Origin of the sequence: Streptomyces sp. NPDC057963 (assembly GCF_042887155.1) — a bacterium.
Taxonomy (GTDB): domain Bacteria; phylum Actinomycetota; class Actinomycetes; order Streptomycetales; family Streptomycetaceae; genus Streptomyces.
Window position 1 is genome coordinate 471,445 of sequence record NZ_JBHVPX010000001.1, and the last position, 55,507, is coordinate 526,951.

The following is a 55,507-nucleotide window of genomic DNA, read 5'->3' on the forward strand; positions in this document are numbered from 1 at the left end:
GGTGAGGCCCTGCGCAGTCCGTCCAGTACGGGGACGAGCGCCTGGTCCACGTCCTGGGCGGCGAGGGTGATCAGGCCGATGCGGGCCGCTTCGGCCGCGTCGAAGCGTTCTCCGGTGAGGTAGTAGCGGGCGGCGGCGCGCGGGTCGGTGCGCGGCAGCAGCGGCAGGGAGATGACGGCGGGCGCGAGGCCGAGCCGGGACTCGGTGAGGGCGAACGACGCGCCGGGGCCGGCGACGGAGATGTCGCAGGCCCCCAGCAGCCCGAGGCCGCCCGCCCGGACATGCCCCGTGACCCGGGCGACGACGGGCTTGGGCAGCGCGACGATCTGCCGCATCAGCGCCACGAAGGCCGCCGGGTCGGGCGGTCCGGTCAGGTCCGCGCCCGCGCAGAACGCGGTGCCGGTGTGGGTGAGGACGACGGCCCGTACCGCGTCGTCGGCCGCGCACGCCTCCAGGGCGGTGGAGAGTTCGCCGACCAGCCGCGCGGAGAGCGCGTTGCGGTTGGCCGGTGAGTCGAGGGTGAGTGTGGTGATGCCCCGGTCGTGGGCGGGTGGGGCGAGCGGCGGTGCCATGGGCCGGTCCTGCCTTTCAGGCACGGGGCTTCCCCTCGTGGGGCTGGTCCCGGTCGCGCAGTTCGCGCCGGAGGATCTTTCCCGAGGCCGCGCGCGGTACCGCGCCGATGAATTCGACCTGCCGGATCTTCTTGTACGGGGCGACGCGCCCGGCGACGTACGCCATGACGCCGTCCGCCGTGAGGTTCTCGCCCGCCGCGGAGCTCCGGCGGACCAGGTAGGCCCTGGGGATCTCGTTGCCGTCGGCGTCGGGCACTCCGACGACGGCGGCGTCCGCGATCCCTTCGTGGCCGAGCAGCAGTGCTTCGAGTTCGGCGGGGGCGACCTGGTAGCCCTTGTACTTGATGAGTTCCTTCACCCGGTCGACGACGAAGAGCCAGCCGTCGGCGTCGACGTGCCCGATGTCGCCGGTGTGCACCCAGCCGTCGGCGTCGATCATGTCGGCGGTGGCTTCGGGGCGGCCGAGGTAGCCCTTCATCACCTGCGGTCCGCGGATCAGGATCTCGCCGTCGGTGCCGACCGGGGCGTCCTCGGCCCCGCGGTCCAGGGCGGTGATCCGCATCTCGGTGCTGGGCAGGAGCCTGCCCACGGCGCCGGGCGGCGGGTTCTCGGCGGCGAGCGGGACGACGTGCGTGCCGGGCGAGAGTTCCGTCATGCCGTACGCCTGGCGCACGGGCGGCAGCCCCAGGCGCCGGGAGCAGGCGGCGGCGAGCTCGGCGTCGAGCGGGGCGGCGGCGCTGACGACGTACTCCAGCGACGACAGGTCGTACTGGGCGACCGCGGGGTGCTTCGCCAGCGCGAGGACGATCGGCGGGGCCACGTACAGGCCGCTGATGCGGTGCTTCTCGATCGCGGCGAGGAACTGGACGAGGTCGAAGCGCGGCAGTACGACGACGGTGGCGCCCATCCGCAGCGGGGCGTTCATCAGGGCGGTGAGCCCGTAGATGTGGAAGAAGGGGAGCACGGCCAGGATGCGGTGGCCGGGGCCCATGGGGATGAAGGGGCGCAGCTGCTCCAGGTTGGTGGCCATGGAGCGGTGGGTGAGCATGACGCCCTTGGGGGTTCCGGTGGTGCCGGAGGAGTACGGCAGGGCGGCGACGTCCTCTCCCGGGTCGACGGCGACGCGGGGTTCGGGGGCGGTGGTGGCGAGCATGTCGAGTACGGAGGTGTGTCCCTCCGCCCGGTCGCAGACGAATATCTCCTCGACGCCGCCGACGAGTCCGGCCGCCCGGCGGGCCGCTTCGAGGAGCGGGGAGACGGTGACGATCCAGCGGGCGGAGGAGTCGCGGAGCTGTTTGGCGAACTCTTCCGCCGTGGCCAGCGGGTGGACGGTGGTGACGGTGGCGCCGGCCCGTGCCGCGCCGAAGAAGACCGCCGGGTAGGCGATGGTGTTGGGGCTGTGCAGGGCCAGTACGTCGCCCTTGCGCACTCCGGCGGCGGCGAGGGCGGCGGCGATCCTCCGGTGGAAGGCGTCGAGCTGCCGGTAGGTGAGGGTGGAGCTGTCGTCCGTCCCGTCGATCAGGGCGACCGTGTCGCCGAACGCCGCGGTGGCCCGCCCGAGGACCGCGTCGTGGATGGGCAGGTCGAGTGCCTCGACGGCGGGGTGGTCGCTGTGGAACACGTGCACCATGGCGGTAGGTCCCTTCGGAGCGGCGAGGGCTGCGCGAGGGGCAGCCGCGTCGTGGAGAGACGGACTGTCCCGTGTCAGTACGACTTGGGAAGTCCCAGGGACTGGTGGGACACGTAGTTCAGGATCATTTCCCGGCTGACGGGGGCGATCCGGGCGACGCGGGCCGCGGTGACCAGGGACGCGAGGCCGTATTCGCGGGTGAGGCCGTTGCCGCCGAGGGTGTGCACGGCCTGGTCGACGGCTTTGACGCAGGCTTCGCCCGCCGCGTATTTCGCCATGTTGGCGGCCTCGCCGGCACCGATGTCGTCGCCCTCGTCGTAGAGCCGGGCGGCCTTCTGCATCATCAGCCGGGCCAGTTCCAGTTCTATGTGGGCCTGGGCGAGGGGGTGGGCGATGGCCTGGTGGGAACCGATGGGTTCCTTCCACACCTGCCGGGTCTTCGCGTACTCGACGGCGCGGGCGAGCGCGTAGCGGCCCATGCCGATGCCGAACGCCGCGGTCATGACGCGTTCGGGGTTGAGCCCGGCGAAGAGCTGGAGGAGTCCGGCGTCCTCTTCGCCGACGAGGGCGTCGGCGGGCAGCCGTACGTCGTCGAGGACCAGCTCGAACTGCTTCTCCGGGGCCTGGAGTTCCATGTCGATCTGCGAGCGTCCGAAGCCGGGGGCGTCGCGCGGGACGATGAAGAGGCAGGGCTTGAGCCTGCCGGACCTGGCGTCCTCGGTCCGGCCGACGACGAGGGTGGCGTCGGCGATGTCGACACCGGAGACGAAGACCTTGCGCCCGGTGAGCAGCCAGTCCTCGCCGTCCCTGCGGGCAGTGGTGGTGATGCGGTGGGAGTTGGAGCCCGCGTCGGGTTCGGTGATGCCGAAGGCCATGGTGAGGCTGCCGTCGGCAAGGCCGGGGAGCCACTGCCGCTTCTGGGCACCGGTGCCGAAGCGGGCGATGACGGTGCCGCAGATCGCCGGGGAGACCACCATCATGAGCAGCGGGCTGCCCGCCGCGCCCAGCTCCTCCAGGACGAGGGAGAGTTCGGCCAGGCCGCCGCCTCCGCCGCCGTACTCCTCGGGGAGGTTCACACCGAGGTAGCCGAGCTTGGCGGCTTCGGCCCACAGCTCGCGCGGGTGGGATCCGTCGCGTACGACGGACGTCATGTAGTCCCGCCCGTAGCGCTTCCCGAGGGCGGCGACGGCTGCGCGCAGGGCCTGGTGCTCTTCGGTTTCGAGGACGGAGCTGCTCATGCGTTCTCCTCAGCGGGGTCTGCGGATTCGGGGTCCGCGGTTTCGGCGGCCGTGGGTGCTGCGGCGGCGTCCGTGGGTTCGGTCACGACCGCGAGCAGGGCGCCGACCTCCACCTGGAGGCCGGGTGCGGCGTGCAGTGCGGTGAGGATGCCGGAGGCGGGGGCGAGGATGCGGTGTTCCATCTTCATCGCCTCCAGCCAGATCAGCGGCTGCCCGGCCTCGACCGGCGCCCCGGCCCCGAGCCCGTCCGCGACGCGGACGACGGTGCCGGGCATGGGGGCGAGCAGGGAGCCGGGTTCGGTCCGGTCGGTGGGGTCGGTGAAGCGGGGCAGGGCGGTGAGGGTGTACGAGCCGGTGGCGGTGTCCACGTACACCGTGTCCCGGTGGACGGTGAGGTGGAAGTGGCGGGTGAGGGAGTCGGCTTCGAGGGTGACGTGGCCGGGGCGGACGGCGACGACCCGTTCTCCGGTCTCCGGGACGGGGCCGGTGCGCCCGGTGCGGTAGGCGGCCTCGTGTTCGGTGCCGCCGGGTTCGGCGCGGTAGCGCTTGACCTGGGGGCGCGAGGAGATGTTGCGCCAGGCCCCGAAGCGGGCGGGGCCGGGGCCGTCCTGCCGCGCGGCGGCGTCGGCGAGGGCGGCGGCCAGGGCGGCGAGGCGCAGGTCCGCCTCGTCCGGGGGTGCGGTGAGGGCGGCCAGATGGCGGTCGTAGAAGCCGGTGTCGAGGCGGGCGGCGCGGAAGTCGGGGTGGCGCAGGGACCGTACGAGCAGGTCGCGGTTGGTGACCGGACCGTGGATGCGGGCGCGTTCCAGGGCGCGGGCGAGGAGGCGTACGGCTTCGTTGCGGGTGGGGGCGTGGGCGACGACCTTGGCGAGCATCGGGTCGTAGTGCACGCCGATGGTGTCGCCGCCGGTGTACCCGGTGTCGAGGCGCAGTCCGGGTTCGTCCGGTACCTCCAGGGTGAGCAGCGGACCGGTCTGCGGCTGCCAGTCGCGGGCGGGGTCCTCGGCGTAGAGCCGGGCCTCGACGGCGTGGCCGCGCGGCTCGGGGGGCGCGGGGGCGGGCAGCGGTTCGCCTTCCGCGACGCGCAGTTGCAGGGCGACGAGGTCGAGCCCGAAGACCGCTTCGGTGACGGGGTGTTCGACCTGGAGGCGGGTGTTCATCTCCAGGAAGTACGGCCGCCCGTCGGCTCCGAGGAGGAACTCGACGGTGCCCGCGCCCCGGTAGCCGACCGCGCGGGCGGCGGTCACGGCGGCCTCGTGCAGCCGGGCCCGCAGCGCGTCGCCGAGTCCGGGTGCGGGGGCCTCCTCGACGACCTTCTGGTGGCGCCGCTGGAGCGAGCAGTCCCGGGTGCCGAGCGCCCAGACCGCGCCGTGCCCGTCGGCCATGACCTGGACCTCGACGTGCCGGCCGCGCTCCACGTACGGCTCCGCGAACACCTCGCCGTCCCCGAAGGCGGCAGCGGCCTCGGCGGAGGCCGCCGTCAACTCACCTGGCAGGTCGGCGAGTTCACGTACGATCCGCATCCCGCGACCGCCCCCGCCCGCCGCCGCCTTCAGCAGCAGCGGCAGGTCGCCGACGCCGGCCTTCCCGGGGTCGACGGGCGCGAGCAGCGGAACCCCGGCGGCGGCCATCAGCTCCTTGGCGCGGGTCTTGGACGCCATCAGCTCGACGGCCTCGGCCGGCGGCCCCACCCACACGAGTCCGGCGTCCCGCACGGACCGGGCGAACGCGGCGTTCTCGGAGAGGAAGCCGTACCCGGGGTGGACGGCGTCGGCGCCCGCCGCGAGCGCGGCGCGTACGACGAGATCGCCGCGCAGATAGGTGTCCGACGGGGCGGCGCCCGGCAGCCGTACGGCGGTGTCCGCCTCCCGTACGTGGAGCGCGTCGGCGTCCGCGTCGGAGTACACGGCGACGGTGGCGATGCCCAGTGCGCGGCAGGTGCGGAAGATCCGGCAGGCGATCTCGCCCCGGTTGGCGACGAGCAGGGTGGAGATCGTGCTCGTCCCCCCGCCCGTCCCGGCCGCATCGGTCGCACCCGTCGCATCGGTCGCACCCGTCGCGTCCGTCGCGTCCGTCGCGTCCGTCGCGTCCGTCGCGTCCGTCGCGTCCGTCGCACCGACCGCATCGGCCGTCCGAGCCGCTCCCGTCGTCCGATCCGTCCGAGTCGTCTGATTCGTCTGAGTCGTCCCGGTCATCTGTGGCCTCACATCCGGAAGATTCCGAAGCCGCCACGGGTGCCTTCGACCGGGGCGGTGTGGATCGCGGACAGGCACATCCCGAGGACGGTCCTGGTGTCGCGCGGGTCGATGACCCCGTCGTCGTACAGCCGCCCGGACAGGAACATGGGCAGCGACTCGGACTCGATCTGCTGCTCCACCATCGCGCGCAGCCCGGCGTCGGCCTCGTCGTCATAGGGCCGGCCCTTCGCGGCGGCGGAGGCGCGGGCGACGAGGGACAGCACCCCGGCGAGCTGCTGCGGCCCCATGACGGCGGACTTGCTGCTGGGCCAGGCGAAGAGGAAGCGCGGGTCGTACGCCCGTCCGCACATGCCGTAGTGCCCGGCTCCGTACGAGGCGCCCATCAGCACGGACAGGTGCGGGACCCGGGAGTTCGACACCGCGTTGATCATCATCGCGCCGTGCTTGATGATGCCGCCCTGTTCGTACTCCTTGCCGACCATGTAGCCGGTGGTGTTGTGCAGGAAGAGCAGCGGAATGTCGCGCTGGTTGGCGAGCTGGATGAACTGCGTGGCCTTCTGCGACTCCTCGCTGAACAGCACGCCCTGCGCGTTGGCGACGATGCCGACGGGATAGCCGTGCAGTGCGGCCCACCCGGTCACCAGGCTGGTCCCGTAGAGCGGTTTGAACGCGTCGAAGTCGGAGCCGTCGACGAGCCGGGCGATCACCTCGCGCGGGTCGAAGGGCACCTTCAGGTCGCCGGGCACGATGCCGATCAGCTCGTCCTCGTCGTACTTCGGCGGTTCGGCGGGGCCCGGATCGGCGTGCGCCTTGCGCCAGTTGAGCCGGGCGACGATCCGGCGGGCCTGGCGCAGCGCGTCCTGCTCGTCGACGGCGAAGTGGTCGGCGAGCCCGGAGGTGCGGGCGTGCATCTCGGCGCCGCCGAGCGATTCGTCGTCGCTCTCCTCACCGGTCGCCATCTTCACCAGGGGCGGTCCGCCGAGGAAGACCTTGGACCGTTCCTTGATCATGACGGTGTGGTCGGACATGCCGGGGACGTACGCCCCACCGGCGGTCGAGTTCCCGAAGACGACGGCCACGGTCGGGATACCGGCCGCCGACAGCCGGGTGAGGTCGCGGAACAGCGCCCCGCCCGGGATGAAGATCTCCTTCTGCGAGGGGAGGTCGGCGCCGCCGGACTCGACGAGGCTGATGCAGGGCAGCCGGTTGGCGAAGGCGATCTCGTTCGCCCGCAGGGCCTTCTTCAGGGTCCAGGGGTTGGAGGCGCCGCCGCGTACGGTCGGGTCGTTGGCGGTGATCAGGCACTCCACGCCCGCCACCACCCCGATCCCGGTCACGAGCGAGGCGCCGACCGCGTACGCGGGGGCCTCGCTCCCCCAGGCGGCGAGCGGCGACAGCTCCAGGAACGGGGTGTCCTGGTCGATCAGCAGCTCGATCCGCTCACGGGCCAGGAGCTTGCCGCGCGAGCGGTGCCGCTCGACGTACTTCGCACCGCCGCCCGCCTGCGCCTTGGTGTGCTCGACGGCCAGCTCGTCGAGTTTCGCGAGCATGGCCGCACGGTTCGCGGCGTATTCGGGGCTCGCGGTGTCGAGTGCGGTGGGCAGGACGGTCATGCGTTCACCTCCGGTGCGTGGACGGCTTCCAGCAGCGCTACGGGGATGGCGAGGCACCGGGACCGCAGCCACTCCCCCACCGCCTTGGCCTGCGGATCGAACCGGTGCCGGCCGGCGACGCCCTCGCCGAGCAGCCCGTGGACCACGAAGTTCAGGGCGCGGAGGTTCGGCAGGACATGGCGTACGACGGTGAGGCCGGCGCTCTCCGGCAGCAGCTCCCGGAACCGCTCGACGGTCAGCTCGTGGGCCAGCCAGCGCCAGGCGTCGTCGCCGACGGCCCACACCCCCACGTTGGCGTCGCCGCCCTTGTCACCGCTGCGGGCGCCCGCGACCCGGCCGAGCGGGGCGGTCCGGGTGGGCCCGCCGGACGGCAGGGGTTCGGGCAGGGGCGGCTCCCCGACGTCCCGGAGGGGCCGCGTCTGTACGGGAGGTTCCTGCCGCACCCGCCGCCCGTCCGGGAGCACGGCCACGTGCGGGACGTCGCCCGCCGGTACGTACGCCGCCTCGAACACCCCGTACGGGGCGCCCTTTCCGGGTGGGGCGGTGACATGGAAGCCCGGGTAGCTGCCGAGCGCGAGCTCGACGGCGGCGCCGGAGACCACGCGCCCGACGGCCTCCGGGTCCCGGTCGCGGACGACGAGCCGCAGCAGCGCGCTCGCGGTCTCCTCGGTTCCGGCGTCGGCCCGGTCGGTGCGGGCCAGCTCCCAGCGCACGTCCCCCGGTCGGCTGCCGGATCGGGCGAGGGCGTCCGCGAACTGGTCCTGCACCAGCCGCGCCTTGGCCTCGATGTCGAGCCCGGTGAGTACGAAGACGACCTCGTTGCGCCAGCCGCCGAGCCGGTTCAGCCCGACCTTGAGGGTGGCGGGCGGGGCCTCGCCGCGCACACCGGAGATCCGTACCCGGTCGGGGCCCTCCTGGACCAGCCGTACCGTGTCGAGCCGGGCGGTGACGTCCGGTCCGGCGTACCGGGCGCCGCCGGTCTCGTACAGCAACTGGGCGGTGACGGTGCCGACATCGACGACGCCGCCCGTGCCGTCGTGCTTGGTGACGACGGACGAGCCGTCGGCGTGGATCTCGGCGACGGGGAAGCCGGGCCGCCGCAGGTCGTGGCCCCGGAAGAACGCGTAGTTCCCGCCGGTGGCCTGGGTTCCGCACTCCAGTACGTGGCCGGCGACGACGGCCCCGGCGAGCGCGTCGTGGTCCTCGGGCCCCCAGCCGAAGCGGGCGGCGGCGGGCCCGGTGACGAGGGCGGCGTCGGTGACCCTCCCGGTGACGACGACATCGGCGCCCCCGGTGAGGCAGGCGGCGATACCGGCGCCGCCGAGGTAGGCGTTGGCGGTGAGGTACCCCTCGGGCACGGGGCGGGCGTCGCCCTCCACATGGGCGACCCGCACCGGCACGCCCACCTTGTGCGCCAACTCCCGTACGGCGTCGGCGAGTCCGGCCGGATTGAGTCCTCCGGCATTGGCGACGATCTTCACCCCGCGCTCGTGGGCGAGCCCGAGGCCCTCTTCCAGCTGGCGCAGGAAGGTGGTGGCGTACCCGCGCGCGGGGTCCTTGAGCCGGCTCCGGCCGAGGATGAGCATGGTCAGTTCGGCCAGGTAGTCCCCGGTGAGGACGTCGAGGGGGCCGCCGGTGAGCATCTCGCGCACGGCGTCGAAGCGGTCGCCGTAGAACCCGGAGGCGTTGCCGATCCGCAGCGGCCCGGTCATGCGCCGCCGCCCCGTGGCGAGCGGCCGGGTCCGGGCGGCCCGGCGAACGCCTGGGCGATGTCGAGCCACTGGTCGGCGTCGGGCCCGGCGGCCCGGACAGCGAGGTCGTCGCGGTGGGCGCGCCGGGTGACCAGGAGGCAGAAGTCGAGCAGCGGCCCGGTGACGCGCTGCGGTGCGTCCTCGGCGCCGAACGCGATCGACTCGCCGTCGGGCGCCTTCAGTTCGACCCGGAACTCCTCCCCGGGCACGGCGATCCCCCGCACCAGGTAGGCGTAGTCCCTGGCCCGCACCCCGATCCGGGCGACGTGCCGCAGCCGGGCGGTGGGGGTCCTGGTGACGCCGAGGGCGTCGGCGATGTCCTGGCCGTGCGCCCAGGTCTCCATGATCCGGGCGGTCGCCATCGAAGCGACGCTCATCGGCGGCCCGTACCAGGGGATGCGCACCCCGGCCGGAGCGTCCCGCAACACCGCCTCCAGCCGCCCCCGCCCGTCCCGCCACCGCGCGAGCAGCGCGTCGGGCGCCAGTGCGGCCAGCCCCTCGGCCCCCTGGTCGACGAAGGATTCGGGCGCCTCCAGGGCCTTGGCCACCTCCCCGGCGAAGGCGTCGGCATCGGTGGCGGCCAGCAGCGCGACCTCGTCGGTCCAGGTGAGATGGGCGATCTGGTGCGCGACACTCCAGCCCGGGGCGGGAGTCGCCGCACCCCATTGCCCGGCGCCCAACTCCCGGACGAGTACGTCGAGTTCCTGGCTCTCCTCGCGCAGATCGTCGATCACGGCGGCGACATCGGGCACGGTGCGCTCCCCTCGGGGCAAGGCGGTGTGCCCAGGAGCATGGCAGCGGACCTATAAACAAGCAAGCATGCTTGCATTATTTTCCACCCGCCACCGGGACAGGGACAGGGACAGGGACAGGCTGCGCGATCACCGCACCCGGCGCCACCCCCTCGCTGTCCAGGGCGAGTTCGAACCAGATGGTCTTGCCGCCCGGCTCATGAGCCCCTTCCCCCATCGCGCAGCCGCCCCACCGGTCGGCGACGAGATCGAGGAGCACCAGCCCTCGCCCCTTCTCGTCACCGTCCCGGGGCCTGGGACGGCGCAGCTCCGGCAGGTCGGGGCTCAGGTCGCGCACACTGACGCGGAGCACGGGGCAGAGCCAGTGAAGGCGGAGGGTGATCCGCCCCTTGGTGTAGCGCACGGAGTTGGTGGTCAGCTCGGACGCCAACAACTCGGCCCGATAGGTCAGTTCGGTGAGCCCGTGTGCCATGAGGACCGCCCGCATGGTGGTGCGCGCGATACGCGGCCCTCTCGGGTCGCACGGGAAACCGAGTTCGTAACGCCACGGTTCGTCGAACGAGAGGGGGACGGGGTCGGAGTTCGGCTGCGAGGGGGAATTCACGTGGCACCTCCTGGGTGCGCTGCGCGGCAGGAACGGTTGCGGTGCGACCACGCGGTGCGGTCGGCGGTGGCAATGCCGTGCCCTTGACGGGGGACGGTGCGCTTCCGCCGGTACGGGTCGAGTGGCGCGGGACACAAGCTAGAGCATCCCCACTCACATGTGAGTCAATTTCCACGAACGAGTGAGCACTTGAGTGACTCATTGGTCTTCATCGGCCCGCGCTGCAAGACTGACTGCGCGCTTGAGAGAGGATCCATGGCTCCACGAAATGCCCCGACCGGCCGCCAGCGTCGCCTCGCGACCGAGATGCGTCGCATGCGCGAGCAAGCCGGTCTGTCCGTCGGGGAAGCGGCCGCCCTGCTCGGTGCGGACCGAACGATGGTCTCCAACATCGAGGCGGGCCGCACCGGCCTCAGTGACGAACGCGTCCGGCAGATCGCATGCTTCTACAAGTGTCCGGACGCCTCACTGGTCGGTGCGCTGGCCGCCATGGCCAAGGGACGCCGGAGTCGGCAGTGGTGGGACGAGTACCGCGGCAAACTGCCCGACGGACACCTCGACGTGTCCGAGATCGAGCACCACGCCACCCGGATCAGAACGGCCCAGACCGTTCATCTGCCGGGGCTGTTCCAGACCGAGGACCACGCTCGCGCCATCTTCGATCTCGGCGTACCACCGCTCCGCCGTCTCGACGTCGAGCTACGCGTCGCGCACCGGATGGGCCGCCAGTCCGTCGTCAGCGGCGAGAACCCGACTCCGTACCTGGGAATCATTCACGAGGCTGCCCTGCGCCTGGAATTCGGAGGCCGCGAAGTGGCTCGCAAGCAGCTGAACCACCTGGCCGAAGCCGCCGATCAGCCCCATGTGACGCTCCTCGTCATCCCGTTCGGCGCCGGAGCATTCCACGGCGCCGGGCAGTCCGTCCTCTACGCCGAAGGGGCCGTTCAGGCGCTGGACACCGTGCAACTGGACACGGCCATGGGCGCGCACTTCGTGGACGCCCCGACACCGCTGGCCAACTACCGCACACTGCTCGACCTCATGGAAGGGTCGGCCCTGCCTCACCGCGAGTCACAGGACTTCATCCGTGCCATCGCGCGCGAACTATGAGAGGACACCCATGAAGGAAGACAGCTGGCAGCGTTCGTCCTACTGCGCGGGCGGCGGCAACAACTGCGTAGAAGTCGCCACCCCGGCCCCCCACCGCGTCGCCCTCCGTGACAGCACCCGCCCGGCCCGGGTCGTCACCACCGGACGGACCGCGTTCCACGCGTTGATATCCGGCATCTGCACGGACGAGATATGAGCACCGGGCCATGGGCACGATAGAGATCCGTCACCGCCGCGACGGCGACATGGAGGCGTGCGTCGGCGCGCTGGCGACCGTGCACGAGGCAGACCGCTACCCGGCCCGGTGGCCGGCCGACCCGGGGGGCTGGCTGACGCCCCATGGGCTGCTCGACGCCTGGGTGGCCGTGGACGGTCCGACGGTGCTGGGGCATGTGGCGCTCACGCGTACGGAGGAGGTTCTGGCGAAGGAGGCCGGTCTGCCCGTGGCCGGACTGGCGTCGGTCGCCCGGCTCTTCGCGCGCTCCGAGGCACGCCGCCGCGGGGTGGCGAGCGCGTTGCTCGACACGGTGAGGGCGGCGGCGGCAGCGGACGGTGTGCGGCTCGTCCTGGAGGCCGAGGAGGGCGGGGCGGCCGCCGTCGCGTTCTACGAGCGTGCCGGGTGGCGCTACCTCGGCAGCCGCACCGACGACTGGACCACGGCCGACGGGCGTGCGGCCCGGATGCGTGCGTACATGGCCCCCGCCGGCCCGGTCGGGGAGCCCTCCGCGATCCGGTGATCCGTTCCGCCGCCGCTCATGGGGCCCGGTGGATACGGGCGGCCAGGGCGTCGGGCGAACGGGCCGCGTGCGCGCGGCTACTCAGGCGCGGTCGCGGCTCTTCCCGCCCCGCACCTGGCTGCGTACCGCGCCCATGCTCGCCCCGATGACCAGGGCGATGGCCAGGGCGTCCGTCGTGGAGAGGGCCTGGTCGAGGACGAGGAAGCCGGCGGTGGCCGCGATCGCCGGTTCCAGGCTCATCAGGATCGCGAAGGTGGGCGCGGGCAGACGGCGCAGCGCCATGAGTTCGAGGGTGTACGGGAGGACCGAGCTCAGCAGCGCGACCGCCGCGCCCATGCCCAGCGTGGACGGGACCAGCAGTTTCGAGCCCGACTCCAGGATGCCGAGGGGCAGCGAGAGCAGCGCGGCGACCACCAGGGCCAAGGCCAGGCCGTCCGCCTGGGGGAAGCGGCGGCCGGTGCGGGCGCTGAAGAGGATGTACGTCGCCCACATGACGCCCGCGCCCAGTGCGTACGCGGCGCCCACCGGATCGAGACGGTCGAAGCCGCCCCCGCTGAGCAGCACGACCCCGCCCAGCGCGAGGCCCGCCCACACCAGGTTGATCAGGCGGCGGGAGGCGATCACCGAGAGGGCCAGCGGGCCCAGCACCTCCAGGGTGACGGCCGCGCCCAGCGGGATCCGGTCGGCGGCCTGGTAGAAGAGCGTGTTCATGCCGCCCATGGCCACCCCGAACGCGAGGACCGTGCCCCAGTCGGCGCGCGAATGGCCGCGCAGCTTCGGGCGGCAGACGGCCATCAGGACGAGCGCGGCGACGGCCAGGCGCAGGGTGACCACCCCGAGCGCTCCGGCCCGCGGCATCAGCAGGACCGCGATCGCGGAGCCGAACTGGACGGAGAGCCCACCCGCGACCACCAGCGCGACCGGGGCGAGCGCCGCCCTCCGGCCGCCGGGGCGCGCGGGACCTCCCGCGCCGCCCAGGGCGGACACCGCCTCCGGCACGGCGACGGCTGCGGCCTGCTCCGTGGCCGCCGCGGCCGCTGCGGCACTGCGCTGGTCGTTCACCTGCGGTGTCCCTCCCGATCCGAGAGTGCAACTCAATGCACTGTTCGATTGAAGATACTGCACTTCGCTCGTGCGGTACGTCCTCTTACGGTAGGTACCTCCGCGTGCCACGTGAAATGTCGATCGAGCTCTGGTTATGCTCCCCGCGCATGAGCATCGGGCGTTCCGGGGAAAGTGCTGGTCGCGGTATCGAAGTGCGCCATCTGCGCGCCTTCCTCGCCGTCGCCGACGAGGGCAACGTCACCCGCGCCGCCGCCCGTCTCCGCCTCACCCAGCCCGTGGTCTCCCGCACGCTGGCCGCCCTGGAGCAGCGCCTCGGTGTCCGGCTCGTCGACCGGTCCACCCACCACCTCGCCCTCACCCCCGAAGGCGTCGCCTTCCGGGACAGGGCCGCCGCCGCGGTCGCCGCGTTCGACGAGGCGCTCGACCCCGGCGAACTGCGCCAGCGGCCGCTGCGGCTCGGGCACGCCTGGTCCGCGTTCGGCCCGTACACCACACCGCTGCTGCGCCGCTGGCAGGAGCGGTACCCGCGGACCCCGCTCGAACTGCTGCGGATCGACGACCGCACCGCCGGGCTCACCCGCGGCGAGGTCGATGCCGCGCTGCTGCGGGGGCCCGTCGAGGCACCGGGGCTCGTCACCGAGGTGCTGTTCGAGGAGGACCGGGTGGCGGCGATGGCGACGGACGGGCCGCTCGCACGGCACCCCACGCTCACTCTCGCCGACCTGACGGACAGCACCGTCGTCCTCAACACCGTCTCCGGCACGACCACCGTCGACCTGTGGCCGCCGGACACCCGGCCCGCCGCCACCCTCACCGTCGCCAACACCGACGACTGGCTGACCGCCATCGCGGCCGGGCGCGGCGTCGGGGTCTCCACCGCGTCCACCGCCGGAATGCACCCGCACTCCGGGGTCGCCTACCGCCCCCTCGTCGACGCCCCGCCCGTCCCGGTCCTGCTCGCCCGGCGCGACGCCCCCGGCCATCCCGCGCTGCCGAAGCTGGTCGCGCTCGCCCGCGAGATCGTGGCGCGGGACGCCGTGGAGTAGGGGAATTTCCGTGCGCCGTAGGCCAGTTGGGGTGCAGTGAAGGCCGCGCGAAGGCCGCACGGCCCGCCAGGGGGGCACACACCACCATGTCGAACGAAATCAGCGTCCACGGAACGGTCGCCGCGGGCTTCGAGGGCGTACGGGAGGAATTCGCCGCCGTACTCGCCGAGGGCACCGACGAGCCGGGGGCCCAGCTCGCCGCCCGTCTGGACGGCCGGCCGGTCGTCGACCTCTGGGCCGGGGACGGGATCGGGGGCGACTCACTTCCGGCGGTCTTCTCCTGCACCAAGGGCGCGGCCCACCTCGTGGTCGCCCTGCTGGTGCAGGACGGGGTGCTCGGTCTGGACCGTACGGTCGCCTCCTACTGGCCCGAGTTCGCGGCCGGGGGCAAGGACGCCCTGACTCTGCGGGAGCTGCTCGGGCACCGTTCCGGCGTGATCGGGGTGGAGGGCGGGATCCCGGACGAGGTACTGGCCGACGACCGGGCGCTCGCCGCCCTGCTGGCGGAACGCACGCCGTTCTGGGAGCCCGGCACGGCGTACGGGTACCACGGCACGGTGATCGGTGCGCTCACCGGTGAGGTCGTGCGCCGGGCCACCGGGCGGTCGATCCAGGAGCTGTACGAAGAGCGGATCCGGGCCCCGTACGGCCTCGACTTCTACCTGGGGCAGCCGGAGGAGCTCGAACCGCGCTACGTCGCCATCCGGCCCATGGCACCCACCCCGGAGCAGGAGGCGGCGCTCGCGGCGCACCCGGACGACCCGAAGAGTCTTCAGGCGATCTCCTTCAACCGCCCGACCGACTTCATCGCCTGGATCAACACCCCGTCCGTGCGGGCGCTCGGCTCGGCGTCGGTGGGCGGTGTGGGTTCGGCGCGCGGGCTGGCCGGGATGTACGCGGCCGCCATCTCGGAGGTGGACGGGCGGGCCCCGCTGCTCAAGCCGGAGACCCGGGAGGTGTTCGCCCGGCTGGGCCTGGCGGGCGTCGACCTGGTGACCGCCGAGGCGGACCACTTCGGTCTCGGCTTCGAGCGGCCGCAGATCCGGTATCCGTCCCTGGGCGAGGGGGCGTTCGGGCACTGCGGTGCGGCGGGGGCGCAGGCGTTCGCCGATCCGGCAAGCGGGGTCGCGTACGGGTACACGCGGCGCCGGTACGCGTTCCCGGGTGGCGCGGCGCCGGAGAACGAGCGGCTGGTGGCGGCGGTGCTGGAGGCTGCGGGGGCTTGACGAGGGGTGCGGGTGCGGCGGGCTTTCCTCTGCCCGCCGCACCCGCGTCCGCGGACAGAAGCGCTGCCCGATGTTGTACTCCCCTGCCATGATGTAGTAGTTCTTATACATGAGTGAGCAGGTGCATAACAGACTGGCGATGGTTCGCGCCGAGCGGAAGGTGTCGCGGCAGCGCCTGGCTGAGGCGGTGGGAGCGCATTACCAGACCATCGGCTACATCGAGCGGGGGCAGTACAACCCGAGCCTCGACCTGGCCCTGAGGATCGCGAACTTCTTCGAGCTGCCGGTGGAGGCGCTGTTCTCGCTCGAACCGTTCCGGCCGCTCACGGATGAGATCTACGGGAGGAAGACGTCATGACGACCAGGCCGCTGACGCGCTACGACCGCAGCATGCTGCGGCTCATGAACGACCGCCGCAGCCGACCGCTGTACGCCACGGCCGCCCGTCGGCACCTGGTCGTCGCCGCACACGTGGTGCTGACCGCGGCCATCGGCGGGCTCGTGGCCTACTTCTGCCTCACGGAGGGGCAGCCGATCTGGGGCGTCGTCGTCATGGCGGTGCTGTTCCTGCCGTGGATGGTCGCGACCGGGGCCATCAATGCGGCCACCCGTGGCCTGCTCGAACTGCGTGAACGAGCGCTGGACGAACGCCAATCCGCCGAACGCGCCCGGGTGCAAGCCCGCGCCCACCGGACGATGGCCCTGCTCCTTGCCGTGACTGCCGGTGGGCTGTTGACCGCGGGTGCGGCCGACGGCAATGCCCACACGGCGTATGCGGCACCGGTACTCGTCGCAGTCCTCGTAGTGCACTGGCTGATGCCGTTGTGGGTGGCCGGCCTGATGGCTCAGGACGATCCGCCCGAAGACGACAGCCCCGCGGCCTGACGCGTTCGCCTTGGCTCTCCGCGCCCCCGGCACGCGCGCTCCGTCCAGTACCGGCCGATGCCCCGGCCGATAAGAACATCGCCGGACCCGATCGTGCGGCGGTGGCAGGACGGCCCCACCAGGCGGTGCCCCTCTCGGAGATCGCGCAGATGGCCAGGAGCCCGATGGCCGCTCGGGCGAACACCGCCCGGACCGGACAGGGAGCAACTCCTGCTACCGTACGAGTGAGTGCAATGTGCAATCGAGGAGTGGCAGACGTGGCGGGTGAAGACGACATCTCCGGGTGAGATCCGGATGTGACCGGCCACCGGACAGCGCTCAGTAGTGCTGCCGGCGTGGCTGATTCGTCGTACCCCTTTTTCCCACACTGCCCAGGGCAGAGGTCTGCCCTTGATTCTTCGAGGTCGCTCCATGTCCGACGCTGCCATCATCTGCTCGAACCTCTCCTTCACCTGGCCTGACGACACCCCGGTCTTCACCGACCTGTCGTTCACCGTGGCCACCGGCCGCACGGGCCTGGTCGCACCCAACGGTTCCGGCAAGAGCACGCTGCTCAAGCTGATCGCCGGAGAACTCAAGCCCGCCACCGGCTCGGTTGCAATCAACGGGACGCTGGGCTACCTCCCACAGAGCCTCCCTCTGACCGGAAACCTCACGGTCGCCGAGGTGCTCGGCATCGCCGCGGTGATCCGAGCCCTGGACGCCGTCGAATCCGGGGACGTGAGCGAGGAACACTTCACCGCCATCGGTGACGACTGGGACATCGAAGAGCGCACCCGCGCCCAGCTCGACCGTCTCGGGCTGGGCGGCCTCGCTCTGGACCGGAGCCTGAGCACGCTCAGCGGCGGCCAGGTCGTCTCCCTCGGCCTCGCCGCCCAGCTGCTCAGGCGCCCCGACGTGCTGCTGCTCGACGAGCCGACCAACAACCTCGATCTGGAAGCCCGGCACAAGCTCTACGACGTGCTGGCGGACTTCAACGGCTGCCTGCTGCTGGTCAGCCACGACCGCGCGCTGCTCGACCGCATGGAACGTATCGCCGAACTCACCGGCGACGAACTGCGCTTCTACGGCGGGAACTTCACCGAGTACCAGGAGGCCGTGCGCGCCGAGCAGGAGGTCGCGGAGAAGAACATCCGCAACGCCGAGCAGGAGCTGAAGCGGGAGAAGCGGGAGCTGCAGCAGGCCCGCGAGCGCGCCGAACGCCGCCAGAGCAACGCCGCCCGCAACCTCAAGAACGCAGGGCTGCCCCGCATCTTCGCCGGCAACATGAAGCGCGGCGCGCAGGAATCCGCGGGCCGGGCCGGCCAGATGCACTCGTCCCGGGTCAGCGAGGCCAAGGCCCGGCTCGACGAGGCCGGACGCGCCCTGCGCGAGGAACAGCGCCTCACCCTTGAACTGCCCGACACCCAGGTGCCCGCTGGACGCAACCTCTTCCTCGGCGCGGGGATGCAGGTGCACCACGCCGGCCAGGCCGTGTTCGCCGACGGCGGCGTCAACCTGACCATCCGCGGCCCCGAGCGGATCGCCCTGACCGGGCCCAACGGTGCCGGAAAGACCACCCTGCTGCGGCTGATCACCGGCGATCTCGCGCCGGACAGCGGGGAGATCACGCGCAACGACGGCCGGATCGCCTATCTTTCGCAGCGCCTGGACCTGCTGGACCTGGACCGCACCGTGGCGGAGAATTTCGCCGTGTTCGCCCCCGAGCGGCCCGAGGCGGAGCGGATGAACCTGCTCGCCCGATTCCTCTTCCGGGGCGCCCGCGCGCACCTGCCGGTGGGGGTACTCTCCGGCGGTGAACGGCTGCGCGCCACCCTGGCCTGCGTGCTGTGCGCCGAACCGGCTCCCCATCTGCTCCTGCTCGACGAGCCGACCAACAACCTCGACCTGGTCAGTGCGGGCCAGCTCGAGAGCGCGCTCGACTCCTACCAGGGCGCGTTCATGGTGATCAGTCACGACGAGCAGTTCCTTGCCGAGATCGGGGTGAACCGCTGGCTGCGGCTCGCCGACGGAGCTCTCAAGGAGACCGGAGCCCCCGCAGTGTGAGTCGCCGACGTGTTGAGTGGCCCGCGTCCGAGGCCCTGTGCCCGGCGGGCCGACCATCGATCACGTTGGACGGTTCTCTGTGTCCCAGCCCGCTCTGCTCGCCCACGAACTCGTCCGCAACCTCGGGGGCCGACGGGTTCTCGACGGCGTCTCCCTGACCGCTTCCCCCGGCCATCGCATCGGTCTGATCGGGGAGAACGGTGTCGGCAAGTCCACCCTGCTGCGCGTATTGGCCGGCGTGGACCAACCCGACACAGGAAGCGTCTCGCGCCCCGGTGACATCGGCTTCCTGCACCAGGAAATGCCTTTCGAGGCCGCCTCGTCCATCACGGCCGTGCTGGACGAGGCGCTGCGCGAGGCCCGCGAGGACGTCACGGAGCTCGAACGGCTCGGCGAGGAACTCGCCCGTGCCCCCGAGGGCGCCCCCGGCCACCAGGAACTCCTCGACACCTACGGCAGGCGGCTTGAGCAGGCCCAGGACCGGGAGTCCTGGGATGCCGATCGCCGCGCGGCCCTGGTGCTCGACGGGCTGGGCCTCGGCGCGGTCGGGCACGACCGCACTCTCGGCTCCCTGTCCGGCGGACAGCGCGGCCGGCTCGCCCTGGCCGCGCTGCTTGTCCGACGGCCGTCGGCGCTGCTGCTGGACGAGCCGACCAACCACCTCGACGACGGCGCCGCCGCCTTCCTGGAGGAACAGATCCGGGGCCTGCCCGGAACGGTGGTGGCCGCCAGTCACGACCGGGCGTTTCTTGACGCTGTCTGCACCCACCTGGTCGACCTCGACCCGACGGCGGACGGCCCGGTCCGCTACGGCGGCAACTACAGCGCCTACCTGGGTGAGAAGCGCGCCGTGCGGGAGCGCTGGGAGCGGCGGTACGCCGAGGAGCAGGAGGAGTTGGAGGGACTACGTCACGCGGCGGGCGTGACGGCGCACCTGGTCGCGCCGGACCGGGGACGACAGGACAACGAGAAGATGGGCTACGGCCACCGGGCGGGCCGGGTACAGAACCAGATTTCCCGCCGGGTGCGCAATGCCACACGGCGGCTGGAGGAACTGGAGCGCACCCGGGTCGCCGAGCCGCCGCGCCCCCTGCGGTTCGCGGCCGGGGAACTGGCCGCGCGGGCGGAGGAAAGTGCGCCGTCCCTGGTGTCTCTGCGGGACGTACGGGTTTCCGGCCGACTCGCTCTGGACGCCCTGGAAGTGTCCGCAACCGACCGGCTGTTGGTCACGGGCAGCAACGGGGCGGGCAAGTCGACGCTGCTCGCCGTGCTCGCCGGACGACTTGCCGCCGAGGGCGAGGTACGCAGGCGGAGCCGACTGACGGTGGGGCTGCTCGCCCAGGACACCGTGTTCGACCGGGACGACCGCACGGTCCACGACACCTACGAGCTGTTGCTGGGGGCGACGCGGGCCGAGAAGGTGCCGCTGAGCTCGCTCGGTCTGATGCACGCGGCGGACTTGGGCAAACCCGTCGGCCGGCTGTCCGTCGGCCAGCGCCGGCGGCTCGCACTGGCCCTCCTGGTGGCCCGTCCGCCCCAGTTGCTGCTGCTCGACGAACCCACCAACCATCTCTCCCCGCGCCTGTGCGACGAACTGGAGGAGGCCCTGAGGACCGGCCCCGGCGCGATCGTCCTCGCGAGCCACGACCGCTGGCTTCGGCGACGTTGGCAGGGGCGCGAGATCCGGTTGGAGCCGGCCCGGTAACGCCCGGCCCGCGGTGTCGGTGTCGGTGTCGGCCACGCTCGTGAGTCTGCTGACGCTTCCCGCGACCAGTCGGTGATCAGCCCCGCCACCACTGGAACGAGTGGTGGCGGGGCTGCTGTGCCCGACGTTCGGGCGAGCCGCGGGCCGGGAAAGCCGGATGCGTTGCCGCAGGGGCTGGTCGCTGAGCCCCCGTGCTGCCGGCAGGCTGCGGAGGACGTCGTCCGAGGGGTGGGGTCAGTGCTGTGCGGCGACCATGCTCTCGATCTCCTTGAGCACGAGGTCGGGACGGTCCTTCGGGATGTCGTGGGAGCTGCCCTTGGCGGTGACGAGCGTTCGGCGGGGTCCGTCCTGGGCGAACGAGGTGGCCGCGTCCCGCCAGCGCTGGACGTCCTCGGGGGATCCGTCGAACGGGGTCTTCTCCGAGACGATGACCGTTGCCGGTACCGCGTCCGGCCACGTGGCCCTGTGGTAGGCCTGGTGCATCGGGACGTAGCTCTCCGCGGTGGAGATGAGCTGGCGGTTCTGCGGCTTGTCCGGGTCCTTCTTCGCCGCGTCGACCTGGGGCCGGCTGAGGGCTGCGAGGCGGGCGATCTCCTCGTCCGTGTAGAGCGGGGGCAGGCTGGCGTCGACGAGGACCGCACCGGAGAGCATCTTCGGGTTGTCCTTGGCGAAGTAGGTCGCTGTCTCGCCGGCCTGGGAGTGGGACACCAGGGTCACGTTCTTGGTGACGCCCAGCTGCTGGAGCCCCGACTTGAGATCACTGACGGCGCTCTCGACCTTCCACGGACCGGGCACCACGTCGCTCCTGCCGAGTCCGGGCCGGTCGTAGGTGATGACGGTGGCGCCGGTGGCCGCGTGGAGCTTGGGGACGAGGCCCTTCCAGTAGGAGGAATCCTCGCCGCCGCCCGCATCCAGGACGATGGTGGAGCCGTGGCCCTGTGTGACGTGGAAGGCCAGACGGTGACCGTCGTTGTCGATCATGTGCAGCCTTGTTTCGCCCGCCCGGCCGGTCCCCGGCGAGGCGGACGAGCCGGCCGACGACGAGGCCGAGTGCTCGGAGGTGGAGTCGTGGTCACTGCAGGCCGTGACGGCGCCGACAGTCAAGGCCAGCAGGGCGAGGGCCGACAGGGCCCGGTTTGCGGACCGGCGGTTGGGAAGGGTGCGAGACATCACTGATCCTTTGGTGACTGCGGGTGCTGTTGCGCCTGCGACAGCCATCCTTCGGCGAATCGGTTGATCACAGAAACCGGCTGGCACGCATGTCGGTGGGCATCTGAAGCCAGTACGCGCGGTGGGGTTAACCCCAAGTCCGGGATTCACCGGCGCGATCTGCCGGAGCGGTTCGCGCCGTGGAAGACGGTCCACGAGCGCCATCGGCTGTGATGCGAACCCATGCGTTCCGCCTCCGGAGTCGGCACGGACCGGCGTCTGACGTCCGCGCGGTGCCGTGGTGCTGCTCGTGCCGCCGCCCGCGCCGGTTCTGTGGGCCGTCGGTGGCAAGGCGGCCCGCGCCCGCTTGCGCCTGCGGCCGGGCTCCCGTACCGCGCTGAACAATCGCCTTGACCAAGACGTACGGACGCATCTCAGCGGACTGAGGGGAACCACCGACATGGACAGAGCGGGACGTCCGGATCGCAGAACTCTGCTCGTCGGCGGGCTCGTGGTCGCCTCGGCCGCACTGGCGGGGTGCTCATCGACGAGCGCCACTCCGTTGGCGACCGGCACCTCGCCGGAAGCCCGGCCGGCCACCCCCGCCGAGGCGCTCACGAGACTGATGGACGGCAACAAGCGCTGGGTGAGCGGAGACCTTCGGCATCCCGACCGCGATCCGAACCGGCGCGAGTTCGTGGCCCAGAAGCAGGAACCTTTCGGAGCGGTCCTCTCGTGCATCGACTCCCGGGTGCCGCCGGAACTCCTCTTCGACACCGGACTGGGTGACCTCTACGTGATGCGTACAGGCGGGGAGGCCGTCGGTCCGGTGGTCACGGGGTCCGTGGAGTACGGGCCCATGACGAGTGGCACTCCGCTCGTCGTGGTCCTCGGGCATCAGCGCTGCGGCGCCGTCGGGGCAGCGTACAAGTCCCTCCGTGACGGCAAGCCGTTGCCCGGCAACCTGGAGGCGATCGCCAAGGCCCTGCGGCCGGCGTACGAGCGGGCGGTCCGCGAAGGCGGCGCCGACCCGGTCGAGACCATGGCCCGCGCCCAGGTCGAGCTGACCGCGGCCGACCTGCGCTCCAACCACGACCTGGCCCCACTCGTGGGAAAGGGCGCCCTTGCCGTGGTCGGCGCCTACTACTACCTCGACAGCGGCAAGGTGGACGTCCTGGCCGGCGCCCCCGGTTGAACAACGGTGCGCCAACAGCCCCGCGCCTCACGCTCCGGACGGACCGGGAGGCCCGGTGGCCGGGGGCTCGTCGTCCAGCCCCTCCGCCAGCACCTCCGCCAGGTGGCGGGCCCGCACGCCGCCCAGTTGCTCCAACTGCGTCCGGCAGGAGAACCCGTCCGCCAGGAACTCCGTACCGAGCTCCGCGGACCGTACCGACGGCAGCAACTGTTCCTCCGCACACGCCACCGACACCTCCCAATGGCCCCGTTCGAAGCCGAAGTTCCCCGCCAGCCCACAACAGCCTCCGCTCAACTCGCCGGCCAGCCCGGCCCGTTCGCGCAACCGGCGGTCCGCCGCGTCACCCAGGACGGCGTGCTGGTGGCAGTGCGTCTGACCGGCGACCGGGCGGTCCAGGCGAGGCGGCCGCCAGTCGGGGGCGTACTCCTCCAGGTACTCCGCCAAGGTCCGGACCGAGCCCGCGAGTCCGGCGGCGCGGGGGTCGTCCGGGAGGAGCTCCGGCACGTCGGTGCGGAGGGTGGCGGCGCAGCTCGGTTCGAGGACGACGAGCGGCTCGCCGCACAGGTCGCCCATCCGGTCCAGGGTGCGGCGCATCACCCTGCGGGCCTTGTCCAGCTGGCCCGTCGACACATACGTGAGGCCGCAGCACAGCCCGCGGCCGGGCAGCAGCGGTCTTCGGCCCGCCGCCTCCAGGACCCGGACCGCCGCCCGCCCCACCTCGGGCGAGAGGTGGGTGGTGAAGGTGTCGGGCCAGAGGGCGACCGCCCGGTCGTCCGGCGGGATCACCGCGCCGCTGCCCCGGTGCCGCCGGAACCACCGGGTGAACGTCTCGCGCGCCAGGACCGGGAGTGCGCGCTCCGGGGCGATCCCCGCCAGTCGTTTCGCCAGGGCCGCCGCCGGGCGCAGCCGGGCCGACGCGTTCAGTGCGCCCGCGAACGGGGCGGCGAGCCGCAGCCACGTCGGCAGCCGCCCCATCGCGTAGTGGGCGGCCGGGCGCAGCCGCCCCCGGTAGTGGTGGTGCAGGAACTCCGCCTTGTACGTGGCCATGTCGACGCCCACCGGGCAGTCGCCGCGGCAGCCCTTGCAGGACAGGCAGAGGTCGAGCGCGTCGCGCACCTCCGTCGACCGCCAGCCGTCCGTGATCACCTCGCCCGCGAGCATCTCGTGCAGCAGCCGGGCCCGGCCGCGGGTGGAGTGGGCCTCCTCGCCGGTCGCCCGGAAGGACGGGCACATCACACCCGGGCCCGCCGGTTCCGCCGTACGGCATGCGGCGACACCGACGCATCGGCGTACCGCCGAGGAGAAGTCCCCGCCGTCGTGCGGGTATCCGAACGCGACCTCCACCGGGCGCTTCGGCAGCACCTCGAAGCGGAGGTTCTCGTCGAGCCGGGCGGGGCGGGCCAGGACGCCGGGGTTCATGCCGCCGTCCGGGTCCCAGATGTCCTTGAACCGGGCGAAGAGGGCTACCAGTTCGTCCCCGTACATGCGCGGGAGCAGTTCGGCGCGGGCCTGGCCGTCGCCGTGCTCCCCGCTCAGTGATCCGCCGTGCGCGACGACCAGGTCCGCCAGTTCTTCGGAGAAGCGGCGGAAGCGGGCCACTCCTTCGGCGGTCAGCAGGTCGAAGTCGATCCGTACGTGGATGCAGCCGTCGCCGAAGTGACCGTACGGGGTGCCGCGCAGACCGTGGGCGGCGAGCAGGGCGCGGAAGTCGCGGAGGTACGGGCCGAGGCGTGCGGGCGGTACGGCGCAGTCCTCCCAGCCGGGCCACGCCTCCGTGCCGTCCGGCATCCGGGTGGCGGTGCCCGCCGCGTTCTCGCGGATGCGCCACAGGGTCCGCTGCCCAGCCGGGTCGGTGACGACCGCGCCGTCCAGCGCGTCCGCCGCCCGCAGGACCCGCTCGGCGTGCGCCCGCGCCTCGGCCGGGGTGGCGCCGCCCGTCTCGACGAAGAGCCAGGCCGCGCCGCGCGGCAGCCCGGCCGGCTCCCGCACGAGATCGGCGGCCATGCCCTCCACGGTCAGGGGGCGGTACGGGAGCAGGCCGGGGGCGGCCTCGGCGGCGGCGGCCTCGTCCGCGTAACCGAGTACGGCGAGCACGCGGGCCGCCGGTGCCTCGACCAGCCGTACGGTCGCCTCCGTCACCACACCGAGGGTGCCCTCGCTGCCGCAGAAGGCGCGGGCGAGGTCGGCCCCGCGCTCGGGCAGGAGCGCGTCCAGGGCGTATCCGGAGATGCGGCGCGGGAGTTCGGGGAATCCGGTCCGGAGCAGGGCCAGATTCGCGCCGATGAGCTCGGGGAGCCCGGGTGGTCCGGTGGGGAGTGCGGGGAGCCCGGCGGGGGTCCCGGGGGCCCCGGGGAGCTCCGTGGGGAGTGCGGGCTCCCGGCCCCGGCCCGCCCGGAGCGTGTCGCCGCCGTAGCGGGCCACGGTCAGGCCGTGCACGTTGTCGGCGGTGGTGCCCCACGCGACCGAGTGCGCGCCGCAGGAGTTGTTCCCGATCATGCCGCCCAGCGTGCAGCGGCTGTGCGTGGAGGGGTCCGGGCCGAAGGTGAGACCGTGCGGGGCGGCGGCGGCCCGCAGGTCGTCCAGGACCACGCCCGGCTGGACGACCGCGGTGCGCGACCCGGCGTCCAGCTCGACGATCCTGCGCATGTGGCGCGTGAGGTCGAGGACGACGCCGGTGCCGGTGGCCTGCCCGGCGATCGAGGTGCCACCGCCGCGCGGGACCACGGGCACCTCGTGCCGGCGGCAGACGACGAGCGCGGCGGCCACGTCGTCGGCGTCGCGCGGGGTGACGACGCCGAACGGCACGCGGCGGTAGTTGGAGGCGTCCATCGTCGTCAACGCCCGTGCGGTGGGGCCGAAGTCGACCTCTCCGCGGACCGCGGCGCGCAGGGCCTGTGCGAGTGCGTCGCGTTCCGTCGGTTTCTGATGTGCGGCCATGGGCCCAGGATGCCGTTGATCCGGTCACTCGGCGGCCCCGCGTCCGCGCGAGTCCCCCAAATACGTCAATACGTCGGAATACGTCGGACACGTAGTCACATACGTGACAGAGAACGCCACAAGCACTTCCCAAAGCGCGCGTCAATTCTCATATAGTGACCCCGACTTGCCTGGGAATTATCAGCTCCAGTTGTCGTGTTCACCCCCTCCGTACTGAACTGTCCTGATCCGCCCGTTCGTTCCGTCCGCCCCCTAGGACTCCACTTGAGCCCCTCATCCCGGCCGACCGCACTGGCCCTGCTGATCTCACTGGCCGTCACCGGTTCCCTGTGCCTGTGGGCGGTCGCCGCCGCCCCCGACTCGGTGCGGACCACGGCGGCCTGGGGGGCGGGCGCCGCCGCCGTGCTGCTGTCCGCCGCCGTGGCCACCGCCGTCCATGCCCGCGCCACCGCGAACCGGTTGCGCGCCCGCCTCGCGGCGGAGACCCAGCGGTTCACCGGCGAGATCAGCCGGCTCGTGTCCGCCTCCGCGGCCGAGGGGCAGCGGTTCACCGCCGAGACGGCCCGCATCAAGGCCGCCGCCGAGGCCGAGACCGCGCGGATCTCCTCGCAGGCCGCCGCCGACGTCGCGCGGTTCACCGGTGAGGTCGGGCGGCTCACCGCCCGCGCGGCCCGCAGCGACACCGAGCGCTCCGCCGCGGTCGCCGCCTGCGCCAACGCCGCCGGCCGGATGCAGGCCCTGGCCACCAGCATGCTCGCCGACCTGCGCGAGATGGAGCACCGGCACGCCGCCGAGGACGTGCTCGGCGACCTGCTCCACCTGGACCACCGCACCGCCCAGGCGGGCCGGCTCGCCGACTCCATCGCCGTGCTGACCGGCGCCCGCTCCGGACGGCGCTGGGCGAAGCCGATCGTGATGGAGTCGATCCTGCGCGGCGCGATGGGCCGGATCAGCGGATACCAGCGGGTACGCCTCCACTCGACCAGCGACGTCGCGGTCGCCGGCCACGCCGCCGAGGGTGTCATGCACGCACTCGCCGAACTCCTGGACAACGCCGCCAACTTCTCGCCGCCCACGGCAGAGGTCCATGTGTACGTCGAGGAGGTACCGGCCGGCATCGTCCTCACCGTCGAGGACAGCGGCCTGGTCATGAGCGATGTGCAGCTGCGCCGCGCCGAAAGCGCGGTGTCGGCCGCCAACCAGGACCTGACAAGGCTCTCCGGCACCCGGCTCGGCCTCGCCGTCGTCGGCCGGCTGGCCCGCAAGCACGGTCTGACCGTGTCGTTCCGGCCGTCCGCACGCGGCGGCACGGGCGCCCTGATGATGCTTCCGCAGGAGCTCCTCAACCGGACCGCGGCACCGGTCCCGGCCCCGGCGTCCGCGCCGACGGCCACCGAGCCGGCGTCCGCGCCGAAGACCGCCGAGCCCGTGTCCGCGCCGATGCCCGAGCCGGAGCCCGCGCACGGCACGGCCGCCGCCGCCTCCACGGCTCCCCCGGCCTCCACCGCTCCCCCGGCCGATCCCCAGCACCCGCAGAACTCGGCACCGGCAGCCGCCCCGGCCCTCTCGGACTCCCCCTCCGAGACCACCCGCAACCTCCCCCGGTTCGGCGAGAGCGGGCTCCCCAAGCGCCCCCGCGGCCGCACCCTCGCCGCCGCCGAGGCCCGCGCCGGCGCCCACTCCGGCGACGCCGAGGCCCCCCGGCCCCGTACCGCCGACCCCAAGGAACAGGCAGCCCGCTTCAGCAGCTTCCGCCAGGCTGTCCGGCCCAATCCCCCGCACCCGGAAGAAGGCAACACCCGATGACCGCGACCACCGACGAGAAGCTCAACTGGCTGCTGGAGGGGCTCCTGGAGCGCACCCCCGGCACCCGCCACGCCCTCGTCCTGTCCAGGGACGGCCTCAAGCTGTGCCGTACCCCCGAGCTCTCCGTCGACCAGGCCGACCAGTTGGCCGCGATCTCGGCCGGGATCCAGAGCCTGTCGCACGGCGCGTCCGTCGAGTTCGGTGACGGCTCCGGCGGCGTACGGTCCGCGATGGCCGAGTTCTACGGCGGCGTGCTGTTCATCGTCGAGGCGGGCGCGGGCGCCCATCTCGCGGTCGTCGCCTCCGACGAGGCCGACGTCGGCCTCATCGGCCACAACATGAGCGAACTCGTCGAGCAGCTCGGCGAGCACCTGAGTGCTCCGCCCCGCTCCTCCCCGGTCGCCGGTGCCGCCGAGACTCCCGCCGCGGCCGTCGACGCGACAGCGAACGTATGACCCGCCCCCGCCCCGGCCGGGACGACGACCCGGACCGGCTGTACACCCTCACCGGTGGCCGCAGCCGGTCCGATTCGGACGCGTTCGACCTGGTGACGCTGGTGGTCTCCGAGTGCGAGCCGACCCCCGGCATGCAGTCGGAGCACGTCACGATCCTGCGGATGTGCCAACTGCCCACCGCGGTCGTGGAGATCGCGGCGGGCCTCGGCCTGCCCGTCAGCATCGTCCGGATCATGCTGTCCGATCTGCTGGACACCGGCCGGATCAGCGCTCGCCACCCCCGTACCGCCCGTGTCGCGGACCGGCTCCCCGACCCCGACATCCTGGAACAGGTGCTCGTTGGACTCCGCAACCTCTGACCGTGCCGCCCTGCAGGCGACGGCCGACAACGGACTGAAGATCGTCGTCGTCGGCGGCTTCGGGGTGGGCAAGACCACCATGGTCCGTTCCGTCAGCGAAATCCGGCCGCTGAACACGGAAGAGACCATGACCCGCGCGGGCGAGGCCGTCGACCACCTCGACGGCGTGCAGTCGAAGACGTCCACGACCGTCGCCTTCGACTTCGGCCGGATCTCGCTCGACGAACGCTCGGTGCTGTACCTCTTCGGCGCCCCCGGCCAGGAACGGTTCTGGTTCCTGTGGGACCGGCTGTTCTCGGGCACGCTCGGCGCCGTCGTCCTCGTCGACACCCGCCGGCTCGCCGACTCCTGGTACGCGATCGACCGCCTGGAGCACCACGGCACGCCGTTCATCGTGGCGTGCAACGACTTCGGCGGCCCGCTCCACACCGAACAGCAGATACGGGAGGCGCTCGACCTCTCGGTCGACGTACCCCTGGTGGAGTGCGACGCCCGGGACCGTTCGTCCAGCAAATACGTACTGATCACGCTGGTCGAGTACCTGCACGCCCTCTCACGGGGCAGCGCCCCCGCCCCGTCCGCCGCCCGTCCGGAGACCACGCCGGAGAAGACCCCGGAGCCCACCTCGTGACCCAGCCCCCGGCGCCGTCCGCCGGCTGCCCCGTGTCCCAGGGCCGCGTGCCGCTCTCCGGCCCCCGGTTCCAGACCGAACCGACCCGGCTGTACCGGGAGATGCGCCGCGACCACGGCGCCGTGGCGCCCGTCGTCCTCGACGGCGACATACCCGCCTGGCTCGTGCTCGGCTACCGCGAACTGCACCAGGTCACCGGTGACCCGGTGCTGTTCAGCCGCGACTCCGACCTGTGGAACCAGTGGGACCGCATCCCCGACGACTGGCCGCTGCTGCCGATGATCGGCCGCAAGCAGCCGTCGATCCTCTACACGGTCGGCCCCCGGCACACCGAGCGCGCCGCGATGATCAGCAACGCGCTGGAGTCCGTCGACCCGTTCGCCCTGAAGCGGTACGCGGAGGAGTTCGCCGACGGACTCATCGACCGGTTCTGCTCCACGGGCGGAACCGAGATCGTCGCCGAGTACACGATGCTGCTCCCCGCCCTCGTCCTGGCGAAGATCTACGGCTTCAGCGACACCGTCGGCCACGCGCTCGTCGGCTCGCTCAACGACATGATCGACGGCCGGGAGCGGGCGCTGGCCGGCCAGCAGCACCTCGCCTCGTCCATGTTCCAGCTGCTGGCCGACAAGCACGCCGAGCCCGGCGACGACGTCGCCTCGCGGATGATCGCCGACCGCGGCCACTTCACCGACGAGGAGGTCGCCCAGGACCTGATGGTCATGATGGCCGCGGGCCACCAGCCGACCGCCGACTGGATCGGCAACTCGCTGCGGCTGATGCTCACCGACGACCGGTTCGCCGCCTCCCTCTCGGGTGGCCGGCACAGCGTCGCCGAGGCCATGAACGAGGTGCTCTGGGAGGACACCCCGACACAGAACGTCGCGGGCCGCTGGGCCTCGCGCGACATCCATCTCGGCGGGCGCCACATCCAGGCGGGCGACCTGCTGCTGCTGGGCATCGCCGCCGCCAACGCGGACCCGCAGGTCCGCACCGACGGCTCCGCGCTGACCGGCGGCAACAACGCGTTCCTCTCCTTCGGCCACGGCGAGCACCGCTGCCCGTTCCCGGCCCAGGAAACCGCCGAGGTCATCGCCCGTACCGGCATCGAGGTCCTGCTGGACCGGCTCCCGGACATCGACCTCGCCGTCCCCGCCGAGCGGCTCACCCGGCGCCCGTCCCCGTGGCTGCGGGGCCTGACGGACCTGCCGGTGGTCTTCACGCCCACCCCCGCCGTCGGAACCGTCACCGCACCCGCCGTCAGACCCGCCACCGGAGGCCAGAGATGACCCGGATCGCCCTCGACCCCTTCGTCACCGACCTCGACGGCGAGAGCGCCCGGCTGCGGGCGGCGGGCCCGCTCGCCGAGGTGGAACTGCCGGGCGGGGTGCACTGCTACGCGGTCACCCGCCACGCGGAGGCCCGGCAACTGCTCACCGACAGCCGGATCGTGAAGGACATCGACGTCTGGGGCGCCTGGCAGCGCGGCGAGATACCGATGGACTGGCCGCTGATCGGCCTCGCCAACCCCGGCCGCTCCATGCTCACGGTCGACGGCACGGACCACCGCCGGCTGCGCACCCTGGTGGCGCAGGCGCTGACCGTGAAGCGGGTCGAGCGGCTGCGGGCCGGCATCGAGGCGCTGACCACGGCGAGCCTGGACCGGCTGGCCGCGCTGCCCAAGGGCGAGAAGGTCGACCTGAAGGCGGAGTTCGCGTACCCGCTGCCGATGAACGTGATCAGCGAACTGATGGGCGTGGACCGCGCGGACCACCCCCGGCTGAAGGAGCTCTTCGAGAAGTTCTTCTCGACGCAGACGCCGCCGGAGGAGGTCCCGCAGATGATGGCGGACCTCGGCGCGCTCTTCGCGAAGATCGTCGACGCCAAGCGGGAGAACCCGGGCGACGACCTGACCAGCGCCCTGATCGCGGCCTCCGAGGACGGCGACCAGCTCACCGACGAGGAGATCGTCAACACCCTCCAGCTGATCATCGCGGCCGGTCACGAGACCACGATCAGCCTGATCGTCAACGCCGTCGTCGCCCTCCAGACCCACCCCGAGCAGCGCGAGCAGGTGCTGAGCGGACAGGTGCCGTGGGAGAACGCGATCGAGGAGACCCTGCGCTGGAACACCCCCACGTCCCATGTCCTGATCCGGTTCGCCACGGAGGACGTCGAGGTGGGCGACCAGGTCCTGCCGAAGGGCGAGGCGCTGATCGTCTCCTTCGGCGCGCTCGGCCGCGACGAGGCGCAGCACGGGCCGACGGCCGGGGACTTCGACGTCACCCGCTCCCCCAACCGCCACATCGCGTTCGGCCACGGCCCGCACGTCTGCCCGGGTGCGGCGCTCTCCCGGCTGGAGGCGGGGGTGGCCCTGCCCGCGCTGTACGAGCGGTTCCCGGATCTGGAGCTCGCCGTCCCCGCGTCCGAGCTGCGGAACAAGCCGATCGTCACCCAGAACGACCTGTACGACCTGCCGGTGGAACTGGGCTGAGCCGGCGGTCCCCGGTGCGCCGTCAACGGACCGGGGCGGCTGTCCCATCGGGCCGGATCGGGCGTCCCGACGGACCGGATCGGGCGTCTCCACGGACCCGGAGCAAGTGTCGCAACGCACCGGAGCAGGTGTCTCAACGCACCGGGGCGGGTGTCTCATCGGACGGACACGGTCCTCGACCGTGCCCGTGAGGTACTACGCTCCGGTCCGTGGCCGATATCCAGATTCCCGCTGACATCAAGCCCGCCGACGGACGCTTCGGCGCCGGTCCTTCCAAGGTGCGGACGGAGGCGCTCGACGCGCTGGCCGCCACCGGTACGTCTCTTCTCGGTACGTCCCACCGCCAGGCCCCGGTCAAGAACCTGGTCGGCGCGGTGCGTCAGGGCGTACGCGAACTCTTCTCCCTCCCCGAGGGATACGAGGTGATCCTGGGCAACGGCGGGTCCACCGCCTTCTGGGACATCGCGACGCACGGACTCATCGAGACGAAGTCCCAGCACCTCACCTTCGGCGAGTTCTCGTCGAAGTTCGCGAAGGCCGCCAAGCTCGCCCCGTGGCTGGCCGACCCGACCGTGATCGCCTCCGACCCGGGCACCCACCCGGACCCGCGCGCCGAGGCGGGCGTGGACGTCTACGCGTTCACGCACAACGAGACCTCGACCGGTGTCGCGGCGCCGGTCAAGCGTGTCGCGGGCGCCGACGAGGGCTCCCTGGTCCTGGTGGACGCCACCTCGGGTGCCGGCGGCCTGCCGGTCGACATCACCGAGTCGGACGTCTACTACTTCGCTCCGCAGAAGTCCTTCGCCTCCGACGGCGGCCTCTGGATCGGCGTCTTCTCCCCGGCGGCCCTGGAGCGCGCCGCGCGCGTCCACACGTCGGGCCGCCACATCCCGGAGTTCTTCAGCCTGCCCACGGCGATCGACAACTCCCTCAAGAACCAGACGTACAACACCCCGGCCCTGGCCACGCTGTTCCTCCTGAACGAGCAGCTGACCTGGCTGAACACCCAGGGCGGCCTGGACTTCTCGGTCCGCCGCACGGCCACCTCGGCGCGGAACCTGTACGGCTGGGCGGAGGAGTCCAAGTACGCGACCCCGTTCGTCACCGACCCGGCGAAGCGCTCGCAGGTCATCGGCACGATCGACTTCGCGGACGAGATCGACGCCGCGGCCGTCGCCAAGGCGCTGCGCGCCAACGGCATCGTCGACACCGAGCCGTACCGCAAGCTGGGCCGCAACCAGCTGCGTGTGGCGATGTTCCCGGCGATCGACCCGGCGGACATCCAGGCGCTGACGGCCTGCATCGACTACGTGATCGAGAAGCTGTAGCGCCTACGCGGTGACGCATACGGAGGGCCCCGCGCACATCAGCTGCGCGGGGCCCTCCGCCGTTCACCTGCCCGGGTGAACGCGGTGTCTTCCGGGCACGGGCGGCCGGGTCGTCCGACGCCGATGACCTCGACAACGCCGAGTCGGGAGGCCCGTATTGAAATCATTGCTCCAAACAGCCAACAGCCTCATGGAGCAGCATCCGGCCGCCCCCGCGCCTGATCACCCGGCCGCCGTCACCAGGACCTCCCGTAGCCGGGTTATGCCCGGGGCCCATTCCTTGTCCCCCGCGTCGTCCCACAGCTCGCGCAGCTCCGAGTTCTCGCCCAGCACCGCGTCGAGGGCCTTCACCGCGAGGGGGCGCAGGTCCGTCGCGAGGACGGGCAGCGGCTTGTCGGGGCCGTACGCGGTGGTCACCGGCTCGCCGCCCGGACACTGGGAGGCGACCAGCGCGGCCGCCGCGACCGCGATACCCCCTTCGTCGCTCTCCAGGTAGGTTGCCCCGATCGCGAGGGTCAGCGCGTTGCGGATCACCGCTTCCCGCCCGGCCTCCGGCGTGTCGTCGATCCGCCCCGAGAAGTCCGCGGCGGTGTCGTTGTCGAAATGACCGATGTCCCAGGTACCCATGAGGCCCCTCCGTGAGCGCTGTTCCCCCGGTGATCGCCACCGAGGGGCACCATCCTCACAGCCACCACTGACAACGGCGGCGGGTCAGCCCTCTCCCCTGCTCCGCTCCCAGCGCCGTTCGCCGTCGCACCACTGCTCCGTCGGCACCAGCCCCGCCGCGGCGGCCACGGCGGCGGACGCGGCGTGGTCCGGATGGATGTGGGCGACGACGGTGCGCACGGACCCCGTCCCCGCCCCCAGCAGGTGCGCCACCAGCCCCGTCGCGACCTCCTTCGCGTAGCCCCGCCCCTGCCACCGCGTCCCCACCACCCAGGCGATCTCCGCCTCCGCGTCCGGCTCGTTCACCGTGGCCTGTACCCAGCCGGCCAGGCGGCCCTCGTCCCGTACCCGCAGCACCCAGTTCCACCAGCGTTCCGCAGGGTCGGGGGAGCCGGACTCCCAGCGGGTGTAGCGGGCTTGGAGAGCGTGGAGGTCTTCCGGGGCTCCGCCCGTGTAGGTGTGCAGGGCCGGGTCGGCGAGGACCGTCGCCATCTCTTCGGCGTGCGCGGTGCGCAGCGGCAGTGCGTCGAGCCGCTCGGTGGAAAAGGCCTCGGGCCCATGGTTCGTCATGGTGCCCGACCCTATGTGCACCGGTCGGCCGTCGACTCAGCGGTTCAGCCGCTGGAACCGCCGCACCGCCGGCGGCGGGAACAGCGCGGTCAGTGCCGGTGGCCGCACCACCGCCATCAGCAGGGCATGTCCTTCGACCCAGGTGCCGCCGCTCGCCACCGGTTTACCGAAGAGTTCGCGGGTCGTCGAGGCTCGGCCTGCGCAGCCCGATGTCCTCGGCCCCGATGCGTTTGTCCTGGAAGCGGCGGCGATCCGCTGATGGCGGCGCTCTGAGAGGACGCCTTTAGCTACGGGAACGACCACTTCACGTTCGGCCTGCACCGTCTGGTCGACGGCTTCGACGTACTCGTCGAGCGATGCGCCGAGGAGGGACGCGGGCGGGGAGCCCAGGGGTGACGCGGTGCGGGGATGCGAGCCCCGCACCGCCGGAAGGCCGGGCGGCGGTCAGCCGCGGTTTCGGCGCCGGTTCATGAAGACGAGTGCGCCCACGGCGGCGAGCACCAGTACACCGACCAGGGTGCTGCCCTTCGTCCGATCGCCGCTCCCGCCACCGGCGGACGACGACGCACCGCCGCGGTCCGTGGACGGCGACGTGCCGTTGCCACCGCCGCTGCCACCGCCGCGGCCGCCGGCGATGTCCACCCGCACCACATCGCTCCGCTTCCCCTCCGTGCCGAACATCAGCGCCGAGCCGTCCGCCGTGTACGTCACCGACTCGGCCTGCCGCTGGAACGGCGCCCCGATCGCGTGGTCGGCGCCGAGCCTGCCGTGCTCGAAGACGTAGCCGCGGGCGCTGAAGTACGAGCGCAGCACCAGCTCCTTGCCGTCCGGCGAGAACGCCCCGTCCGTCACCCACGGCACCTCCCCCACCCTCCGGAAGACGTTGGTGGTGCCGGTGGTGAGCTCGGCGGGGCCCTCGTACAGCCCGCCGCCGCCCTCGTTCTTCGACGCGATGTAGACGCGTCCGGTCGTGGGGTGGACCATCAGCGCCTCGGCGTTGCGCGGGCCGTCCGCGTACTTCACGTCGAACTGGGTGGCGTCGACCGTCGCGTCCCGCAGCTGCTTCGGCTCCGGGAAGCAGTAGATCCAGACGTGGTCCCAGCTGCCGTTCAGGTTGTCGCCGATGTCACCGACGTACAGATTGCCGTCCGGCCCGAGCGAGATGGCCTCCACGTCGCGCGGCCGGCCCACCCCCCGCATGGTGATCGTCGCGACGGTCTTCCCGGTGCGGGAGTCGACGGCGTAGACGTACGGCCCATCGTCGCTGTCGTTGTGCGTCCAGTAGATGCCGGGGTGGGCGCGGCTGGCGGCGAGGCCGCTGGATTCGGTGATCCGGGGGTCCTCGATCGTGAAGCTCCGATCGGCTCCGTCTCCGGCCGCCACGGCGGGAGCCGCCCCGGCGAGGAGGAGCAGCGCGGCGGCTCCGGACACAGTCAGGTACGAACGCATGCCACAAGTGTCCATCGTCACGTCGCAGGCCGGAGGAGTGATCCGCGATGATGACGCCATGCGTTTCATGTTTGTCGGCGATTCCATGACGATCGGCTGCGCCGGCGACTTCACCTGGCGCTACCGGATGTGGCAGCACCTCGCTTCCACCCTCGGCACCCCGTTCGCGATCGTCGGCCCGCGCAGCGAGCTGTACGACACCGGGGTGGACACCCCCCTGTCGTACATGTACGGCGCACCGGACTTCCCCGTCGACGCCCGCGCCCATCTGGCCGGGTGGGGTGAGGGCTGGCTGCACATGGCCCCGGTGATCGCCGGTGCGGTCGCCGAGCACCGCACGGACGTCCTGCTCGTCTCGCTCGGCCTGATAGACCTCGGGTTCTACACGGACAGTGCCCGGACCGCCCAGAACGCGAGGGCGTTCATCACGGCGGCCCGCACCGCGAACCCGCACGTCAAGATGGTGCTCCTGCCCGTGATACCGAACATACGGGCCGAGTCGGACACCCCGTTCGCCGCCGAGTGCGGCCGCTTCAACGAACTGCTGGCGAAGGCCGTCGCCGACCTCGACGACCCGACGTCCCCGGTCCTGCTGGCCTCCCGCCCGCCGGGATACGACATCCACCGCGACACGTACGACGGGACGCACCCCGGCCCCACCGGCGAACACAAGCTGGCGGCCGCGTTCGCCGACGCGATGCACCAGGCGTGGGGCCTGGGCGGCCCCTACGCGCCCCGTCCGTAGCCGGCCAAGAGAGGTCGAGGAGACCCGACATGACAGGAACAGCCACCCGCTACCTCTATCTCGCCCGGCACGGCGAGGCGCAGGCCCCGGCGGAAGCGGACGCGGACGCGGACGACGCCGTGCTGACGGAGAACGGCCGCCGCCAGGCGCAGCTGCTGGGCCGGCGGCTCCGGGAGCGCCCCCTCTCGGCGATACACCACGGCCCGCTGCCCCGGGCCGCCGAGACCGCGCGGCTGATCGGCGATCAGCTCGGCGACGTCCCCCTGCGGGTCGCGGAGACCGCCGGGGACTACGTCCCCCACTTCCCGGACCGGACCGAACTGCCGCCGGACGGCGCCGACACCTTCCTCCGCTTCCTCGAACCGTGCACGGCCGAAGAGCGCGTGCAGGGACCGGAGTTGGCGCGCCAGGCCCTGGAGGCGTACACCGGCCCGGTGGCGGGCGACGAGGACGTCCACGAACTGGTCGTCACCCACAACTTCCTGGTGGCATGGCTGGTACGGCACGCCATGGCCGCACCGGAATGGCGCTGGCTCGGGCTGCACCACGGCAACGCGTCACTGACGGTCATCCGCTACTGCCCCGACCGCCCGGCATCGGTCCTGGTCTGCAACGACATGCGGCACCTCCCCGACGAGCTGTGCTGGACGGGTTTCCCGCCGGACCTGCGCTGCTGAGAGCCCGCCCGCCACCCCGGCCCCCCGGCCTCCTGCACCTCACCGCGCCGAGGGCCGGGCCCTCACATGCATCCGCTCCCCCTGCTGCCCGAACAGGCTGAGGAATTCGACCGGATCGGGTCCGGCGCTGGCCCACGCGTGCGGCGTACGCGTGTCGAACTCGGCCACCTCACCGGCCGCGAGCACCAGATCGTGCTCGCCCAGCACCAGCCGCAGCCGCCCCGCCAGTACGTACACCCACTCGTACCCCTCGTGCACCCGCTGCTCCAGCGGACCCGTCGCCCCGCGCCCGCCGGGCAGGATCTGCTTGTACGCGTGCAGCCCGCCGAGGTGCCGGGTCAGCGGCACGAAGGTCATGCCGTCCCGGGTGAAGGGACGGAAGTGGATGCGCGGGTCGCCGGTGGCCGGGGCGCCGACGAGTTCGTCCAACTGCACCCCGTACGCCTTGGCCAGGGGCAGCAGCAGTTCGAGCGTGGGCTTGCGGCCGCCCGATTCCAGGCGCGAGAGGGTGCTGAGGGAGATCCCGGTCGTCTCGCTGAGCTGCGCCAGAGTCGTGCCGCGTTCCTGACGCAGGGCGCGCAACCGCGGCCCGACGCCCGTCAGGACGGTCGAGATCTCGTCGTCCGTACGTGCCCCGGGCTCTCCGTGCTCTGCGTCTTCGTCCATCTCGCCATTATTCGCCGTCCCCCGTCCCCGTCCCCGTTGCCGTCCCGGCGACGGGGCGTGTCAGGACGGCAGGATCATGGCCAGCGAGAGCCGGGTGAGCTCGTCGGTCAGCCACTCGGCGTCGACCTGCCGGGGCCGTCGGCCGTGGTGGGCCATCAGTTCGTCCACCGAGTGGTTCAGCACCGCGACGGTCACGGCGTGGTCGCTCGCCACCGCCTCGCCCCGCCGCACGGCGCGCTCGGCCTCGGAGGTCAGGAACTCGATCCACATCGCCCGCCAGGTCGCGAGGTGGCTGTCCACCTCGTGGCTCACCCCCAGCGCCTCGACGAACGCCACCCTGGCCGCGCACCGGTCCTCGGTGACGGCCTTCACGTACGCGTCGAACAGCAGCCGGACCCGTTCCGATGTGGGGCAGTCCTCCATCCCCTCGGCCATCAGGGCGTTCTCGGCGGCGCGCAGCCCATGGGTCGCCACCTCGTCGTAGATCGCCATCAGGAGCACCTCCCGCGAGACGAACTCCTGTTGGAAGACGTGGACGGGCACCTTCGCGTGCTCGCACAGGTCCTCGATGCTCGTGCGCGCGTACCCGTACACGGCGAACAACTGGCATCCGGCGCGCAGGAGTCGGTCTCGCGCGTCCGGCCCCTCCACGGCCTGCCCGGCCGCCCCGTTCCGCTGGTTCGCCACGACACCCACCATCGGTCCTCCTTAGTCGTCCGTACCGCCGTCCCCCACTCTCCACGCTCAGCCCCGCCGGTGGGGTGTCCGCCACGCACTCGACCACGCGTAGGGAGGCACCTTCGTCAAGTCCGAATGCGCATCGAACCGTTGCTGCTACGGTGTGACTTTCTCGGCCCCCGGCCGGTGCGCGCGCACAAGCGGAAGCACCGGACGACCGGTGACGCCGGGGCGTCACCGGCCATGGGGCCGCTCCTGTCAGGCCTTGGTGGTGCAGATCGTGTTGTACGGCCTGCCCGGACTCGGGAACAGGTCCAGCGGGCGGTCGGTCCCGGGCGGGCATTCCTCGGCCGTCTTCGTCAGGTCGAGCACCTTGCTCACCCCGCTGCCCCCGCTGCCGCAGGCGACTTCCTTGGCCTGGTCGTCCACGCAGTCGCCCTTCACCAGCTGGCCGCCGCCCGCGCCCGCGTTACCGGGGTGGTCGCCGGTGAGGTTGCGGCCGCAGATGGTCTTGCTGGGGATGCCCGCGCTCGCGTCGCTGTTGCCGATGGCGACCTTCACCGAGATGATCGCGTCCGTCCCGGCCGGGCACTGGATGGAGTCGGAGAACAGGGCACCGTCCTTGATCACCAGGGCCTTGATCGTCGCCTTCGAGTCGTCGCAGCCCATGGCCTGGTAGCCGTCCTTCGACTCGCTGTGGTCGGGTCCGGCGCAGTCACCGACCTTCCAGTCCTTGGCCTCGTGGCTCCCCCCGTCGGACGACTGGCTGCAGGCGGTGGCGGCGCCCAGGACGAGGGCGAGCGCGAGCACCGCCTTCGAGCAGTCCCGGAGAGCCGTACGAGAACCGCGCCGCGTCGAGGAAACGGTGCTGCTGCTTCGGCTGCCGCCCCGGAATCGCGTGCTGCCGTTGACGCTCAATGCTGCTCCTCGGGTTGGTGACGGGGACGTGGCCCGCATGGTGGCGCGCGCATGCCGGCGCGCACATGGTGACGCGCGCGTGAGGACGACGGGAACGAGCGCCGCGGTTCCCGGGACGGGCCGACCGGTCCACGAAGGACCGGCGCGGGAGCGAGCGGGGAACTCCCGCCGCCCGTACGTGACTTGGTACGTCAGCGCAGCCGGGGCGGTGCCGTGAACGCGACGTCCGCGGCGTGGGCGGCGACCTCCAGCTCGCTGCCGAGTGCCCATTCGGCAACCCGTGAGACCGCGGCGGCCGGGACCATGCCACTGATGCCGGGTGCGGCCGGGATGTCGTGCGTCGCGTGGGCGTCGTGCGGCATGACGACCCGGTATCCCCGCGCCAGCGCCGTACGGGCGGTCGCCTGGACGCACATCTCGGACATCACGCCGCAGATGGCGAGCGCCCGCACCCCGGAGTCGGTCAACAGGCCGCCCAGCGGCGTCCCGTGGAACCCGTCGTCCACGGTCTTGCGGATCACGGCCTCCGCGGGACCGGTCTCGACCGGGTGGTGGAGTTCCCAGCCGGGTGTGTGGGACTCGTCGCCCGCCCCGGGCTCCCCGTCGTTCTGGATGTGCACGACGAGCGCCCCGCCCCTCCGTGCCCGCGCGATCAGATCCGCCGTCCGGTCCACGAGCCGGTCCGCCTCGGGCACCGCCCTGTCGCCGGAGACGGCGGCGGCCTGGACATCCACGACGAGCAGGGCTTCCACGGGCAACGCGCGACTGGTCATTCCGTCATCATGTCTGTGCGCGCCGGGCACTTCCACAGGGTTTTGAACCACCTCGGCCGCCCCGGTCCCGGCGGTCACCGGCCCCCGTCGCGGGGGCTGTTCGGCAGCGATACCGGTCGCCGCGAGGATGCGATGCCGCGCGCCACAAGGACGCCGCGCCCGTCCGGCGTCGCCGGGACGCCTTCCTCCGGCCCCCGCACGGCAGAACGTTCAGCCGGAGGCCAGAACACGGTCGAACGTCCTGCGGCCCGCGCGTCTGGTTCGCCGATCCGCACCGGGGCCGGGACCGGGAGCGGAAGGCGCGGAGCCGGCACCGGCAGCCACCGCTGCTCGCTGCGCAGCAGGGACGTACCGCATGTCGCGAGAGCGCGTCCCGCACATGTCTCACGATCACCCTGCTCCCGGGCATTCGGTCATGTCCGGCTCGTTCGGTGCGGCCGCCTTGTCCATCAGGGCGTAGAGGTGTTTCTTGTAGAGCTCCTCCCACTGCCCGTCCGCCATGATCCTGCCCAGCGCGGAACACACTTCGGTCTTCAGTTCCTTTTCCTCGGGCTTCATGGCCACCCCGTAGCCCTCCGCTCCCGGACCGCTCGGGAGCCGCTTCAGTCGCTTCGAGTCGTTCTTGACGAATCCGGCGACGATGACGTCGTCCGTGCTCACCGCATATACATCCCATGCCGGACTCAGCACGCGCTTCACGCATTCCTCGTAGCTGTTCGGCGGCGTTTTCGTCATGGTGAATTTCGCCTCGGGGAGCCAGTCCACGTACGTCGACCCCCTGGCGGTGCACACCTCCAGGTTGTCCCGCATCAGGTCACTGGAGTCCTCGACCCTGTGCAGCTTCGTCTTCGTGCTCACCAGAAAGCTCCGGTTGGCCACGTAGTACGGGCCCGCGAAGGCGACGCTGTACTCGGGCAGCTGCGCGTGTTTCCTCTTCTCCGTGATGCTGTACGTGGCAATGACCAGGTCCACCGCACCGCTGTGCAGGAGGCTGCTCCGGTTCTCGGTGTTCACGGGCTTGAACTCGACATCGTCGCGGCTGTAGCCCAGGTCTTTCCCGATGGCGTAGGCCATATCGATCTCATAGCCCCGGTACGGCTTGTGCGCAGGCTTCTCGCTGAGTCCGGGCTGATCGTCCTTGACGCCGACCTTCAGGGTCTCGTGCGTCGCTCTGTACTTCTTCTGTACCTCGGCGCCGCCTCCCGGTCCGGCATTCGCGTGCGTGCCCGTTTCGCCGCCCGACTGGAACCGGTCCACCGCGTACCAGCCGACACCCGCCAGCAGGGCGGCACACAGCACTGCGGCCGAGATCCTCCGCCCGCCTCCGCCTCGCGCCTTCGGTGCCGGGACGACGGCCGACGGCGGCGCAGAGGGCGGCACAGAGGGCGGCTCCGACGGCAGCACGGGCACCGGCGCAGGCACCGGCGCCGGTGGTACGGATTGCGGAGGCGGTACGACTACGGGGTCCGGCGGGCGGACCGGGCCGGAGCTCCGCGACGACTGCGCCTCCGGAGCCTCGGACTCCTGGAGGACCGCCCGGAGCATCTCCTCCGCCTCCGCAGCACCCAGGCGCTGCCGGGGATCCTTGCGCAGCAGCTCTTCCACCACCGGGACCAGCGGCCCGGCGTACCTCATGCGCGGCAGGGGCGACTCGCACACGGAGATCAGGAACTCCACCGGGGACAGCCCGTCGAACGGGGTCCTGCCCTCGACCATCTCGTACAGCGTGATGCCCAGCGCCCACAGGTCGGATGCGGGCGTCGCGACACGCGGCTGGGCCGACAGGCGGTCGAACAGCTCGGGCGCCAGATACTTCATCGTCCCGACCAGCTCCCCGGACCGGGTGACCGGCACGGCGCCGTCGAAGGTCGCGATCCCGAAGTCCGTCAGGATCGCGAACTCGTCCGGCCGGAAGAGGACGTTGTGCGGCTTCACGTCCCGGTGGACGACCCCCGCTTCATGCACCGCCCGCAGCCCGCGCAGTACCTGAAGACCGATCCTGGCCGTCCGCCGCACCGTGAGCTGCTGCTCCGCACGCAGCAGATCGGCCAGCGAATGGGCGTTGAGCAGCTCCATCACGATCCAGACCTGGCTGTCGGTCTCGACCCTGTCGTGCACCGCCACCACGTTCTGGTGCTTGATCCTCGCGATGGCCTCCGCCTCGCGCCGCGCCCGTTTCATCAGCTGCACCTGCGTGCCGGCCCCCACGGCGCCCCGGTCGAGCAGGCCCTTCACGGCGACCTTCCGGTTGAGGCGTGTGTCCAGGGCTTCCCAGACCTCGCCCATCCCGCCGTGTCCGAGCCGGTGCAGGAGCTGGTAGCGGTGGTCGATCATCTCGTACGGCGCGGTCACCGTCTCCGGCATCGGCTGAGGCCGCTCCGCGCCGTCCCGCCCGCCGCCGCCGCCGCCCGTACCGCGGTCCGCCGTGCCGTCGCTGTGCATGCGATCCCCTGTCCGCTTCATGGATCAACCGCGCCCAGACTAAGGGCTGTCCCGTAGCCCCTGGCGGCAGCGCCACATCCGCACCGGGCAGGCGCACTTGGCACCGCGCCGATACCGGCCCCCCTTACCCTTCCCGGGCCACCACCTCCAGAACCGGTTCATGCGGCAGGCCACCGCCCGCGATCCCGATCCGCGCGACCGGGCCTGCCCGGGAGTCGGTGAACTGCACGGCCCCGTACGCGACTTGCCCGCCCAACTCGCCGCCCGGCCTGCTTCCCGCCGTACGCGGCGCAGCAGGCCGGGGGAACAGCGGGCGCGGCACACGCGATCATGTGCCACATGATCAACACATCCCGGCGCACTCTGCTGACTGCCCTCGCGGCCTCCGCCGCCTCCGTTCCGCTCACCGGTCTGGCCACGGCTCCGGCGCGCGCCGCCGGCTCGGCCGTGTCCGTGCAGCCCTTCGCGGCGCCGGCCGGTCCGGCCCCGGCCCGTTTCTCCGTGACGATGCCCCCGCTGGACGCCTCCTACTTCACCTCCGTGACACTGAGCACCCCGCTCACCCCCGCCGTGCTGCCGGGTACCCCGGCCCGTACCGAGGTCACCTCCGGCGGCAGACGCGTCGCGCTGCTGACCCACGGCGCGCGGACCGTCGTACTGCCGGGTCCGCAGCGTACGTTCAGCGAGAACAAGCGGCCCTTCGCGGACGACTTCCGGCGCACGCTGCCGGACCTGTCGCTGCCGGCCGCGGAGCGGCAGTACTGGGGTACCTCCCCGGGCGGCGGCAGCTGGTCCACCCTCGGGCCCGCCGGCACCGACTACTCGGTGGTGCCGGGTACCGGCGTCATCGCCCTGACCACCGAGAACGCCAGCCGTCACGCCAGCCTGCGCGACGACGAGATCACCGACGTCGATGTGCGCTCCGTGGCCGGTTTCGACAAGGTGCCGACCGGTCAGGCGTGCTCGTACGCGCTGTCCTTCGGCTATCAGGACACCCACAACAACTACCGGGCCCGGCTGTCCTTCCTCACCACGGGCGCGGTCGAACTGCGCGTCGAGAAGGAGGTCGCCGACACGGTCACCCAGCTGACGTCGGCCCTGACACTCGCCACGGGCGTGCCCGCGGGCACCGAATGGACGATCAGGGTGCGCCGGGAGGGCCCCCGCGTCCAGGTCAAGGCGTGGCGTTCGGCGTCGGCGGAACCCTCCGCGTGGGCCGTCGACGTCAGTGACTCCACCTTCACCAAGGGCCGGGTGGGCCTGCGGGCACTGGCCAACACCGGCTGCACCAACCTGCCGGTCAAGCTCTCCGTCAGCCGCTTCCAGGTGGATGCCGCGAACTGGAACGTCCCGCCGGGCGTCACTCACGGCGACTGGGTGCGTGTGCTGCCCCAGCCCTTCGACGGTACGTGGAACGACGAGGTGGAGCGGAGCATACGCGGCTGGGCCGGTTCCACGGCTCCGGACGTCCTCGCGTACGCCGCGATGTTCCTCGGCGGGGCGCCCGCGGTGACGGCCGGAGCGGGGCCGGCCCAGGGGAAGCAGGTGCTGGGCGAGGCCGGGTACGGGTATCTGAATCCTCAGGGCTACCGCTACGAGGGCGCCGACTTCCACGAGTACACGGGCATCGGCTGGACCTTCGACGACGGCGCCTACACCGGGCCGTCCAGCAAGCAGGCCGGCAATCTCGACTGCTCCGGCTACACCCGCATGGTGTACGGCTACCACATGGGCGTGCCGCTGGCCGCGGGCGAGGACACCTCCGGGCTGCGGATTCCCCGCAAGTCCCGGCACATGGCCGACTACTCGCCCGGTGTGCGCGTCGACCGGACCAACGGCACCAATCCGCCCGCCGCGGCGCAGCTGCAACCCGGCGACCTGGTGCTGTTCAACGCCGACTCCGGTGACGACAGCACGACGGCCACCGTCGACCACGTCGGCATCTACCTGGGCGAGGACGCCGCCGGCAAGCGGCGCTTCTTCTCCAGCCGCAAGACCGTCAACGGGCCCACCATGGCCGATCTCGGCGGTGCCTCCGTGCTGGACGGCACGGGCACCTACGCCAGGACTCTGCACACGGTCCACCGCCTCTGACACCACGCCGCAGGAGCCCGGTTCCGGCGGTGCTGCGCGCCCGCTCGGGCGCGTACCCGCCGGAACGGCGGTGCTCAGCGGGCCAGGCGCCCCAGCAGGGAACCGGCGGCGACGATGCCGACCAGTGCCGCGACAGCGAGGACCGCGAAGTCCAGGGGCAGGTGGGCGTGGGTGCCGATGAGGAGGCCGCGCAGGGCGTCGACCTGGTAGCTCAGCGGGTTCACCCTGCTGATGACCTGGAGCCAGCCGGGCATCAGGGCGACCGGGTAGAGCGCGTTGGAGGCGAAGAAGAGCGGCATCGTGATGGCCTGGCCGATGCCCATCAGCCGGTCGCGGGTGAGGACGATCCCGGCGATCGTCATCGACAGGCAGGAGAAGAACGCCGAGGCGAGCACGACCACCGCCACGACGCCGAGCAGCCGCAGCGGGTTCCACGTCATGCCCACGCCCAGCAGGGCGGCGATCAGTATCACGACCGCGGCCTGGATCAGCGCCTTCACCCCGGCGGCGAAGGCCTTGCCCGTCACCAGGGCGGTGCGGGGCGTGGGGGTGACCATGAGTTTGGTGAGGACGCCGGAGTCCCGCTCCCAGATGATCATGATGCCGTAGAAGATCGCGATGAACATGGCGGACTGGGCGATGATGCCGGGCGCGAGGAAGTCGAGGTACGGGACGCCTCCGGTGGGGATGGCGTGGATGCGGGAGAAGGTCTCGCCGAAGATCAGGAGCCAGAGGGCGGGCTGGACGGCTCGGGTGTAGATCTCGGTGCGGTCGTGGAGCAGCTTCTGGAGTTCGACCGTGCACATCGCGGCCACTCTCGCCGGTACGACGCGCCAGCCGGTGCGGGGCGGCGGCGGCGACAGCAGCAGCGCGAAGCGCCGGTCGGGCGGGCCGGACTCAGCCGAGACGGGATGCGGTGCGACGGGTACGGCGGACATCTCGGAACGCTCCCTTCCCTTCGTCGGAACCGGAGCCGGAACCGGAACCGGAACCGGAGCCGGGGTCGTTCAGTCCGCGTCCGGAGTGGTGGCGGAAGACGTCCTCCAGGGAGGGCGGCGGCAGGCCCGTTTCGCCCGACTCCCGGCGGTGGGCGACGAGTTCGTCCTTCAGTTCGGCGGGGGTGCCGAGCGCGCGGAGCCTGCCGAGGTGCATCAGCGCGAGCCGGTCGCAGCGCTGGTCGGCCTCGTCCATGGAGTGCGTCGTGACCAGCACGGTCATGCCGGTGCCGGTCCGTATCTCGTTGATGCGGTCCCAGACGCTGTCCCGCGCGATCGGGTCGAGGCCGATGGTCGGCTCGTCCAGGATCATCAGCCGGGGCGCGCTGACCAGGGCCTGCGCGAGTTCGAGGCGGCGGACCATGCCGCCGGAGTACGTGGCGGCGAGCCGGTGCGCGACCTCACCGAGCCCGACCGCGTCCAGCGCCTGGGAGACCCGCGCGGCGCGCTGGCGACGCGGCACGTCGAAGACGCGGGCGAAGAGCTGGACGTTCTCCCGGCCGGTCAGGCTCGCGTCGGCCGACAACTGCTGCGGTACGTAGCCGAGCAGGCGCCGTACCGCCATCTTCTGCCGGGCCGCGTCGTGGCCGAACACCTCGATGACGCCGGGCGCCACGGGCAGGAGTGTGGTGATCGCGCGCATGGTGGTGGTCTTGCCCGCGCCGTTGGGCCCCAGGAGCCCGAACACCTCCCCCGGGCCGACCAGCAGGTCCAGGCCGTCGACGGCCTTCGCGTCGCCGAAGCTGTAGCTCAGGCCGGTGCAGTTGAGGGCGGGTGCCTGCGGCGTCTGCGGGCCCTCGGGGGGTGTCGGCGTGGTCATGGGGTCGTCTCCTCCCCTTCTCGCAGTGACTCGGCGAGTCTGCGCAGCGACGGGAGCGCGGCGGTCAGCGCCTCCCGCTCGGCCGCATCGAGTCTCGCCACGTGTTCACGGAAGAGCGCGTCGCGCCGCGCACCCCACTCGCGCATCCTCCCGATGCCCGCGGCGGTCGGGTACAGCAGCGCGGCGCGCCCGTCACCGGGGTCCGTGTCCCGCCGCAACAGCCCTTCCGCGACGAGGCGGTTGACCAGGGTGCTGACCGAGTTGGCCGCGAGGCAGAGGTCGCGCGCGGCGGCCGAGACCCGGATGCCGGGCTCGGCGACGACGAGCCGGAGCAGTTCGGCGTGCGCGCCCCGCAGCCGCGGACCGCTCAGGCCGCTCCACAGCCTTCGCCGGGCGAGCCGCTGGATACGGAGCAGGAGTCCGGCGAGCTCATCGGACAGATCAGCCGCCGCCATCTGTCCATTTTAGCTCTGTTTGCGAGGTATCACACATGCGGGAGGCCCGGCAGGCGCAAGGGGCAGAGGGCAGGCGCAAGGGGCAGAGGGCAGCCGCAAGGGGCAGAGGGCTCAGCGCCTCACCCCCCTACGGGGAGGGGGCGGGGCCGAGGGGGCCGGAGCGGTCCGCGAACCGCTCCCCGCACCGGCTGCAGAACACCGGCTCCGGGTCCTGCGAGAGCCGGCCGCACGCGGGGCAGACCCGGTCCAGCATGCAGGGCGCCTCGCCGCCCTCGTACGCCGGCGGGGACACCGCGGCCGAGGACCTGACGGACAGGCCGGGGCGGCGGCGGTGGACGGTCACGTACGCCAGCCCCTCCGGCCCCGCCGCGAGAGCGCGGCGGGAGGTGCGGGGCAGCCAGAGGACGGTGGTCGGGGTCAGCCGCAGCACGCCGCCCCCGACGGCCACCCGGCCGCTGCCCGCGACGACGACGAGGAGGACGTCCAGGACGTCCTCCTGATGCTCACCGACCTCCGCGCCCGGCGGGAGGCGCACCAGATTCGCGTCCAACTCCCGCCCCTGCTCGGCCAGTTGCCACAGCGCGCCGCGATCGTCGGGGGCGGCGGCGGTCAGCAGCTCGTCGAGTACGGCCAGTACCCGGGGTACGGAATTCACAGCGCCCAGGCTACGCCCGCCCTACGCTGGCCCCTTTGCCCGCCGAACCGAGGGAGCTCCGCGCCATGGACCGCAGACCCGACGAGAAGTACCCGCCGGTCGAACCGTACGAGCACGGCATGCTCGATGTCGGCGAAGGCAACCTCGTGTACTGGGAGGTGTGCGGCAACCCGGAGGGCAGACCCGCACTCGTCGTGCACGGCGGCCCCGGCTCGGGGTGCACGGAGCGGCCCCGGCAGTACTTCGACCCGGACCGCTACCGCGTCGTCCTCTTCGACCAGCGGGGCTGCGGCCGTTCCACCCCGCACGCGAGCGACCCGGCCGCCGACCTGCGGTACAACACGACCGACCGGCTGATCGCCGACATGGAGCGGCTGCGCCGCCACCTCGGGATCGACCAGTGGCTCCTGTACGGCGGTTCCTGGGGCTCGACGCTGATCCTCGCGTACGCCGAGCAGTACCCCGAACGGGTCTCCGAGATCGTCATCGCGGCCGTCACGACGACCCGGCGCTCCGAGATCGACTGGCTGTACCGGGGCGCCGGGCAGATCTTCCCCGAGGCGTGGGAGCTGTTCCGGGCCGGTGTGCCGGAGGCCGGGAGCGACGTCACGGCGGATGTCCTCGCCGCGTACGCCCGGCGGATGGAGAGCCCCGACGCCGGGGTGCGGGAGAAGGCGACGGCCGACTGGTGCGCCTGGGAGGACGCGGTGCTCTCCCAGGAGGCGTACACCGGACCGCCGCCGTACAGCGGGCGCCCCGGCCGGGCCCGGCAGGCGCTGGTGCGGATCTGCTCGCACTACTTCTCCCACGGCGCCTGGCTGGAGGAGGGGCAGCTGATCCGGGACGCGGGGCGGCTGGCCGGGATCCCGGGTGTGCTGGTGCACGGGCGGTTCGACCTGGGCGGGCCGCTGATCACCGCGTGGGAGCTGGCGAAGGCGTGGCCGGACGCGGAACTGACCGTGATCGACGGCGCGGGGCATCTGGGCGGTCCGGCGACGAGCCGGGCGGTGCTGGCCGCCCTGGACCGGTTTGCCCGGCGGTGAACGGAAGCGGAATTCACCCCGCGCCCGGACGGCACGCACAGGGGGAGGGCCGAGTCGCCGCCGCGGCATGGCAAGCCGAGCCTCCACTGCGTGCGCGGTAGCAGTCGTACCCCCCACTGGTCCCGGCATGACCATCTGTCACCGAGCGCAGCACTGAGAACCATCAGTCCCGCACGATCCTTGGGGTACGACGTGAGAGCGAAGAAGAGAATCTGGGTCACGGCCGCCGTGGCCACCTCCGCCGTGGCAGGCGTCCTGGTCTTCGAGGGGGTGACGGGCAACCCCTCGGTGCCCGCCGACGCCAAGTCCGGCCCGGCCAGGGCCGATGTGCGCGCGACCGCACCGAAGGTCGCCGGTGACGGCACCGTGTACCTGAAGTAGCCGTCCGCACAAGGCGTTCGGGCCGGCCGTTCGCCCGACGCCCCTGCCCCACACTCCCGCCGGGGCAGGGGTCGTTCCGGGCCGCTCCCGAAGCCACTCGCTCTTGCTTCGAGCGGACTCGAAGGCGTTGGCTTGGTGCCCATGGAGTACACGCAGCTCGGACGCACCGGACTCAAGGTCAGCCGCCTCGTCCTCGGCACCATGAACTTCGGCCCGCAGACCGATGAGGCCGACAGCCACGCCATCATGGACGCGGCGCTGGACACCGGTCTGAACTTCTTCGACACCGCGAACGTCTACGGCTGGGGCGAGAACAAGGGCCGCACCGAGGAGATCATCGGCACCTGGTTCGCCCAGGGCGGTGAACGGCGCGACAAGGTGGTCCTGGCCACCAAGATGTACGGGAACATGGCCGCCGACGGCGAAGCCTGGCCCAACCACGACAAGCTCTCCGCCGTGAACATCCGGCGCTCGGTCGAGGCGTCGCTGAAGCGGCTCCAGACCGACTACATCGACCTCTACCAGTTCCACCACGTCGACCGGAACACCCCCTTCGAGGAGATCTGGCAGGCGATCGACGTCCTGGTCCAGCAGGGCAAGATCCTCTACGCGGGTTCGTCGAACTTCGCCGGTTACAAGATCGCCCAGGCCAATGAGCTGGCCGCCCGGCGCGGCTCGCTGGGCCTGGTCAGCGAGCAGTGCATCTACAACCTGATGGAGCGCCGCGCCGAGATGGAGGTCATCCCGGCCGCGCAGGAGTACGGCCTCGGTGTCATCCCGTGGTCCCCGCTGCACGGCGGCCTGCTGGGCGGTGTGCTGAAGAAGGAGCGCGCGGGGACGGCGGGGCGTTCGGCCTCCGGCCGCAGCGCGGACGCGCTGAAGGACTCGGCGCAGCGCGAGAAGATCCAGGCGTACGAGGACCTGCTCGACAAGCACGGCCTGGAGCCGGGCGAGGTCGGCCTGGCGTGGCTGCTCGCGCGGCCGGGGGTGACGGGGCCGATCGTCGGACCGCGCAACCAGGAGCAGCTGGACTCGGCGCTGCGGGCGCTGGAGCTCGACCTCTCCGCGGAGTTGCTGGCGTCGCTCGACGAGATCTTCCCGGGTCCGGGGCCGTCGCCTGAGGCGTTCGCCTGGTGAGCGGGGTCTGACCCCTCTTCACGGGCCGCCGCGTACCGGCCGGAGCCGAGCGGATCCCGCATCGGGTCCGCACCCCACCTCACGGGCCGCCGTCGCCCCGTCGTCCCCCGCACCTCGGGGGGCGCGGGTGACGGCGGCCCGTCCCGTACCCGCCTCAGCGCGGGGCTTCAGCACAAAGCTCCTCGGCGCAGGGCTCCTCGGCGCAGGGCTCCTCGGCACGGAGCTCCTCGGCGCGGGGCTCCTCGGCGCGGGGCTTCAGCGCGGGGCTTCGAGTTCCTTCAGCGTCTCCCCGAGCCAGCTCAGCTCCGTCTCACTCGTCGCGCGGGCGATCCGCAGCAGCCCCCGCCGGAACGGGTCCTCGAACGCCTCGGCACCGAGCGGCCGCTCGCCCTCGTAGAAGAAGCTGCTCGGCTCCTCCAGGAACGCGAGCCGGCGCCGCAGCACCTCCGCCTGCTCGGCCGGGGCCGCCAGATGACGGAGGAAGGCGAGGACGGTGAACCAGCGGTTCTCGTCACTGATGTCCACGTCGCCGGCCTCCCGCAGCCGGCGCCGCAGCTCCGCACGGCCCTGCTCGGTCAGGGTCAGGGTGTGGCGGGGGGCGGCCCTGCTGCCCGGCTCGGTCCGCCGCTCCAGCCATCCGGCACGCTCCAGGCGTTTGATCGCCGGGTAGAGCGTGCCGTCCGCGATGGGGCGGACATGCCCGGTGAGGTGGGCGACGCGGCGCTTCAGCTCGTAGCCGTGCAGCGGCTGCTCGTACAGAAATCCCAGGATGGCCAGTTCCAGCATGGGAGCATCATCCCCGATCACGTTATACCTCGAAGACGATGTATAGTCTCACCGAGGTAATGACCGGTGGTGCGGCGACGAGGAGGAGACATGCAGAACGCTCAGGTGACGGCCGACGGCGCGCGCATCCGGTGGGTGGAGCTTCCGGGCCGCCCCGGCGCGTCCCGCACCCGGGTCTACCTGCACGGGCTCGGGGCCTCGTCCGGCCCGTACTTCACCGCGAGCGCCGCGCATCCCCTGCTGGCCGACGGCCGGTCACTGCTCATGGACCTGCTCGGCTTCGGGATCAGCGACCGCCCCACGGCGTTCGGCTACACCCTGGAGGAGCACGCCGACACGGTGGCGGCGGCGATGGGGGCCGCCGGGGCGCACGGGGCGGACGTGGTCGCGCACAGCATGGGCGGCGCGGTGGCCGTCGTACTCGCGGCCCGCCACCCCCGGCTGGTGGCCCGGCTGGTGCTCGTCGACGCCGATCTGGACCCGGTCGCCCCCGGTCCGGCGCGGCCGGGCAGCAGCGGCATCGCCGCGTACACGGAGGAGGAGTTCCTGGCCGGCGGCCGGGAGGAAGTGCGCGACCGGGTGGGACCCCACTGGTGGTCGACCATGCGCCTCGCGGGCCCCGAGGCACTGCACCGCAGCGCCGTGCAGCTCGCCCGGGGAACGACACCGACGATGCGCGAACTCCTGCTGGACCTGAGGATTCCGCGTACCTGTCTGCGGCCCCTGGACAACGGGCCGCTGCCCGGCGAGGACGCGCTCCTCGCGGGCGGGGTGCGGGTCGTGGCTGTCCCGGAGTGCGGGCACAACATCATGCTGGACAACCCGGAGGCGTTCGCCAGAGAGACGGCACTGGCCGTCGCCGCCTGACGGGAGGGGTGCGCGGCTGGACAGGCGGGCGCGACGGGCGCGACGGGCGCAGGGTCGCGCTCACGGGTCGGTTCGTACCGCCAGGTGCCGGTCCCGTCGCCGGACGGCGCGGGGCGGCCGCGGCCGCGGGACGGGGAGCGGAAGGGCGCAGCGGCCGCCCACGGCACGGCCGCCGGCGGCGGCCGTCACTGACCGACGGCGGCTGCCACGGCGACGACGACGAACATCAGCACGAGCACGACCGCCATGATGCGGTTTCTGGTCTTCGGATCCACCCTTCGAGCGTAACCGCCGGTCTCAGTGGCCCAGCGACCAGGATCCGATCACCTCGTACCGCGGCTGCTCCCCCACCATCCCGGAAACGGGCAGGTTGCTGCGTACGAGGGCGACCTCGCCGACCTCCCACGGAGTGCCCTCGAAGTCTTCGAGGGCCGCGACGTAGGGGCGCAGGTCGGTCTCGGTGCGGCTGCGGGCCAGGGTGAGGTGCGCGCTGTAGCGGCGGTGCCGGTCCATCGGGACGCCGGAGCGGCGGGCGGCGGCGTCCGCGCGTTCGGCGAGGAGCCGCACGGTGTCGAGTGCGCCCGCGGCCCCCACCCACAGCGCCCGCCCGCCGAACCGGCCGCCACCGCGGAGGCGCAGCGGGAAGGGCTCGGTGCGGTGGGCCGCCCGTGCGAGGCGCGCACACAGCTCGGGCAGCAGTTCCTCGTCCACGGAGCCGAGGAACGCGAGCGTGAAGTGCCGGCCGGACGTACCGGTCCAGCGCAGATTCCCGGCACCGGGCAGCGCGTGCAGCGGGGCGACGGCACGGCCCAGTTCCTGGAGGACGGGGTCGGGCGGCAGAACGGCGACAAAGAGTCTGAGGCTGCTCATGGGCCGAGTGTCGCACCGTGTCCCGCCGTAACGGCGCGTCCCGGCCTCCGTGCGTATCGTTTTACTCTGCACCCCGCGGCACACGGCACGGCCCCGACCGGTGTTCACCGGTCGGGGCCGTGCCGTGCGCCGCGGGTGGCCCTCAGGCCGCCGTGGCCAGTTCCTCGCGCGGGACGAACCGCACGTGCGGGCGGCCCGGTCGGAGGTCGACCCGGAGGCGGAGGCCGCCGACGCGGGCCAGCATGAGGCCGACACCGACCGCGGCGACCAGCGAGAACGCTCCGCCGACCGCCATGCCCGTACGGACCCCGTAGGCGTCGCTGATCCAGCCGACGATCGGGGCGCCCACCGGCGTACCGCCGGCGAAGACCATCATGTACAGGCTCATGACCCGGCCGCGCATCGCCGGGTCGGCGGCCATCTGGACGCTCGTGTTCGCGCTGATGTTGGTCGTCAGGCCGATCATGCCGATGGGGACCAGCAGGATCGCGAAGAGCCAGACGGACGGCGACAGGGACGCGATGATCTCCAGCAGGCCGAACGCCGTGCCCGCGGCCACCAGCATCCGCAGCCGCGAGGAACGGCGGCGGGCGGCGAGCAGGGCCCCCGCGAGGGAACCGGCCGCCATGAGGATGTTGAAGAACGAGTACATCCCGGCGCCGCCGTGGAAGATCTCGTCCGCGAAGGCCGTGAGCCAGATCGGGAAGTTGAAACCGAACGTGCCGACGAAGCCGACCAGGACGATCGGCCAGATCAGCTCGGGGCGGCCGGAGACGTAGCGCAGTCCCTCCCGCAGCTGCCCCTTGGCGCGTGGCACGACGGTGGCCTTGTGCAGCTCGCTCGTACGCATCAGCATCAGGCCGACGAGCGGGGCCGCGAAGGACAGGCCGTTGAACATGAACGCCCAGCCGCTGCCGACCGTGGTGATCAGGACCCCGGCGACCGCGGGGCCGATGAGGCGGGCGGACTGGAAGTTCGCCGAGTTGAGGCTGACCGCGTTCCGCAGCTGGTCGGGACCGACCATCTCCGAGACGAACGACTGGCGGGCCGGGTTGTCGACGACCGTCACCATGCCGAGCAGGAACGCGATGAGGTAGACGTGCCACACCTGGACGACACCGGAGAGCGTGAGCACCGCGAGGGCGATCCCGCACAGGCCGAGCGCCGCCTGGCTGACGAGGAGAAGCTTCCGCTTCGGGAGACGGTCGGCGATGACGCCGCCGTACAGGCCGAAGAGAAGCATCGGAAGAAACTGGAGGGCCGTGGTGATACCGACGGCGGCGGCGGAACCGGTGAGGCTCAGGACGAGCCAGTCCTGCGTGATGCGGGACATCCAGGTACCGGTGTTGGAGATCACGGCGCCCGTGGCGAACAGGCGGTAGTTGCGGATCTTCAGCGACGAGAAGGTCCCGCCGGGCTTGCTCTCGTGGGTGGAAGTCGGTGCGGGGGCGGAGTCTGCTCCGGATCCCGTACTCAAAAGGGTTCGCCTCCTCGGGCGGATGGATTGCGCTGGCTGACGGGGATGCGGCGGGGCGGGCGGTGCGCCGGCTGTGTCCCGGCGCGGCCGGCCCCGCTACAGGTGGGCGAGCTTCTCCAGCACGGGCGCCGCCTTGCGCAGCGTCTCCCACTCGTCCTCGTCCAGGCCCTCGGCGAGGGTGGCCAGCCAGGCGTTCCGCTTCGAGCGGCTCTCTTCGAGCATGGCTTCCGCCCGCTCGGTCTGGCTGACCATCTTCTGACGACGGTCATCGGGGTGCGGTTCCAGTCTGACCAGCCCCTTCGCCTCCAGCAGCGCGACGATGCGCGTCATCGACGGAGGCTGCACATGCTCCTTGCGGGCCAGCTCACCGGGCGTGGCCGAGCCGCAGCGGGCGAGCGTGCCGAGCACCGACATCTCGGTGGGGCTCAGCGACTCGTCGACGCGCTGGTGCTTGAGGCGTCGGCCGAGCAGCATCACGGCTGAGCGGAGGGAGCTCACGGCGGCCGCACTGTCGCCGTCGTGGATCAGGTCAGGCATGTTTATTAGCGTAACTCATTACCTACCCTAAAGACCATTCGTGTTACACGCGCGCACCGCAGATTGCCCAATCGATCACCCGAACGAGTGAGTCGGATCCGGAAAGTAACGCGAACCGGCTTCCCGGGCCGTAACCCTGCTTGCCATGGGATCGACTGTGCTCAGCCTGCGGATAGACGGTGAGCTGCTCGACCGGCTCCGGCAGCATGCCGCCAAACGCGGAATGAGCGTCCAGGACTATGTCGTCCGGACGCTCATTCGCGATGACTTCGACGAGCGCTTCAAGGCGGCCGTCGACGAGACGGAGAAGTTCTACGGTTCGGAGGGGGCCGCGGGGGTCGGGGCGGAAGAGGTCACCTGAGCCCCCGGGCGGCCGCAGCGGTCGCCCGAGACCTCGGGCCGGAAGCGGTCACGCGGGACCTCCGGGCGGCAGCGGTCAGGTGAGGCCGAGGGCCGGCATCGCGTAGTAGAAGACGAAGACCGCCGACACCACGTACATCGCCACCGGCACCTCGCGCCAGCGCCCGGCCGCGACCCGCAGCACCGAGAAGGCGATGAAGCCCATCCCGATGCCGTTGGTGATCGAGTACGTGAACGGCATCATCACCATGGCCAGGAAGGCCGGGATGGAGAGCGTGTAGTCGCTCCAGTCGATGTCCCGCACCGAACCCGAGATGATCAGGAAGCCGACCGCCAGCAGCGCCGGGGTGGCCGCCTGCGACGGGACCATGGTCGCCAGCGGGGTGAGGAACAGCGCCACCGTGAACAGCAGACCCGTCACGACGCTCGCCAGGCCGGTACGGGCGCCCTCGCCGACACCTGCCGTGGACTCCACGAAGCAGGTCGAGGCGGAGGAGGAGCTCGCGCCGCCCGCGGCGACCGCGATGCCGTCGACGAACAGCACCTTGTTGATGCCGGGGAAGTTGCCGTCCTTGTCCGTCAGCTTCGCCTCGTCGCCGACACCGAGGATGGTGCCCATCGCGTCGAAGAAGCAGGACAGCAGCACGGTGAAGACGAACAGGATGCCGGTGAGGATGCCGACCTTGTGGAAGCCGCCGAACAGGCTGACCTGACCGACCAGTCCGAAGTCCGGGGTGGCCACCGGGTTGCCCGGCCACTGCGGGACGGTCAGCCCCCACGCCCCGGCCGGCAGATCGGCGATCGCGTTGATGATCAGCGCGACGACCGTCATCGAGACGATGGAGATCAGGATCGCGCCCGGCACCTTGCGGACGATCAGCGCGAGGGTGAGCAGCGTGCCGAGGATGAAGATC

53 protein-coding genes and 1 pseudogene (2 of these 54 running past the window's edge) are annotated in these 55,507 nt (G+C 72.0%); 25 read left to right on the forward strand and 29 right to left on the reverse strand.

Translation table 11 applies throughout. The features are described from left to right. From ACFVT1_RS02225 to ACFVT1_RS02260, 8 genes are all read right to left on the reverse strand, one after another. A protein-coding gene (locus ACFVT1_RS02225) for an enoyl-CoA hydratase family protein (RefSeq protein ID WP_389792233.1) crosses the window boundary here: on the reverse strand, positions 1 to 572 show its 5' portion. 169 nt of this gene lie to the left of the window's left edge; 572 of the gene's 741 nt are visible here — the first part of the coding sequence; its start codon is at positions 570 to 572; its stop codon lies beyond the left edge, outside the window. Positions 573 to 588: 16 nt separating this feature from the next. Next, on the reverse strand, positions 589 to 2,202 hold the full coding sequence (locus ACFVT1_RS02230) for a 4-coumarate--CoA ligase family protein (protein ID WP_389791693.1): 1,614 nt from the start codon (positions 2,200 to 2,202) through the stop codon (positions 589 to 591). Positions 2,203 to 2,276: 74 nt separating this feature from the next. Further along, positions 2,277 to 3,440, reverse strand: a complete 1,164-nt coding sequence (locus tag ACFVT1_RS02235; protein ID WP_389791695.1) for an acyl-CoA dehydrogenase family protein — start codon at positions 3,438 to 3,440, stop codon at positions 2,277 to 2,279. Beyond that, complete coding sequence (locus ACFVT1_RS02240) at positions 3,437 to 5,635, reverse strand: acetyl/propionyl/methylcrotonyl-CoA carboxylase subunit alpha (protein ID WP_389791697.1); 2,199 nt, start codon at positions 5,633 to 5,635, stop codon at positions 3,437 to 3,439. Before ACFVT1_RS02240 ends, ACFVT1_RS02235 begins: the two co-directional genes overlap by 4 nt. A gap of 8 nt (positions 5,636 to 5,643) precedes the next feature. Continuing rightward, positions 5,644 to 7,251, reverse strand: coding sequence for an acyl-CoA carboxylase subunit beta (locus ACFVT1_RS02245; RefSeq protein ID WP_389791699.1), 1,608 nt, complete (start codon positions 7,249 to 7,251; stop codon positions 5,644 to 5,646). Continuing rightward, positions 7,248 to 8,963, reverse strand: a complete 1,716-nt coding sequence (locus ACFVT1_RS02250) for an acyclic terpene utilization AtuA family protein (RefSeq protein ID WP_389791701.1) — start codon at positions 8,961 to 8,963, stop codon at positions 7,248 to 7,250. Before ACFVT1_RS02250 ends, ACFVT1_RS02245 begins: the two co-directional genes overlap by 4 nt. Further along, positions 8,960 to 9,754 (reverse strand): TIGR03084 family metal-binding protein, encoded by a 795-nt coding sequence (locus ACFVT1_RS02255; RefSeq protein WP_389791703.1) that lies wholly within the window; start codon positions 9,752 to 9,754, stop codon positions 8,960 to 8,962. The genes ACFVT1_RS02250 and ACFVT1_RS02255 overlap by 4 nt, the downstream gene beginning before the upstream one ends. 76 nt (positions 9,755 to 9,830) lie before the next feature. Next, entirely contained in the window at positions 9,831 to 10,358 is a 528-nt protein-coding gene (locus ACFVT1_RS02260) for an ATP-binding protein (protein WP_389791705.1), read from the reverse strand. Positions 10,359 to 10,613: 255 nt separating this feature from the next. Here ACFVT1_RS02260 and ACFVT1_RS02265 point away from each other — a divergent pair, with 255 nt between their 5' ends. The 3 genes from ACFVT1_RS02265 to ACFVT1_RS02275 are packed head-to-tail and all read left to right on the forward strand — an operon-like array spanning position 10,614 to position 12,205. After that, positions 10,614 to 11,468, forward strand: a complete 855-nt coding sequence (locus ACFVT1_RS02265; RefSeq protein WP_389791707.1) for a helix-turn-helix domain-containing protein — start codon at positions 10,614 to 10,616, stop codon at positions 11,466 to 11,468. Positions 11,469 to 11,478: 10 nt separating this feature from the next. Beyond that, positions 11,479 to 11,664 carry a DUF397 domain-containing protein gene (locus ACFVT1_RS02270; RefSeq protein WP_389791709.1) on the forward strand — a complete coding sequence of 62 codons (186 nt, stop codon included), beginning with the start codon at positions 11,479 to 11,481 and terminating at the stop codon, positions 11,662 to 11,664. A gap of 10 nt (positions 11,665 to 11,674) precedes the next feature. Beyond that, positions 11,675 to 12,205 (forward strand): GNAT family N-acetyltransferase, encoded by a 531-nt coding sequence (locus ACFVT1_RS02275; RefSeq protein WP_389791711.1) that lies wholly within the window; start codon positions 11,675 to 11,677, stop codon positions 12,203 to 12,205. An 81-nt stretch (positions 12,206 to 12,286) separates the two neighbouring features. Here the strand turns inward: ACFVT1_RS02275 and ACFVT1_RS02280 are convergent, their stop codons facing one another. Next, positions 12,287 to 13,267, reverse strand: a complete 981-nt coding sequence (locus ACFVT1_RS02280) for a DMT family transporter (protein WP_389791713.1) — start codon at positions 13,265 to 13,267, stop codon at positions 12,287 to 12,289. A gap of 149 nt (positions 13,268 to 13,416) precedes the next feature. On the opposite strand from ACFVT1_RS02280, the gene ACFVT1_RS02285 reads away from it, so the two are divergent. From ACFVT1_RS02285 to ACFVT1_RS02310, 6 genes are all read left to right on the forward strand, one after another. Further along, entirely contained in the window at positions 13,417 to 14,316 is a 900-nt protein-coding gene (locus ACFVT1_RS02285; RefSeq protein WP_389791715.1) for a LysR family transcriptional regulator, read from the forward strand. An 86-nt stretch (positions 14,317 to 14,402) separates the two neighbouring features. Then, complete coding sequence (locus ACFVT1_RS02290) at positions 14,403 to 15,542, forward strand: serine hydrolase domain-containing protein (protein ID WP_389791717.1); 1,140 nt, start codon at positions 14,403 to 14,405, stop codon at positions 15,540 to 15,542. Between the two features lie 109 nt (positions 15,543 to 15,651). Then, positions 15,652 to 15,900, forward strand: a complete 249-nt coding sequence (locus tag ACFVT1_RS02295) for a helix-turn-helix transcriptional regulator (protein ID WP_389791719.1) — start codon at positions 15,652 to 15,654, stop codon at positions 15,898 to 15,900. Continuing rightward, complete coding sequence (locus ACFVT1_RS02300) at positions 15,897 to 16,427, forward strand: hypothetical protein (RefSeq protein WP_389791721.1); 531 nt, start codon at positions 15,897 to 15,899, stop codon at positions 16,425 to 16,427. The genes ACFVT1_RS02295 and ACFVT1_RS02300 overlap by 4 nt, the downstream gene beginning before the upstream one ends. Positions 16,428 to 16,838: 411 nt before the next feature. Then, positions 16,839 to 18,473 carry a ribosomal protection-like ABC-F family protein gene (gene abc-f / locus ACFVT1_RS02305; protein ID WP_389791722.1) on the forward strand — a complete coding sequence of 545 codons (1,635 nt, stop codon included), beginning with the start codon at positions 16,839 to 16,841 and terminating at the stop codon, positions 18,471 to 18,473. A 79-nt stretch (positions 18,474 to 18,552) separates the two neighbouring features. Then, positions 18,553 to 20,178, forward strand: coding sequence for an ABC-F family ATP-binding cassette domain-containing protein (locus ACFVT1_RS02310; protein ID WP_389791724.1), 1,626 nt, complete (start codon positions 18,553 to 18,555; stop codon positions 20,176 to 20,178). Positions 20,179 to 20,412: 234 nt separating this feature from the next. On the opposite strand, the gene ACFVT1_RS02315 is transcribed toward ACFVT1_RS02310, so the two are convergent. After that, positions 20,413 to 21,348: an alpha/beta fold hydrolase gene (locus tag ACFVT1_RS02315; RefSeq protein ID WP_389791726.1), complete on the reverse strand. Its 936-nt coding sequence runs from the start codon at positions 21,346 to 21,348 to the stop codon at positions 20,413 to 20,415. A gap of 439 nt (positions 21,349 to 21,787) precedes the next feature. Between ACFVT1_RS02315 and ACFVT1_RS02320 the strand changes: the two genes are divergently transcribed. Then, positions 21,788 to 22,522: a carbonic anhydrase gene (locus tag ACFVT1_RS02320; RefSeq protein ID WP_389791728.1), complete on the forward strand. Its 735-nt coding sequence runs from the start codon at positions 21,788 to 21,790 to the stop codon at positions 22,520 to 22,522. Between the two features lie 27 nt (positions 22,523 to 22,549). On the opposite strand, the gene ACFVT1_RS02325 is transcribed toward ACFVT1_RS02320, so the two are convergent. Then, complete coding sequence (locus ACFVT1_RS02325) at positions 22,550 to 25,459, reverse strand: FAD-binding and (Fe-S)-binding domain-containing protein (protein ID WP_389791730.1); 2,910 nt, start codon at positions 25,457 to 25,459, stop codon at positions 22,550 to 22,552. Positions 25,460 to 25,723: 264 nt separating this feature from the next. Here ACFVT1_RS02325 and ACFVT1_RS02330 point away from each other — a divergent pair, with 264 nt between their 5' ends. From ACFVT1_RS02330 to serC, 7 genes are all read left to right on the forward strand, one after another. Further along, on the forward strand, positions 25,724 to 27,265 hold the full coding sequence (locus ACFVT1_RS02330) for a sensor histidine kinase (protein WP_389791732.1): 1,542 nt from the start codon (positions 25,724 to 25,726) through the stop codon (positions 27,263 to 27,265). Further along, on the forward strand, positions 27,262 to 27,720 hold the full coding sequence (locus ACFVT1_RS02335; RefSeq protein ID WP_362195381.1) for a roadblock/LC7 domain-containing protein: 459 nt from the start codon (positions 27,262 to 27,264) through the stop codon (positions 27,718 to 27,720). Before ACFVT1_RS02330 ends, ACFVT1_RS02335 begins: the two co-directional genes overlap by 4 nt. After that, positions 27,717 to 28,079 (forward strand): DUF742 domain-containing protein, encoded by a 363-nt coding sequence (locus ACFVT1_RS02340; protein ID WP_362195378.1) that lies wholly within the window; start codon positions 27,717 to 27,719, stop codon positions 28,077 to 28,079. The genes ACFVT1_RS02335 and ACFVT1_RS02340 overlap by 4 nt, the downstream gene beginning before the upstream one ends. Then, the gene (locus ACFVT1_RS02345; protein ID WP_389791734.1) at positions 28,060 to 28,710 is read left to right on the forward strand and encodes an ATP/GTP-binding protein; all 651 of its coding nucleotides are present in this window, start codon (positions 28,060 to 28,062) and stop codon (positions 28,708 to 28,710) included. Before ACFVT1_RS02340 ends, ACFVT1_RS02345 begins: the two co-directional genes overlap by 20 nt. Next, positions 28,707 to 29,999 (forward strand): cytochrome P450, encoded by a 1,293-nt coding sequence (locus ACFVT1_RS02350; protein WP_389791736.1) that lies wholly within the window; start codon positions 28,707 to 28,709, stop codon positions 29,997 to 29,999. Before ACFVT1_RS02345 ends, ACFVT1_RS02350 begins: the two co-directional genes overlap by 4 nt. Further along, positions 29,996 to 31,204, forward strand: coding sequence for a cytochrome P450 (locus ACFVT1_RS02355; protein ID WP_389791738.1), 1,209 nt, complete (start codon positions 29,996 to 29,998; stop codon positions 31,202 to 31,204). Before ACFVT1_RS02350 ends, ACFVT1_RS02355 begins: the two co-directional genes overlap by 4 nt. 209 nt (positions 31,205 to 31,413) lie before the next feature. Beyond that, positions 31,414 to 32,532, forward strand: coding sequence for a phosphoserine transaminase (gene serC, locus ACFVT1_RS02360; RefSeq protein ID WP_389791740.1), 1,119 nt, complete (start codon positions 31,414 to 31,416; stop codon positions 32,530 to 32,532). 222 nt (positions 32,533 to 32,754) lie between these two features. Here the strand turns inward: serC and ACFVT1_RS02365 are convergent, their stop codons facing one another. The 4 genes and pseudogenes from ACFVT1_RS02365 to ACFVT1_RS02380 form a co-directional block, all read right to left on the reverse strand. Beyond that, a complete protein-coding gene (locus tag ACFVT1_RS02365; protein WP_389791742.1) occupies positions 32,755 to 33,159 on the reverse strand; it encodes a DUF4259 domain-containing protein in 405 nt (134 codons plus the stop codon). 84 nt (positions 33,160 to 33,243) lie between these two features. Next, positions 33,244 to 33,768, reverse strand: coding sequence for a GNAT family N-acetyltransferase (locus tag ACFVT1_RS02370; RefSeq protein WP_389791744.1), 525 nt, complete (start codon positions 33,766 to 33,768; stop codon positions 33,244 to 33,246). Between the two features lie 36 nt (positions 33,769 to 33,804). Then, positions 33,805 to 33,960 (reverse strand): annotated as a pseudogene (locus tag ACFVT1_RS02375) (ABC transporter permease); the annotation flags it as partial. 252 nt (positions 33,961 to 34,212) lie between these two features. Further along, the gene (locus ACFVT1_RS02380; protein ID WP_389791746.1) at positions 34,213 to 35,217 is read right to left on the reverse strand and encodes a WD40 repeat domain-containing protein; all 1,005 of its coding nucleotides are present in this window, start codon (positions 35,215 to 35,217) and stop codon (positions 34,213 to 34,215) included. A 58-nt stretch (positions 35,218 to 35,275) separates the two neighbouring features. On the opposite strand from ACFVT1_RS02380, the gene ACFVT1_RS02385 reads away from it, so the two are divergent. Both ACFVT1_RS02385 and ACFVT1_RS02390 read left to right on the forward strand, forming a co-directional pair. Next, positions 35,276 to 35,962: a GDSL-type esterase/lipase family protein gene (locus ACFVT1_RS02385; RefSeq protein WP_389791747.1), complete on the forward strand. Its 687-nt coding sequence runs from the start codon at positions 35,276 to 35,278 to the stop codon at positions 35,960 to 35,962. Between the two features lie 29 nt (positions 35,963 to 35,991). Next, entirely contained in the window at positions 35,992 to 36,639 is a 648-nt protein-coding gene (locus ACFVT1_RS02390) for a histidine phosphatase family protein (protein WP_389791749.1), read from the forward strand. Positions 36,640 to 36,678: 39 nt separating this feature from the next. On the opposite strand, the gene ACFVT1_RS02395 is transcribed toward ACFVT1_RS02390, so the two are convergent. From ACFVT1_RS02395 to ACFVT1_RS02415, 5 genes are all read right to left on the reverse strand, one after another. After that, complete coding sequence (locus ACFVT1_RS02395; protein WP_389791751.1) at positions 36,679 to 37,305, reverse strand: helix-turn-helix domain-containing protein; 627 nt, start codon at positions 37,303 to 37,305, stop codon at positions 36,679 to 36,681. Between the two features lie 60 nt (positions 37,306 to 37,365). Further along, complete coding sequence (locus ACFVT1_RS02400; RefSeq protein WP_389791753.1) at positions 37,366 to 38,004, reverse strand: TetR/AcrR family transcriptional regulator; 639 nt, start codon at positions 38,002 to 38,004, stop codon at positions 37,366 to 37,368. Positions 38,005 to 38,241: 237 nt separating this feature from the next. Beyond that, positions 38,242 to 38,901 carry a hypothetical protein gene (locus ACFVT1_RS02405; RefSeq protein WP_389791755.1) on the reverse strand — a complete coding sequence of 220 codons (660 nt, stop codon included), beginning with the start codon at positions 38,899 to 38,901 and terminating at the stop codon, positions 38,242 to 38,244. Between the two features lie 191 nt (positions 38,902 to 39,092). Further along, the gene (locus tag ACFVT1_RS02410; protein ID WP_389791757.1) at positions 39,093 to 39,674 is read right to left on the reverse strand and encodes an isochorismatase family protein; all 582 of its coding nucleotides are present in this window, start codon (positions 39,672 to 39,674) and stop codon (positions 39,093 to 39,095) included. Between the two features lie 390 nt (positions 39,675 to 40,064). Beyond that, entirely contained in the window at positions 40,065 to 42,116 is a 2,052-nt protein-coding gene (locus ACFVT1_RS02415; protein WP_389791759.1) for a serine/threonine-protein kinase, read from the reverse strand. Positions 42,117 to 42,455: 339 nt separating this feature from the next. On the opposite strand from ACFVT1_RS02415, the gene ACFVT1_RS02420 reads away from it, so the two are divergent. Beyond that, on the forward strand, positions 42,456 to 44,210 hold the full coding sequence (locus ACFVT1_RS02420; RefSeq protein ID WP_389791761.1) for an NlpC/P60 family protein: 1,755 nt from the start codon (positions 42,456 to 42,458) through the stop codon (positions 44,208 to 44,210). 74 nt (positions 44,211 to 44,284) lie between these two features. Here ACFVT1_RS02420 and ACFVT1_RS02425 read toward each other — a convergent pair whose 3' ends face one another. The 4 genes from ACFVT1_RS02425 to ACFVT1_RS02440 form a co-directional block, all read right to left on the reverse strand. After that, positions 44,285 to 45,148: an ABC transporter permease gene (locus ACFVT1_RS02425; RefSeq protein ID WP_389791763.1), complete on the reverse strand. Its 864-nt coding sequence runs from the start codon at positions 45,146 to 45,148 to the stop codon at positions 44,285 to 44,287. Then, positions 45,108 to 46,025 (reverse strand): ABC transporter ATP-binding protein, encoded by a 918-nt coding sequence (locus tag ACFVT1_RS02430; RefSeq protein WP_389791765.1) that lies wholly within the window; start codon positions 46,023 to 46,025, stop codon positions 45,108 to 45,110. Before ACFVT1_RS02430 ends, ACFVT1_RS02425 begins: the two co-directional genes overlap by 41 nt. After that, positions 46,022 to 46,480, reverse strand: coding sequence for a MarR family winged helix-turn-helix transcriptional regulator (locus tag ACFVT1_RS02435; RefSeq protein WP_389791767.1), 459 nt, complete (start codon positions 46,478 to 46,480; stop codon positions 46,022 to 46,024). The genes ACFVT1_RS02430 and ACFVT1_RS02435 overlap by 4 nt, the downstream gene beginning before the upstream one ends. Positions 46,481 to 46,607: 127 nt before the next feature. Next, the gene (locus ACFVT1_RS02440) at positions 46,608 to 47,135 is read right to left on the reverse strand and encodes a hypothetical protein (RefSeq protein ID WP_389791769.1); all 528 of its coding nucleotides are present in this window, start codon (positions 47,133 to 47,135) and stop codon (positions 46,608 to 46,610) included. Positions 47,136 to 47,200: 65 nt separating this feature from the next. On the opposite strand from ACFVT1_RS02440, the gene pip reads away from it, so the two are divergent. From pip to ACFVT1_RS02455, 3 genes are all read left to right on the forward strand, one after another. After that, on the forward strand, positions 47,201 to 48,178 hold the full coding sequence (gene pip / locus ACFVT1_RS02445) for a prolyl aminopeptidase (protein WP_389791770.1): 978 nt from the start codon (positions 47,201 to 47,203) through the stop codon (positions 48,176 to 48,178). A 192-nt stretch (positions 48,179 to 48,370) separates the two neighbouring features. Beyond that, on the forward strand, positions 48,371 to 48,559 hold the full coding sequence (locus ACFVT1_RS02450) for a hypothetical protein (protein WP_389791772.1): 189 nt from the start codon (positions 48,371 to 48,373) through the stop codon (positions 48,557 to 48,559). Between the two features lie 141 nt (positions 48,560 to 48,700). Then, positions 48,701 to 49,696 carry an aldo/keto reductase gene (locus ACFVT1_RS02455; RefSeq protein ID WP_389791774.1) on the forward strand — a complete coding sequence of 332 codons (996 nt, stop codon included), beginning with the start codon at positions 48,701 to 48,703 and terminating at the stop codon, positions 49,694 to 49,696. A 255-nt stretch (positions 49,697 to 49,951) separates the two neighbouring features. Here the strand turns inward: ACFVT1_RS02455 and ACFVT1_RS02460 are convergent, their stop codons facing one another. Next, positions 49,952 to 50,482 (reverse strand): PadR family transcriptional regulator, encoded by a 531-nt coding sequence (locus ACFVT1_RS02460; protein ID WP_389791776.1) that lies wholly within the window; start codon positions 50,480 to 50,482, stop codon positions 49,952 to 49,954. Positions 50,483 to 50,572: 90 nt separating this feature from the next. Here ACFVT1_RS02460 and ACFVT1_RS02465 point away from each other — a divergent pair, with 90 nt between their 5' ends. Continuing rightward, positions 50,573 to 51,349 carry an alpha/beta fold hydrolase gene (locus ACFVT1_RS02465; RefSeq protein WP_389791778.1) on the forward strand — a complete coding sequence of 259 codons (777 nt, stop codon included), beginning with the start codon at positions 50,573 to 50,575 and terminating at the stop codon, positions 51,347 to 51,349. Positions 51,350 to 51,646: 297 nt separating this feature from the next. On the opposite strand, the gene thpR is transcribed toward ACFVT1_RS02465, so the two are convergent. The 3 genes from thpR to ACFVT1_RS02480 form a co-directional block, all read right to left on the reverse strand. Beyond that, positions 51,647 to 52,219: an RNA 2',3'-cyclic phosphodiesterase gene (gene thpR, locus ACFVT1_RS02470; protein ID WP_389791780.1), complete on the reverse strand. Its 573-nt coding sequence runs from the start codon at positions 52,217 to 52,219 to the stop codon at positions 51,647 to 51,649. Between the two features lie 142 nt (positions 52,220 to 52,361). Then, positions 52,362 to 53,696 carry an MFS transporter gene (locus ACFVT1_RS02475; protein ID WP_389791782.1) on the reverse strand — a complete coding sequence of 445 codons (1,335 nt, stop codon included), beginning with the start codon at positions 53,694 to 53,696 and terminating at the stop codon, positions 52,362 to 52,364. 96 nt (positions 53,697 to 53,792) lie between these two features. After that, entirely contained in the window at positions 53,793 to 54,233 is a 441-nt protein-coding gene (locus ACFVT1_RS02480) for a MarR family transcriptional regulator (RefSeq protein WP_362195299.1), read from the reverse strand. A 145-nt stretch (positions 54,234 to 54,378) separates the two neighbouring features. On the opposite strand from ACFVT1_RS02480, the gene ACFVT1_RS02485 reads away from it, so the two are divergent. Beyond that, a complete protein-coding gene (locus tag ACFVT1_RS02485; protein WP_362195296.1) occupies positions 54,379 to 54,594 on the forward strand; it encodes a ribbon-helix-helix protein, CopG family in 216 nt (71 codons plus the stop codon). A gap of 75 nt (positions 54,595 to 54,669) precedes the next feature. Here the strand turns inward: ACFVT1_RS02485 and ACFVT1_RS02490 are convergent, their stop codons facing one another. After that, on the reverse strand, positions 54,670 to 55,507 hold the 3' portion of the coding sequence (locus ACFVT1_RS02490; RefSeq protein ID WP_389791784.1) for an NCS2 family permease. It continues 626 nt past the right edge of the window; 838 of the gene's 1,464 nt are visible here — the last part of the coding sequence; the start codon falls outside the window, past its right edge; it ends in the stop codon at positions 54,670 to 54,672.

Excerpts from the sequence above, each read along its gene's own strand:
- ACFVT1_RS02230 (WP_389791693.1), bottom strand. The coding sequence starts at position 2,202 with ATGGTGCACGTGTTCCACAGCGACCACCCCGCCGTCGAGGCACTCGAC.
- ACFVT1_RS02235 (WP_389791695.1), bottom strand. The coding sequence starts at position 3,440 with ATGAGCAGCTCCGTCCTCGAAACCGAAGAGCACCAGGCCCTGCGCGCA.
- ACFVT1_RS02240 (WP_389791697.1), bottom strand. The coding sequence starts at position 5,635 with ATGACCGGGACGACTCAGACGAATCAGACGACTCGGACGGATCGGACG.
- ACFVT1_RS02245 (WP_389791699.1), bottom strand. The coding sequence starts at position 7,251 with ATGACCGTCCTGCCCACCGCACTCGACACCGCGAGCCCCGAATACGCC.
- ACFVT1_RS02250 (WP_389791701.1), bottom strand. The coding sequence starts at position 8,963 with ATGACCGGGCCGCTGCGGATCGGCAACGCCTCCGGGTTCTACGGCGAC.
- ACFVT1_RS02265 (WP_389791707.1), top strand. The coding sequence starts at position 10,614 with ATGGCTCCACGAAATGCCCCGACCGGCCGCCAGCGTCGCCTCGCGACC.
- ACFVT1_RS02270 (WP_389791709.1), top strand. The coding sequence starts at position 11,479 with ATGAAGGAAGACAGCTGGCAGCGTTCGTCCTACTGCGCGGGCGGCGGC.
- ACFVT1_RS02275 (WP_389791711.1), top strand. The coding sequence starts at position 11,675 with ATGGGCACGATAGAGATCCGTCACCGCCGCGACGGCGACATGGAGGCG.
- ACFVT1_RS02285 (WP_389791715.1), top strand. The coding sequence starts at position 13,417 with ATGAGCATCGGGCGTTCCGGGGAAAGTGCTGGTCGCGGTATCGAAGTG.
- ACFVT1_RS02290 (WP_389791717.1), top strand. The coding sequence starts at position 14,403 with ATGTCGAACGAAATCAGCGTCCACGGAACGGTCGCCGCGGGCTTCGAG.
- ACFVT1_RS02295 (WP_389791719.1), top strand. The coding sequence starts at position 15,652 with ATGAGTGAGCAGGTGCATAACAGACTGGCGATGGTTCGCGCCGAGCGG.
- ACFVT1_RS02300 (WP_389791721.1), top strand. The coding sequence starts at position 15,897 with ATGACGACCAGGCCGCTGACGCGCTACGACCGCAGCATGCTGCGGCTC.
- abc-f (WP_389791722.1), top strand. The coding sequence starts at position 16,839 with ATGTCCGACGCTGCCATCATCTGCTCGAACCTCTCCTTCACCTGGCCT.
- ACFVT1_RS02315 (WP_389791726.1), bottom strand. The coding sequence starts at position 21,348 with ATGTCTCGCACCCTTCCCAACCGCCGGTCCGCAAACCGGGCCCTGTCG.
- ACFVT1_RS02320 (WP_389791728.1), top strand. The coding sequence starts at position 21,788 with ATGGACAGAGCGGGACGTCCGGATCGCAGAACTCTGCTCGTCGGCGGG.
- ACFVT1_RS02325 (WP_389791730.1), bottom strand. The coding sequence starts at position 25,459 with ATGGCCGCACATCAGAAACCGACGGAACGCGACGCACTCGCACAGGCC.
- ACFVT1_RS02335 (WP_362195381.1), top strand. The coding sequence starts at position 27,262 with ATGACCGCGACCACCGACGAGAAGCTCAACTGGCTGCTGGAGGGGCTC.
- ACFVT1_RS02340 (WP_362195378.1), top strand. The coding sequence starts at position 27,717 with ATGACCCGCCCCCGCCCCGGCCGGGACGACGACCCGGACCGGCTGTAC.
- ACFVT1_RS02355 (WP_389791738.1), top strand. The coding sequence starts at position 29,996 with ATGACCCGGATCGCCCTCGACCCCTTCGTCACCGACCTCGACGGCGAG.
- ACFVT1_RS02365 (WP_389791742.1), bottom strand. The coding sequence starts at position 33,159 with ATGGGTACCTGGGACATCGGTCATTTCGACAACGACACCGCCGCGGAC.
- ACFVT1_RS02370 (WP_389791744.1), bottom strand. The coding sequence starts at position 33,768 with ATGACGAACCATGGGCCCGAGGCCTTTTCCACCGAGCGGCTCGACGCA.
- ACFVT1_RS02380 (WP_389791746.1), bottom strand. The coding sequence starts at position 35,217 with ATGCGTTCGTACCTGACTGTGTCCGGAGCCGCCGCGCTGCTCCTCCTC.
- ACFVT1_RS02385 (WP_389791747.1), top strand. The coding sequence starts at position 35,276 with ATGCGTTTCATGTTTGTCGGCGATTCCATGACGATCGGCTGCGCCGGC.
- ACFVT1_RS02390 (WP_389791749.1), top strand. The coding sequence starts at position 35,992 with ATGACAGGAACAGCCACCCGCTACCTCTATCTCGCCCGGCACGGCGAG.
- ACFVT1_RS02395 (WP_389791751.1), bottom strand. The coding sequence starts at position 37,305 with ATGGACGAAGACGCAGAGCACGGAGAGCCCGGGGCACGTACGGACGAC.
- ACFVT1_RS02400 (WP_389791753.1), bottom strand. The coding sequence starts at position 38,004 with ATGGTGGGTGTCGTGGCGAACCAGCGGAACGGGGCGGCCGGGCAGGCC.
- ACFVT1_RS02410 (WP_389791757.1), bottom strand. The coding sequence starts at position 39,674 with ATGACCAGTCGCGCGTTGCCCGTGGAAGCCCTGCTCGTCGTGGATGTC.
- ACFVT1_RS02415 (WP_389791759.1), bottom strand. The coding sequence starts at position 42,116 with ATGCACAGCGACGGCACGGCGGACCGCGGTACGGGCGGCGGCGGCGGC.
- ACFVT1_RS02420 (WP_389791761.1), top strand. The coding sequence starts at position 42,456 with ATGATCAACACATCCCGGCGCACTCTGCTGACTGCCCTCGCGGCCTCC.
- ACFVT1_RS02425 (WP_389791763.1), bottom strand. The coding sequence starts at position 45,148 with ATGTCCGCCGTACCCGTCGCACCGCATCCCGTCTCGGCTGAGTCCGGC.
- ACFVT1_RS02430 (WP_389791765.1), bottom strand. The coding sequence starts at position 46,025 with ATGACCACGCCGACACCCCCCGAGGGCCCGCAGACGCCGCAGGCACCC.
- ACFVT1_RS02435 (WP_389791767.1), bottom strand. The coding sequence starts at position 46,480 with ATGGCGGCGGCTGATCTGTCCGATGAGCTCGCCGGACTCCTGCTCCGT.
- pip (WP_389791770.1), top strand. The coding sequence starts at position 47,201 with ATGGACCGCAGACCCGACGAGAAGTACCCGCCGGTCGAACCGTACGAG.
- ACFVT1_RS02455 (WP_389791774.1), top strand. The coding sequence starts at position 48,701 with ATGGAGTACACGCAGCTCGGACGCACCGGACTCAAGGTCAGCCGCCTC.
- ACFVT1_RS02460 (WP_389791776.1), bottom strand. The coding sequence starts at position 50,482 with ATGCTGGAACTGGCCATCCTGGGATTTCTGTACGAGCAGCCGCTGCAC.
- ACFVT1_RS02465 (WP_389791778.1), top strand. The coding sequence starts at position 50,573 with ATGCAGAACGCTCAGGTGACGGCCGACGGCGCGCGCATCCGGTGGGTG.
- thpR (WP_389791780.1), bottom strand. The coding sequence starts at position 52,219 with ATGAGCAGCCTCAGACTCTTTGTCGCCGTTCTGCCGCCCGACCCCGTC.
- ACFVT1_RS02480 (WP_362195299.1), bottom strand. The coding sequence starts at position 54,233 with ATGCCTGACCTGATCCACGACGGCGACAGTGCGGCCGCCGTGAGCTCC.
- ACFVT1_RS02485 (WP_362195296.1), top strand. The coding sequence starts at position 54,379 with ATGGGATCGACTGTGCTCAGCCTGCGGATAGACGGTGAGCTGCTCGAC.